Source organism: Lujinxingia vulgaris, assembly GCF_007997005.1.
GTDB lineage: Bacteria > Myxococcota_A > Bradymonadia > Bradymonadales > Bradymonadaceae > Lujinxingia.
On sequence record NZ_VOSL01000031.1, the window covers coordinates 1 to 57671 of the forward strand.

Annotated in this window: 36 protein-coding genes and 1 riboswitch (1 of these 37 running past the window's edge); of the genes, 16 read left to right on the forward strand and 20 right to left on the reverse strand. The window is 64.3% G+C overall.

Annotation, left to right across the window (positions count from 1 at the left end; genetic code table 11):
* Positions 1–341: 341 nt before the first annotated feature.
* Genes FRC96_RS06670 through nikR form a run of 4 tightly spaced genes read right to left on the reverse strand, consistent with a single transcriptional unit; the run spans position 342 to position 4450 of the window.
* Positions 342–2471 carry a TonB-dependent receptor gene (locus FRC96_RS06670; RefSeq protein WP_230469951.1) on the reverse strand — a complete coding sequence of 710 codons (2130 nt, stop codon included), beginning with the start codon at positions 2469–2471 and terminating at the stop codon, positions 342–344.
* 35 nt (positions 2472–2506) lie between these two features.
* A complete protein-coding gene (locus tag FRC96_RS06675; RefSeq protein WP_146973729.1) occupies positions 2507–3241 on the reverse strand; it encodes a hypothetical protein in 735 nt (244 codons plus the stop codon).
* 4 nt (positions 3242–3245) lie between these two features.
* Positions 3246–4004, reverse strand: a complete 759-nt coding sequence (locus FRC96_RS06680) for a hypothetical protein (protein ID WP_146973730.1) — start codon at positions 4002–4004, stop codon at positions 3246–3248.
* Positions 4005–4006: 2 nt separating this feature from the next.
* Complete coding sequence (gene nikR, locus FRC96_RS06685; protein WP_146973731.1) at positions 4007–4450, reverse strand: nickel-responsive transcriptional regulator NikR; 444 nt, start codon at positions 4448–4450, stop codon at positions 4007–4009.
* Positions 4451–4660: 210 nt separating this feature from the next.
* Between nikR and FRC96_RS06690 the strand changes: the two genes are divergently transcribed.
* Positions 4661–6073, forward strand: coding sequence for a cytochrome c oxidase assembly factor Coa1 family protein (locus FRC96_RS06690; RefSeq protein WP_146973732.1), 1413 nt, complete (start codon positions 4661–4663; stop codon positions 6071–6073).
* Between the two features lie 151 nt (positions 6074–6224).
* On the opposite strand, the gene FRC96_RS06695 is transcribed toward FRC96_RS06690, so the two are convergent.
* Entirely contained in the window at positions 6225–9554 is a 3330-nt protein-coding gene (locus FRC96_RS06695; RefSeq protein WP_146973733.1) for a choice-of-anchor Q domain-containing protein, read from the reverse strand.
* Positions 9555–9646: 92 nt separating this feature from the next.
* A complete protein-coding gene (locus FRC96_RS06700; protein ID WP_146973734.1) occupies positions 9647–12970 on the reverse strand; it encodes a choice-of-anchor Q domain-containing protein in 3324 nt (1107 codons plus the stop codon).
* 341 nt (positions 12971–13311) lie between these two features.
* On the opposite strand from FRC96_RS06700, the gene FRC96_RS06705 reads away from it, so the two are divergent.
* Positions 13312–14946, forward strand: a complete 1635-nt coding sequence (locus FRC96_RS06705) for a protein adenylyltransferase SelO (protein ID WP_146973735.1) — start codon at positions 13312–13314, stop codon at positions 14944–14946.
* Positions 14947–15116: 170 nt separating this feature from the next.
* On the opposite strand, the gene FRC96_RS06710 is transcribed toward FRC96_RS06705, so the two are convergent.
* Positions 15117–16367, reverse strand: a complete 1251-nt coding sequence (locus FRC96_RS06710; protein WP_146973736.1) for a tetratricopeptide repeat protein — start codon at positions 16365–16367, stop codon at positions 15117–15119.
* A gap of 535 nt (positions 16368–16902) precedes the next feature.
* Positions 16903–18054: an FAD-dependent monooxygenase gene (locus FRC96_RS06715; RefSeq protein WP_230469952.1), complete on the reverse strand. Its 1152-nt coding sequence runs from the start codon at positions 18052–18054 to the stop codon at positions 16903–16905.
* A 94-nt stretch (positions 18055–18148) separates the two neighbouring features.
* Here FRC96_RS06715 and FRC96_RS22630 point away from each other — a divergent pair, with 94 nt between their 5' ends.
* Positions 18149–18796 carry a TetR/AcrR family transcriptional regulator gene (locus FRC96_RS22630; protein WP_283808891.1) on the forward strand — a complete coding sequence of 216 codons (648 nt, stop codon included), beginning with the start codon at positions 18149–18151 and terminating at the stop codon, positions 18794–18796.
* Positions 18797–19084: 288 nt separating this feature from the next.
* Here FRC96_RS22630 and FRC96_RS06725 read toward each other — a convergent pair whose 3' ends face one another.
* Positions 19085–20044 (reverse strand): hypothetical protein, encoded by a 960-nt coding sequence (locus FRC96_RS06725; RefSeq protein ID WP_146973738.1) that lies wholly within the window; start codon positions 20042–20044, stop codon positions 19085–19087.
* A 1053-nt stretch (positions 20045–21097) separates the two neighbouring features.
* Between FRC96_RS06725 and FRC96_RS06730 the strand changes: the two genes are divergently transcribed.
* Positions 21098–22015, forward strand: coding sequence for a transposase (locus tag FRC96_RS06730; RefSeq protein WP_146973739.1), 918 nt, complete (start codon positions 21098–21100; stop codon positions 22013–22015).
* A gap of 362 nt (positions 22016–22377) precedes the next feature.
* On the opposite strand, the gene FRC96_RS06735 is transcribed toward FRC96_RS06730, so the two are convergent.
* Together FRC96_RS06735 and FRC96_RS06740 are read right to left on the reverse strand one after the other, a co-directional pair.
* Complete coding sequence (locus FRC96_RS06735; protein WP_146973740.1) at positions 22378–23055, reverse strand: DUF2293 domain-containing protein; 678 nt, start codon at positions 23053–23055, stop codon at positions 22378–22380.
* A gap of 510 nt (positions 23056–23565) precedes the next feature.
* Positions 23566–25722 (reverse strand): sulfatase, encoded by a 2157-nt coding sequence (locus tag FRC96_RS06740; RefSeq protein ID WP_230469953.1) that lies wholly within the window; start codon positions 25720–25722, stop codon positions 23566–23568.
* Positions 25723–27031: 1309 nt separating this feature from the next.
* On the opposite strand from FRC96_RS06740, the gene FRC96_RS06745 reads away from it, so the two are divergent.
* From FRC96_RS06745 to FRC96_RS06775, 7 genes are all read left to right on the forward strand, one after another.
* Positions 27032–28990 (forward strand): carboxypeptidase-like regulatory domain-containing protein, encoded by a 1959-nt coding sequence (locus tag FRC96_RS06745; protein WP_146973742.1) that lies wholly within the window; start codon positions 27032–27034, stop codon positions 28988–28990.
* 805 nt (positions 28991–29795) lie between these two features.
* Entirely contained in the window at positions 29796–31709 is a 1914-nt protein-coding gene (locus FRC96_RS06750; protein WP_146973743.1) for an MSCRAMM family protein, read from the forward strand.
* 583 nt (positions 31710–32292) lie between these two features.
* Positions 32293–32520: riboswitch (cobalamin riboswitch) on the forward strand.
* A gap of 287 nt (positions 32521–32807) precedes the next feature.
* The gene (locus FRC96_RS06755) at positions 32808–34142 is read left to right on the forward strand and encodes an aspartate aminotransferase family protein (RefSeq protein ID WP_230469954.1); all 1335 of its coding nucleotides are present in this window, start codon (positions 32808–32810) and stop codon (positions 34140–34142) included.
* A gap of 256 nt (positions 34143–34398) precedes the next feature.
* A complete protein-coding gene (locus FRC96_RS06760; RefSeq protein ID WP_146973745.1) occupies positions 34399–35610 on the forward strand; it encodes an MFS transporter in 1212 nt (403 codons plus the stop codon).
* Between the two features lie 126 nt (positions 35611–35736).
* Positions 35737–36690: a hypothetical protein gene (locus FRC96_RS06765; protein ID WP_146973746.1), complete on the forward strand. Its 954-nt coding sequence runs from the start codon at positions 35737–35739 to the stop codon at positions 36688–36690.
* A 248-nt stretch (positions 36691–36938) separates the two neighbouring features.
* Positions 36939–37298, forward strand: a complete 360-nt coding sequence (locus FRC96_RS06770; RefSeq protein WP_146973747.1) for a hypothetical protein — start codon at positions 36939–36941, stop codon at positions 37296–37298.
* A gap of 55 nt (positions 37299–37353) precedes the next feature.
* Positions 37354–37656, forward strand: a complete 303-nt coding sequence (locus tag FRC96_RS06775) for a DUF3817 domain-containing protein (RefSeq protein ID WP_146973748.1) — start codon at positions 37354–37356, stop codon at positions 37654–37656.
* A gap of 329 nt (positions 37657–37985) precedes the next feature.
* Here the strand turns inward: FRC96_RS06775 and FRC96_RS06780 are convergent, their stop codons facing one another.
* The 3 genes from FRC96_RS06780 to FRC96_RS06790 all read right to left on the reverse strand — a co-directional run bounded on the left by FRC96_RS06780 (position 37986) and on the right by FRC96_RS06790 (position 43165).
* On the reverse strand, positions 37986–39233 hold the full coding sequence (locus FRC96_RS06780) for a hypothetical protein (RefSeq protein WP_146973749.1): 1248 nt from the start codon (positions 39231–39233) through the stop codon (positions 37986–37988).
* A 93-nt stretch (positions 39234–39326) separates the two neighbouring features.
* Entirely contained in the window at positions 39327–40349 is a 1023-nt protein-coding gene (locus FRC96_RS06785) for a hypothetical protein (protein ID WP_146973750.1), read from the reverse strand.
* A gap of 590 nt (positions 40350–40939) precedes the next feature.
* Positions 40940–43165 (reverse strand): S9 family peptidase, encoded by a 2226-nt coding sequence (locus tag FRC96_RS06790; protein ID WP_146973751.1) that lies wholly within the window; start codon positions 43163–43165, stop codon positions 40940–40942.
* A gap of 566 nt (positions 43166–43731) precedes the next feature.
* Between FRC96_RS06790 and FRC96_RS06795 the strand changes: the two genes are divergently transcribed.
* Both FRC96_RS06795 and FRC96_RS06800 read left to right on the forward strand, forming a co-directional pair.
* A complete protein-coding gene (locus FRC96_RS06795; protein ID WP_146973752.1) occupies positions 43732–44085 on the forward strand; it encodes a hypothetical protein in 354 nt (117 codons plus the stop codon).
* A gap of 471 nt (positions 44086–44556) precedes the next feature.
* Positions 44557–45477 carry an SDR family oxidoreductase gene (locus FRC96_RS06800; RefSeq protein ID WP_146973753.1) on the forward strand — a complete coding sequence of 307 codons (921 nt, stop codon included), beginning with the start codon at positions 44557–44559 and terminating at the stop codon, positions 45475–45477.
* 13 nt (positions 45478–45490) lie between these two features.
* On the opposite strand, the gene FRC96_RS06805 is transcribed toward FRC96_RS06800, so the two are convergent.
* From FRC96_RS06805 to FRC96_RS06820, 4 genes are all read right to left on the reverse strand, one after another.
* Positions 45491–47473 (reverse strand): serine/threonine-protein kinase, encoded by a 1983-nt coding sequence (locus FRC96_RS06805; RefSeq protein WP_146973754.1) that lies wholly within the window; start codon positions 47471–47473, stop codon positions 45491–45493.
* Between the two features lie 396 nt (positions 47474–47869).
* A complete protein-coding gene (locus FRC96_RS06810; RefSeq protein ID WP_146973755.1) occupies positions 47870–48820 on the reverse strand; it encodes an aldo/keto reductase in 951 nt (316 codons plus the stop codon).
* A 114-nt stretch (positions 48821–48934) separates the two neighbouring features.
* Positions 48935–49798 carry a PhnD/SsuA/transferrin family substrate-binding protein gene (locus FRC96_RS06815; RefSeq protein WP_146973756.1) on the reverse strand — a complete coding sequence of 288 codons (864 nt, stop codon included), beginning with the start codon at positions 49796–49798 and terminating at the stop codon, positions 48935–48937.
* A 203-nt stretch (positions 49799–50001) separates the two neighbouring features.
* Positions 50002–51507 carry an SDR family NAD(P)-dependent oxidoreductase gene (locus FRC96_RS06820; protein ID WP_146973757.1) on the reverse strand — a complete coding sequence of 502 codons (1506 nt, stop codon included), beginning with the start codon at positions 51505–51507 and terminating at the stop codon, positions 50002–50004.
* Positions 51508–51676: 169 nt separating this feature from the next.
* On the opposite strand from FRC96_RS06820, the gene FRC96_RS06825 reads away from it, so the two are divergent.
* Positions 51677–52417: a flavodoxin family protein gene (locus FRC96_RS06825; protein WP_146973758.1), complete on the forward strand. Its 741-nt coding sequence runs from the start codon at positions 51677–51679 to the stop codon at positions 52415–52417.
* 224 nt (positions 52418–52641) lie between these two features.
* On the opposite strand, the gene FRC96_RS06830 is transcribed toward FRC96_RS06825, so the two are convergent.
* On the reverse strand, positions 52642–53604 hold the full coding sequence (locus FRC96_RS06830) for an ATP-grasp domain-containing protein (protein ID WP_146973759.1): 963 nt from the start codon (positions 53602–53604) through the stop codon (positions 52642–52644).
* A 175-nt stretch (positions 53605–53779) separates the two neighbouring features.
* Entirely contained in the window at positions 53780–54226 is a 447-nt protein-coding gene (locus tag FRC96_RS06835; RefSeq protein ID WP_146973760.1) for a CBS domain-containing protein, read from the reverse strand.
* A 225-nt stretch (positions 54227–54451) separates the two neighbouring features.
* On the opposite strand from FRC96_RS06835, the gene FRC96_RS06840 reads away from it, so the two are divergent.
* Positions 54452–55645: an FIST signal transduction protein gene (locus FRC96_RS06840; protein WP_146973761.1), complete on the forward strand. Its 1194-nt coding sequence runs from the start codon at positions 54452–54454 to the stop codon at positions 55643–55645.
* Positions 55646–55744: 99 nt separating this feature from the next.
* Positions 55745–57671 carry the 5' portion of a hybrid sensor histidine kinase/response regulator gene (locus FRC96_RS06845; RefSeq protein ID WP_146973762.1) on the forward strand. It continues 227 nt past the right edge of the window, so the window shows 1927 of its 2154 coding nt (coding positions 1–1927); it begins with the start codon at positions 55745–55747; its stop codon lies off the right edge, out of view.

A 57671-nucleotide genomic window follows, 5' to 3' on the forward strand; every position in this document is an offset into this window, starting at 1 on the left:
TTGGATAGGCGGACGGCCTCGGTCTTGAAGTCCTTGGGATATTGTCTGCTCATCGGAACACCTCGTTGTGGTTACTAAAACCATTCTCTTCGATGTGTCCGGGAAATTGAAGGAACCTCATGGTCCTCGTACTCGTACTCGTACTGGTGCTGGTCCTCGTCCTGGTCCTCGTACTCGTCCTGGTGCTCGTTCTCGAACTGCAAACCCCGGTGGCCCACACGAATCGACCCACCCCGCAAACCCGAGCGTTCCACAACCACCCAACCACCCAACCCCCCAACCACAAAGCGAACCCGGAACGCGCAGCCAAACCAACCCACCCCGCAAACCCGAGCGCCCCCTCAAAACTCCGCCGACACCGTCAACCGCGCATTGAAAGGCGGCCCGGCGCTCTGGTGGAGCACCGGCAGGCGACTGCCGCTCGTGCCCTGTTGCCAGTGGCTCGCATACACATACTCGCCCTCCCGCAGCCGTTGGTTGAGCAGGTTTTCGAGCTCCAGTCCCACCTGCCAGCGGCGCCAGCGGTAGCCCAGGGTGGCGTCGAAGCGGGTCAGGGGGGCGGAGCGGGCGCCGGCGGGGAGGTTGCGGGGGGCGACGGCCAAAAAGCGCAGCCCGCCGCCCAGGCCTGAGGGGTGGGTGACGACCCAGTGGGCGCCGGCGGTGAGCGTGGGGACCTGGGGGACGGGCTGGTTGAGGTTGGAAAACTCGGGGTCGGTGAAGCGGGCGTCGACCCAGGTCAGATCGCCGCTGAGGTGCATCCAGTCGGTGGGGTGGATGTCGAGAAAGATCTCGGCGCCCAGGCGGCGGCTCGAGGGGAGCTCGATGGTGGTGGCGGAGAGGTGGTCGAAGAAGATCTCGCGATCGAGGAGGGTGGCAAAGCCCGTCAGCGTGATGCCGAGCCAGTCGGTGGGGAAGACGCGGGCGCCGAGCTCGGCGGCGTGGGATTGGGAGAAGGCCGCGACGAGCTCGTCGGAGGCGCCGGCAAATGCCCGGAGTTCGGGGGGGCGAAGGCCGCGGCCGTAGGCCGCGAAGAAGGTCCAGCGATCGTTGGGCTTGTAGCGGGCCGAGGCGCGGGGGGAGGCGGCGACGAGCAGGTTCTGGCCGGTGGCGTCGGTTGTGGAGGTTGAAGTGGTGTCGGTGGCGCGGAGGAAGGCGGCGTCGAGGCGGGCGCCCAGATCCAGCCGGAGCGTGGAGGTGGGTTGAAGGCGCAGGCCGGCGCGGGCGCCGAAGCTCGACTGCACCCCGCGCAGAGCGCGCAGCGTGGAGGTGGTTGCGAGCTCGGCGTCGACGCCGCGCTCGGACTGCGTAACATGTTCGCCGCGCAGGTGGGCGCCGCCCACAAAGCTCAGGCGTTCGATGAGCGGTCGGGAGTAAAAGAGATCCGCGCCGCCGCCGAAGGTGCGGTGCGCCTGGCGGGTGCGGTCGCCTTCGACTGGGTCGTCCAGGTAGCCGGTAAAGTTCTCAAAGAGCACCAGGTCGCGGGCGGCGCCGTCGACGCGCAGGCGCAGCATATCGCCGGAGGTCAACGCGCCGCGGCGCTGCCAGGTGGCCGCGCCAAGAGCCCGGGCGGACTGGCCACGGCCCACATCTTCGTAGGCGTCGTAGAAGCCGATGCGGCCGGCGTCGACGTCGGGGCTGCGCAGGGTGCCGGGGAGCTCGAAGCGGGAGGCGCCGGCGGCAAAAAAGGTGCTGAGCCGCCCGCCGGCCAGCCGGAGCTCGGAGGTGGAGGCGTTGAGGGTGGCGCGCTCGATGCCGCGTTGCTGGCCATAGCCCGCGTCGCGCATGAGCTCGGCGGCCGCAAAGGAGGCGCCGTCGGCGCTGGCGTGGCGGCCAAAGAGGCGCAGCCTGCCGGTGGTGCCGCCGGTCAGCGCGACGTGGCTCTGCAGCGCCTGGCCATCGAGATACTGCGGGGAGACGCCGGGGCGGTAGTCCACGGTGCCCGCCATACCAAAGAGCCCCTGATGCAGCGCAAAAGGCCCCTTGATGACGTGCATCGACTCCACGACCTCGGGCAGCACCACGCCCAGATCGATGTAGCCCTGCCCGTGGATGTTGCTCCACTCGTTGAGCGGGACGCCTCCGAGCGTCAGCTCCAGATCGGCGCCGTGCACCGCGTCGAAGCCGCGCAAAAAGAACTGGTGGCCTTTGCCCTCGCTGCCGTGCTGAATCAGCGTGAGGCCGGGCACCTGCCTCAAAAGCTCCTCGGCGTTTCGAGCCGGGGCGGCGTCGAGCTCCTGGCGTCCCAGCGTCATCGTGGCGCTGGTCAGGGTGCGGGGCAGGTTGGCGCGGACGGTCACCCTTAAGGTGTCGTCGGGCTCGTCTGTGGGATCAGTTGCGTCGGCCTGATCGGGTGCCAGGGCATCGATCGCGGGGGCATCAGCCGTGTCCGTCGGTGATTGCGCAAAGGCCGAGGGCATGCCCCCCGGCGTGACCATGCACATGGCGAGCAAAGAAAGGGCGACACGCTTCAACGCGCGCCGCCCCCTGGTTGAACGGTCTGAAACCATCAGTGGCAGTGTCCTTCGCCGTCGATGTGGCCGAGGGTTGCGACCTGGGCTTCGAGCCACTCCCAGAGGTTCTCAATCTCTTCGTTACCGACGTCCAGGGTGCCCACCGAGGCCGCTTCGAGCTCTTCTCTGGAGATGTCGTCGTTCTCATCGTCGCCATCGGCCGCGGCCAGCAGGGCGAAGACCAGCGCGGGGTCTTCGCTGACCAGGCTGTCGTAGAAGAGGTGGTCGGCGTGAATCGTCAGCTCCAGGCGGCTGCTCTGGTCGGCCTCGACGGTGACCGTGGTGTGGCATTCGGCGTAGGTGGTGGGCACCTCGAAGGTCCAGTCGAAGGTTTTGGTGACGCCTTCTTTTTCGGCGCTTCCAACCACGCGGATGGTGCCCAGGGCGTAGTCCACGCTCTCGTAGGTGCCGGCGTCGAGGGGGAGCTCGGCCAGGTGGTGGCCTTCGCCCTCGGTGGGGGGCGCGATCTGGATGGTGGTGGCGTCGCTGAACGCGGCGTCGCCGACCGTCACCGAGGTCACCTCGACGGCAAACCCTTCAAAATCAATCGCCCAGCCATCGCTCATGGCGTCGGCGGGGATGCCCTCTTCGACGAACTCTTCGCCATAGACATACACATTGAGCATGCCCTGGCCCTCGGGGCTCTGTGTGTCGCCTTCGCCACAGGCGGCGGCAAGGGGCAGAAGAAGCAGGCTGGCAAGGGCGGTGGTGCGGGTGGTGGGGCTGAACATGGCGTTACTCCTGAAGTTGAAATTTAACGTGGTCGTGGGAGAGGAGGCGACGGCGCACCTCCAGGTAGATGGGATCGTTTTCGGTGGCGCCAAAGCTCACGACGCCCCCGGTGGCCAGCGCCTCAAAGTCGACGCCATCGAAGAGGTGGCCCTGGCCGAAGACCTCTTCAAAAACGAAGCGAAAGCGCAGCAGGCCATCCGGGACGAGCTCGGAGGTGATGGCGTGCGGAAAATAAATGGCGGTGATCTCGCGCCCCTCGGGGGCAGCGACCTCAAAGGTGAAGTCGGTGCTTTCTCCCTCGCGCGTCGCTGTGCCGGCGAGGCGAATGCTCAGCTCGGGAGCTTCGCTGAAACGCGCCAGGGTCAGGGAGGCCGAGGTGTAGTCGCCTTCGAGCAGCGTGGCGCTGCCCAGGTCGCGATCACCTTCGCTAACCCAGTCGACCTCATACTCGCCCGGGAGCTCTCCCATCACCTCGCCGCCTTCGCTATGGCCGGGATGGGCCCGGGCGCTGGGAATCACGAGGTCATAGGCGCGAGCCGGCAGGCTGGCGTGCTCGCTTCCCCCGGTCAGAAAACGCACGTTGCCAAACGCGAAGCGGGCCTCGGTGAGTTCGATGCGGTAGCCAAGGTCGGTCTCCGCGCTGCCAGGACCGGTGGCGTCGACCACCACGGGAATCGCGACTTCGATGGGGGGCTGCGATTCGCCGCAGCCGGATGTGACCATGAGCGCGGCGAGTGTAAATGTTTGAATTTTCGTAGACATGTTCATGGGTGGGAGTGCCCGGTCGTGTGCTCGGTGGAGGCGTTGGGGAGCGCGCTGTAGACGGCCTGACCAAAGAGCACGCCTTTCATGCCGATGAGGTGGTCGGCGACGTGTTTGAGGTCGGCCGGCGCGCCGCGCAGGGTGATGACTTCGAGGCAGGTGTCGTGATCGAGGTGCACGTGCATCGAGGCGATGATGGCGTGGTGATGGATATGGCCCACGTCTTCGAGCTCTTTGCTCAGGCCGCGCTTGTGGTGGTCGTAGACGAGGGTGACCGTGGCGACGGCGTTTTGAGCCTGCTCCCACTCCTCGCTGGCCAGGCGCTGGCGGATGAGATCGCGCAGGGCTTCGGAGCGGTTGGAGTGGCCGCTGTTTGAGATCCAGGCGTCAAAACGCTCTAAAAGTTCGGCGTCGACGGCGATGCTGGCGCGGGTGAGGTCAGACATAGGGAACTCCATCGGTTACGACGTCTTACCCCGAAATGGGGTGTGTTACGAAGTTGATGGTGCGTAACACCGGCGTCGATGACGAGCAAGAAGGATCTTTTGGAGCGTGGCGTGGCGCGTTGTCGCACCGGGCGCCTCGCGTATACTCGCGCGGCTGATGTCACGTGAGATTGGCGCCGATCGCGGGCGTGGAGCTTAAAGGTTTGAAAGATGAACGATATGGGGTTGTCGAGCACGTCGATCGCGGAGTTGAACCGTCTGCTGGCGGGGCGCTATCGGGTGGAGCGGGTGCTGGGAGAGGGGGCGCACGGGGTGACCTACCTGGCGACCACCGCCGACGGGCGGCAGGTGGCGCTCAAAGAGCTGGCCGTGGCGCGGGTGGAGAGCTGGAAGGCCATCGAGCTCTTTGAGCGGGAGGGGCAGGCGCTGCAGGCGCTCTCGCACCCGGCGATTCCGGCGTATGAAGAGGCTTTTCACCTCGATGATGGGTGGGGCGGGGAGCGTTTTTTTCTGGCGCAGGCCTATGTCGAGGGGCGCGACCTGGGCTCGGAGGTGGAGCGAGGGCGGCGCTGGACCGAGGCGCAGGTCAAAGCGCTTGTGGCGGAGCTGCTGGAGGTGCTCGTGTACATGCAGGCGCTGAGCCCGCCGATGATTCACCGCGACATCAAGCCCACCAACCTGATGGAGCGCCCGGACAAGAGCCTGGCGCTGATCGATTTCGGGGCGGTGCAGACGCTGGCCGCCGAAGACACCGGCGGCTCCACGATCGTGGGCACCACCGGCTACATGCCGGTGGAGCAGCTGATGGGGCGCGCGGTGCCGGCCACAGATCTCTATGCGGTGGGGGCGACGGCGGTGCATCTTTTGAGCGGGCGGCATCCGGCGGAGCTGCCCGTGCGGCGGATGACGCTGGATTTTCGGGGGGCGATCAACGTCTCGGAGTCCTTTGCGCGCTTTCTTGACGGGATGCTCGCGCCGGATGTCGACGATCGCTACCGCACAGCCCGTGAGGCGCTGGAGGCGTTAGAAGCGATGGGCGGGCCGCTCACCCTGCGTGGGGCGCGGGGCTCGATGCTAAAGGTGCTTCAAGCGCGGCGAGAGGTGGTGGCGCGGCCCGCGTTGCAATCTTTGTCGTCGAGGGCGGCGTCGCGCTCAAAAGGGCGCGGGGTGCGTCAGCCTGTTGGCGCGATGGCGTCGGCGTCGCGGGGGAAAGTAGCAAAAAGCGGTGGGGGCAAAGGCGGGGCGATGTTCGGCTCGATCTTTTTTGTGGCGATCGTCACCTCGCTTGTCTTCGGCACGAATTGCGGGCGTTTTGCCGCCAAAATGTCGGGGTATGAAGAGGTGGTGTTCGGGCCGCTGCAGAGCTGCGGGCTTGTGGAGGAGGCGCTTGGCGAAGACGTCGGCATTGCGATGGTCGGGTGTCAGACCGGAACGACGCAGACCTCGCCCGGTAGTGGATCCGCGGCCTGGCAGATGCCCGTGAGCGGATCGAAGGGGCGAGGGAGTTATGGGTTTACGGCGACCAAAGGCTCCGATGGCCAGTGGGAGCTGCGCGGTGGGCTTTTGAAGGTGGAGGATCGGGTGATCAACGTGATCCAATGCACCGAGTCGAAGCTGCCCTGAACAGGTTGTGGTGCGGGTTGTGGTTGTCTGAAAGTCCTTATAAATCAACAGGTTGTTCGAGTTGGCTGTGGCGGCGTGTGCCTGAATGCAAAACGCCCCGGGCTTTCGGCCCGGGGCGTTTTGCGTTGCGATGGCGACTCCGTCGGCGCGCTTATTGCCAGACGAGGTTGTCGAGCACGACCTGAGCGCCGTTGACGCGGATCTCAAGCTGCGCGTCAGCGGTGAGGTTCAGCCCGGTGGCCGTGAGGGTGTAGATGGTGGGATCTTCACCGGCGATGGAACCAAACGCGCCGCTGGTGGCTTCCTGCTGGCCGTTCACCCAGATCTCGACGGCGCGGCCGGCGGTGCTGGTGAAGGCTTTGCGGTAGTCGATGCTGATCACGTCGACCGGAGCCGGGAGGGTGGTGCTGAGGGTGCCGCCGGCGCGCAGCATGATGCCAGCGCCGTCGATGGGGTACTGATCTTCGTTTCGGGCGTCGGTGTAGACGAAGGTCAGGCCGCTGGTGCCGGTGAAGGTTCCGCTTTCATAGCCGGTGCCTTCCAGGCCGGTGGTGGAGAAGTCTTCGAGTGTGCCGCTGATGGGCTGGCTGCTCTCCCAGGCGCCCACGCTGCAGAAGCCGGCGTTGGGGCGAGGGGCGCGGCGCTGGTCGGTGGTCAGCGGGGCGTTGTCGAAGTTGAGGCATTGGGCGGCGGGCACGCGCCCCAGGGCGGCCGCGCCGCTGCTCAGAGCCATGGTGTGGGTGGCGCCGCCGTTATCGCTCAAAGCCTGCAGGCCGGTGGAGGCCAGCGCGTTGTCGGAGATGATGTCGGTGGCCAGCTCATCGATCACGGTCGTGCTGACCGGGGCGATGATGTTGTAGCCCAGCGAGACGACCTCCTGCAGGGATTCCTCCACCGGGACGTAGAGGGCAAAGCCGCTGTCTTCGACGATGAGGTTTCCGCGCAGCTCCAGTGGCGAGATGGGGCTCTTCCAGATGGAGCGTCCCTGGGCGGAGATGTTGCCCGAGAAGGTGTTAAACGCCAGGCGCAGAAGACGGGGGTCGTCGTTGGCGATGCCGTTGAGGAAGCTGTCCTGGTAGAGAGCCCCGCCGCGCTCGGTGGCGCTGTTGTTGGTAAAGGTGCAGTTTTCGATGCGGCCCAGGCTGTCGAGGTAGACGGCGCCGCCGCGGTTGGCGTTGTTGGACTTAAAGAGGTTGCGGCGCAGGTAGAGCCCGTCGTTGTCGGTGCGGAACTCGGTGTTGGCGAAGATGGCACCGCCGAGCTCGGTGGCGGAGTTGTTTTCAAAGTGGCTGTCGACGATGAGTGGCTCGTTGCCGCGCAGCCAGAAGACGCCGCCTTCGTTGAGCGCGGAGTTCCCGATGGCGCGCACGCCCGAGGCGTTGAGCGAGCCGCGGGTCAGGTAGAGGGCGCCGCCGTTGACCTGGGCGCTGTTGTTGAGAAGATCGACGTTGAGCAGACTCATTGAGCCCTCGCCGCGGGCCACGCCGCCGTACTCGCCATTGCCGTCGCGCAGGGTGAGGTTTTGCACGGTGAGGCGCCGGTCGCGATCGATGTCGAAGAGGCCGTTGCTGCCGGCGCCGCGGATGATCAGCTCGGAGGGCTGACCGGGGCCAATCAGGGTGATGTCTTTGCTGATCGTGATGCGGCTGTTCAGGGTGATGGGCGAGACGCCGGGGGCGAAGGTGATGGTGCTGCCGGGGTTGACCAGGTTGATGACCGTGCGCAGTGAGCCCGGTCCGTTGTCGGCAGCCGAGGTCACGTAGGCCGGGGAGGTGGAGGTGATGGTGGCGTCGACCACGTCACCGCCGCTCAAGGTGTAGGTGCCGCCGGCGCCGGTGATGTTGAGCGCGTTGCCGCCGCTGTCGGTGGGGGAGTTGACCAGCGCGAGCGTGTAGCTTCCCGGCTCCAGGGTGAGCTCGCGGGTGGTGGTGCCGCTCAAGCTGAAGGTCTCCACGACGGTGCCGGTGGTGGTGCGCAGCTCGAAGCTATGCGCGGCGCCGGGAGGGGCGTTGAGGGCCACACGCAGGGTGGCGGTGGTGCCCAGGTAGGTGGTCTGGGCCAGGGCGGCCGGGCCGTCGCTGGTGACGGTGACGTTGACGCTTCCCGGAGAGGCGTTGAGGGTCTCGCCATTGAGGGTGCGGCCGATGAAGGTGACGACGTAGTCGCCCGGGAGAAGATCGCTCAGGGTGAGCGGGCCGAGCTCGTTGAGGGTGCCCTCGGGGCCCTCGACGCGCACGCTAAAACTGGCACCTTCGAGGCCATCGGCCTCGATCGCCAACTCGCCGCGCACGACCTCGTAGGTCAGCGTGGCGCTGGCCTGCTGGCCGGCGGCCAGGGTGAGCGTGGATTCGGACGCCTGGTAGCGGGCCGGGCCCTCGGTGAGGTCGGCCGGCGTCAGGGTGTAGTCGCCGGGCTCGAGTGCGTTGAGGGTGGTCGATTCGGTGAGGTGCTGCGAGAAGCCGTTGGGCCCGCTGAGGGTGACATCGGCCTCGATGCCGCCGGTGCCCTCGATGGTGAGGGTGAGGCTGGCCAGGCCCGCCTCATAGGTGACGGTGAGGTTGGTGGTCTGCTCGCTGGTGATGCTGAAGGTCTGGGAGGTGGCGCTGTAGAGGGTGCCGCCCGCGCTGACATCGGCCGGCGTCAGGGTGTAGTCGCCGGGCTCAATGGCGTCGAGCTGCGCGTTGGCCGGAAGACGCGTGACGCCGCCGTCCGCGTCGATCACATCGAGAGCCGCCTGAGCGCCGGCGGGGAGGCCGGCGACGCTGACTTCAAGTTGGCCGGGGACCGGCAGGTATTCGACCACCGCGAGCAGATCCTGGCCCAGCGCCACCTCGAACTCCTGGGTGGGGTAGGCCGCCTCATAGATCGCGCCCTCGCCCACACGGGCGGCTTCCACCACATAGGTGCCGGGGACGATGTCTTCAAAGGTCCGGGAGTCGGTGAGCGTGGCCTCAAAATCATCGGGGCCGCTGACGCTGACCTGCGGCTCAAGAGCGTCGGGAAGCCCGGCGATGGCGACCTCCAGAGAGGCCTCCGGATCGGCGTCGCCGCAGATGAGGATGACGTTGATCTCGGCGCTCACCCCGGCGGCGACATCGGCCAGGGTGAGGGTGCCGGTGCGCACCTCGTCGAGCTCGCGGCAGGTGGCTGTCAGTGAGACGGATGCCTGGGCGTCGGGCTCAAGCGCCAGCGATTCGGTATCGAGCGAGAGCCAGCTCTGGGTGGCCTCGACGCTCAAATCGACCGCGATTTCGCCAACATTGACGACGGTGAAGCTGGCGGTGGCGTCGTTGTTCAGCGTCGCGCTGAGCTCGAGGTTGGAGGGAAGCGCGATGCGGGCTGTGGGGCCCGGATCGCTGTCGTCGCCGGCGTCGTCGACGATGCCCGCGTCCGGTTCACGGGTGTCGTCACCGGGCTCGGTGCCGCAGGCGGCCAGGAGTAGAAGAAGCGCCCAGAGGGCATAAAGTCGTTGTAGGTTCATGGTTTGCTCGTACGTCAGAGGTCGAGGAAAATAGCGTTTGAATCGCGTGTGAAATGACGTGGTGTATTCAGGGTGGAGAGGTGCCGGCACGCTCACTCCCACACGAAGTTGTCGATGGTGGTCTGGGCGCCGAGGTTGCGGATCTCCACGTTGGCTTCTCCAGTGATGCCCAGGTTGTCGGCTTCCAGGGTGTACACGGTGTCATCGACGCCGCTTCCCGCACCGAAGCTCGGGGTGGTGGCCACGATCTGGCCGTTGACGCGCAGCTCAATGGTACGGCTGGAGCTGCCCTCGTAGGCTTTGCGGTACTCAAAAGCGATGCGGTTGACGCCCTGGGGATGGGTGACTTCGATGCGGCCGGTGCCGGAGCGCAGCAGCACCCCGTCACCCTCGATGGTGTCGTTGTAGACAGCACGCTGAGCATCGGTGATCTCAAAGGCGAGCCCCCCGCGGCCGATATGGGTGGTCGAGCCGTAGGCGTGAGGGAGGAGCACCAGGATCGGTGCGCTGAAGAACTCTCTGTTCTCGCTCAGCGCTGTGCCGGGCTCCCAGGCTCCCGAGGTGCAGCTTCCATTGTTCGGGTCATCGGGGCGTCGAGCGCCGCGCTGGTCGAAGTAGGGATCACAGATGGCGGGGATGATGCGTCGGTAGGCTTCGCTGTCGGTGCCCAGGGCGATGGTGTGGGTGAACCCGCCGTTATCAGAGAGCGGCCCCAGGCTCAGGACGCTCTCGTTGGTGATGCGGTGGTCACCGGTGCCGAAATCGACCGTCTGATAGGTCCCCTGCAGCACGCTGCGACCCAGTGTTGTGTATTTGGAGGTGGATGCGAAGGACTCGGTATGGAGGCCGGTGGGGGTGTTTTCGGCCACCAGACTATTGCTAAGTTGAGCAGTCGCCTCGATGTTTTTGTAGATGGCACCGCCTTTGAGGCCAGCAGTGTTATACGCAAGCGTCGCGTACTCCAGATCAAGCTCGTAGGGGTAAACGCCGGTGGGGTTGGCATGGTAGAGGGCCCCGCCGTCGCGGTCGGCCTCGTTGTGGGCAAAGGTCGTGTGGGCGAAGCGTGCCCGACCGATGATGTAGCCGGCGCCGCCGTTGTTGGCGCTGTTGTTATCAAAGAGCGAGCGCACCGTGGTGATGCGGTGGTTTAAGTCGTAGCGGGAGTTCATGCGGAAGGCGCCGCCGACGCCGCCCGCGGTGTTGGCCTCGAAGAGCGTGTCGTAAAACGTGCTGGAGACGAAGTTCTGAAAGATCGCTCCACCGTCGTCGTCGGCGCTGTTGCCGATAAAGCGCACGAAGTCACCGCGCACCGAGCCGCCGGAGTGGTAAAGGGCGCCGCCAAAGCGCGTGGCGTGATTGTCCAGAAAGTCCACCCGCGCTAGCGAGAGCTCGCCGCGATTCTCAATCGAGCCGCCGTCTTGAGCCTGGCCGTCGCGCAGAGTGAGGTATTCGATGCGTACGGTGTTGCCGCTTAAGATGTTGAAATGTTTGGTGTTTCCGCTGGATCGGATGATCAGGTCGCCGGGTTGCCCGGGGCCGCGGATGGTCAGGTTGTTGCGGATCTCGACGGGGTTGCTGCTGAGCAGCACCTCGGTGACGCCGGGAGCAAAGGTGATGACCGAGCCGGGGTTGACGGTGAGCACGGCCTGACGCAGCGAGCCTGGCCCGGCGTTGTCGCCGTTGGTGACGACCGCCGGAGAGCCCACGCTGAGGGTGTGGTCGACCTCGGCGTCGGCGTTGACGGTGATGGCCGGGTTGGCGCTGTTAAGCGAGAGGGGGTTGCCGTAGGCGTCGGTGGGGGTCTGGGCCAGCTCAACGGTGTAGGTGCCCGGGCTCACGGTGAAGGTGCGCGAGGCGGAGCCGGTGATCGAGAACTCCTCGATGAACTGGCCCTGGCGGCGCAGCACGAAGAGCAGGGTGGCGCCGGCCGGCGCGCTGATGTCGACGTTGAGGGTGCCCGTGACGCTGTTGTAGGTGGCCTGTGCAAGCGGGGTGGGGCCGTCGCTGGTGACCGTCAGGTCGACCTGGCCGGGCACCGCGCGCAGGTAGGAGGAGCCGACGATGTCTTCAAAGACCACGCTGTAGTTGCCCGGGTTCAGACCGGTGAGGGTGGTGTTTGATGAGACACTCTGGTTGAAGCCGGGGCCGGTGACCTCGGCCACAAAACTACTGCCGGAGGGGACGCCCAGGGCTTCGATCTGAAGCTCGCCGGGGACGAGCGTGTAGGTCAGGGTGGCGCGAGCGACTTCGTTGCTGCGCACCGTCACCGTTTGCGTGTCGCCCTCAAAGCGCTCCGGGCCATTGATGATGTCGTCGGCCACCAGGGTGTACTCACCCGGGGCCAGCGCGCTGAGCGTGGTGGGTTCGTCGATCAGGGTGGAGAAGCCGTCGGGGCCTGCGATAGCGATGGAGGGGGCAGCGCCGAGCAGCCCCTCGACGCGCACCTCCAGAGAGCCGCGGCCGGCGGCGTAGGCCAGGGTGGCCTCGGTGGTCTGGCGGCTCGCAATGCTCAGCTCAAGCGGCGCGGCGCTGTAGGTGGCGTCGCCCTCGATGTGGTCGTCGCCGACCAGCGTGTAGTCGCCGGGCGGGAGGTTGTTGAGGGTGGTGTTGGCGTCGACCTCGGTGGTCTGGCCCTGGCTGTCGGTGAGCGTGAGGGTGGGACTGGCGCCGGCGGGAAGCCCGCTTGTCGCGATGGTGAGCGAGCCCGGCGCAGCCTCATAGCTCACCGAGACGACCTGCTCTCGGCCCGGTAGAACCTCGACCTGCTGGCGTTCTTCGACCGGAGCAAAGATCGGATCCTCTCCGACCTCCTCGGCGCGCACGATGTACTCGCCGGGGGTCAACGCGTCGAAGCTAAAGGCCGCGTCGAGGGTCTGTGCGAAGCCTCCCGGGCCGCTGACGGTGAGGTCGGGCGGGAGTCCGGCGGGCAGTCCGTCGATGGTGATGGTCAGGCGGGCGGGGGCGTCGGCGTCGCCGCAGGTCAGGGTCAGCGCCAGAGTGCGGCCGGCAGCGCGCGGATCGTTGCTGCTGATCTGGAGGTCGTCGGTGCGCACCTCGTCGCGATCACGGCACTGCGCGTTGAGCGTGAGGTTGGCCTCCTCGCCAGCGCCCAGGCTGAGCTCCGTCTGCGAGAGCGAAACCCAGTCGCGCGGGCTGTTCAGCGTCAGCTCCAGCGCGGCGTCGCCGATGTTCTGCACGACGAAGGTCGTCGATGCCTGCGCGCCGACCTCGGCGCTGAGCTGCAGAGAATCGGGCATCACAAGGCGAGGCTGCGGGCCTTCCGGGAGGTCGGTGTCCTCGCCGCCCCCGTCGGGCTCTTCGATGCCGGTGTCCGGCGTGTCGACGGGGTCGGAGCCGCAGCCAGCACCTGCCGGAAAAAAGAGGGTGAGTAGGGCAAGCCAGAGGAGTTTGTACATCGCAGGCTCTCGGTCGACGGGAGCGATGTGTGCCCCCGAATTGGATGACGTGGTGTCGCGGCCCGAACGAGGCGATCTCGCGGGCAGGGCGCCCCGAACGTATGAGGGGCGCAGGCATGCTTTCCACGCCGCGCGTCAGGGTGTTGCGCGGTCGGAGGGGGCAGCGAAGGGGTCGGTTATCATCTTCGGCCCGGGTGTTTCAAGTCGGCCTTGTCTGAGGAAGGCTTGCCCGGTGCGGCGCGTTGATGGGATACGCAGCCGCGAGAGGCCGTCACCCTTTTATGTCACGTATGTCACGAGGGGCCCGGCCGACGCTAAACTTCCCACGTTGAGAGCTGACTATGGCTTCTGTGACCTTCGACGATCGATTCATGCGCGAGCTTCCCGGCGACGCGCTCACGGAGCGGCGTCCGCGTCAGGTGCGGGCGTGTTATTCGCCGGTGGAGCCCACCGAAGTTGCCGACCCCGAGGTGATCGCGGTGTGGCCGGAGGTCGCCGAGCTGGTGGGGTTTGACGAGGACTTTATGCAGTCGGAGCGTTTTGCACAGGTGATGGCCGGCAACGCCCTGCTCGATGGCATGCGACCTTATGCCGCATGCTACGGCGGGCATCAGTTCGGCAACTGGGCCGGCCAGCTCGGCGACGGGCGCGCGATCACCCTTGGCGAGGCGCTTCACCCGGAGACTGGCGCACGCCATGAGCTGCAGCTTAAGGGGGCGGGGATGACGCCTTACTCGCGCACCGCCGACGGGCGAGCGGTGCTGCGATCGTCGATCCGCGAGTTTTTATGCAGCGAGGCGATGTTTCATCTGGGCGTGCCCACCACCCGCGCGCTGAGCCTTGTGCTCACGGGTGAGCAGGTGATGCGCGACAAGCTCTATGATGGTCGGCCGGCCCCGGAGCCCGGGGCGGTGGTCTGCCGGGTGGCCCCGAGTTTTTTGCGTTTTGGCAGCTATGAGATTCACGCCGCGCGCAAGGATGTGGCGATCTTGCGGGGGCTCGTGGAGCACACGATTTGCCACTATTTTCCGCATCTTCTGGGCGAGGGCGAAGAGGGCGATGAGGCGTCTGTGAGTGATACGCCGGTTCAGGATGCGCATATCGTCGCGTGGATTCGGGAGGTTGCCGAGCGCACCGCCGCCATGGTGGTGGGCTGGATGCGCGTGGGCTTTGTGCACGGGGTGATGAACACCGACAATATGTCGATCCTGGGGCTGACGATCGACTACGGCCCCTACGGCTGGCTCGATAACTTTGATCCGGGCTTTACGCCCAACACCACCGACCGGGGGCAGCGCCGCTACCGCTATGGCTACCAGCCTGACGTGGCCTACTGGAACCTTTATAAGCTCACCAACGCGGTGGCGGCGTTGGTCGAGGACGCAGGCCCCCTGCAGGAGGCGCTCGACCATTTCCCCGCCGTCTACAGCGAGCTGCAGCTCGATATGATGGCTCAGAAGCTGGGGCTGTCGAGGCTTGCGGGCTCCGACGATGAGGCGCTGGTCGAGGGGCTAATGGCGATGCTCACGCGGGTTGAGACCGATTATACCCTCTTTTATCGCGGACTTGCCGAGGTGGCCTGCGAAGGCATTGAGGCTGACGCGGTGGACGCCGAGGCGTTGCGGGCGCCCTTAACCGAGGCGTACTACTCGCCGGATTCCCATAGTGATGAGGATTGGCAGGCGATCGACGCCTGGCTGCGCGCGTATGTGGCGCGGGTGCAGAAGGATGGCACCGGCGACGTGGCGAGGCGAGAGGCGATGAACGCGGTCAACCCGATGTATGTGCTGCGAAACTATCTGGCCCAGGAGGCGATCGACCAGGCGGAGGCGGGCGATTTCTCGGGGGTCTATTCTCTGATGGAGGTGCTTCGATCGCCCTACGAGGCGCGGTCGGAGTGGGGGCGGTTTGCGAAGAAGCGTCCGGACTGGGCGCGGGATAGGTTTGGGTGTTCGATGTTGTCGTGTAGTTCGTGAGGTGATGAAAAACGTGAAGGGGGCGACTGAAAAAAAGCGGCCTCGTCATTTCGACGAGGCCGCTTTTTTGTGGGGTATTGAACGCGAGCTCCGTCCCGACGTTCCGTCCGAGAGATGGACGAGGTCGTGTGTTTGTACGGGAGAGGGGCGATTCTCAGATACCTGACGAGTCAGGAGAGGAGCCGTTGAATCTGCGCTTCCACGTTGTCTATGTCCTCGCGCTCCTCTTCGCCGTCCCCGGGGGCGGTGTTGGGGGAAGAGAGGAACCCGTGGAGCACAAAGCCGTCGGGTCTGGGCTGGCCCACGAAGGGCAATGTTCGAGGTTTAGCGCGGCTGGTGGGATCGCGTTCATGGAGAGCGAAGGCCGCTTTGTACGTGTAGTCGCTGAGGATTCCCGTGTCCTGAGCGGTCTGAAGCGCGGTTGTGAACATCTGAACCGCGTGTTCGATGATTGCGTCGGCCCGATCCGCGAGGATGCGCCGATAAATTACTTTCTGTTTGTCGGTGAGTCGTGCCGGGGTGGCCGTTTGTGGGAGAGCTTCGCCGGCGTGTCTGTAGCCTTCTCCTATGCGATACAGGGCAGCGACTGCCCAATGCGGGTGGCTGAGACGGATGACCGCCCTGTAGAGGTCATCGGCGTCGTCAAATGCCTGCATTTTTGTGCGTGTCTGGTTCGCCAGAGCCTCACTTTCCGTGGCATCCATCTTCAACGCCATAGCGCGTTCATGGGCGTCTTCGGCCAGCATGAAGGCGGCGTGGGCGGCGGGCTCGCGGTGGAGGTGTTGTTGGTCCTCTTCGAGCGATTCGTAGGCTTCAAGCGCATGGCGAAATCGGGAGAGCGCGGCTTCTCGGTCGTCATGGGCCCATTGAGCCAAACCCTTCTCAAGTTGAACTTCAACGGGCGATGTCGGGGGGGAATCATGTTCCTCGGACGCGAGAAGCACTGCGAGGTTCTGCCGTGCGATGGGGTTGGCCGGGGAGCGTTGAAGGGCTGTCTCGAAGTGGCGTTGCGCCTGGCCGGCGTTGTTGGCATCGGCAGTGAGTATGCCCAGGTTGATGTGGGCGGCGGCGAGCTTCGGGTCGAGCGCCAGGGCGTGGGTGTAGTGGTTGCGGGCCTGGTCAGGCTCGGCGCTGATGTGGGCGAGGAGGCCGAGGTTGTAGTGGACGAGTGCATACGCGGGGGCGCGCTCGACCAGGGTCTTGAGCCGCGCTTTCACAGCTTCCAGGTCGTTGCCGTGGGTGTCGTAGAGGAAGGTCAGGATGTCGTTGAGTTCGGCGGCGGCGTCGATGGGGGCTTCGTGGGGGGACTCAACGGGGGTGGCCGGCTCGGTGGTGGCAGGGAGGGCACCGGCGCAGGCGGTCAGGAGGAGGGTGAGGCAGGCGGCGAATAGCCGGAGACTTTTCTGGAGGTAGGGGGGCATGTGAGGTCCGTTTTCAGGCGATGAGGTGGGCGGCTGATCACGCACATGGACACGGTGGAGAGGTTGTGGGGGAAGTATGGCACAGGTGGCGAGGGGGATGAAAGTCGGGGGGTATGGCCGACCGGGGGTCGTGCAAGGTTGAGTGTTTATGCGGGTGTGGGGCGGTTTTGATGTGGGCCGTTGATGCGGAGCGAGGGTTGTACGAAGTGGCACGTGGGAGCGGTTTTTCGGGCATGGTGCGCCCGGAGTATGCATGACCCGGGGTCGTACCGTGTGCATGACCGGGGTCGCGCAAGGTTGAGTGCTGGTGCGGGTATTCGGGTGTTTTGTGACCGGGGTTAGCATGACCGAGGGTCGTACCGTGTGCATGACCGGGGGTCGCGCAAAGTTGAGTGTTGGTGCGGGTGTTCGGGTGTTTTGTGACCGGGGTTAGCATGACCGAGGGTCGCGCGAAGTTGAGTGTTTATGCGGGTGAGCGGGCGATTTCGTGGTCCTGCGCGATGTGAAGAGCGCCGGGGTAGCGCAGTTGTGATGGTCATGTGCTAACCGATTGGTACCAGGCTTCGAAACCGTATTGCTCGACGAGCGCGCGCTGCACCAGCGCGGTGGGAATGAGACGCATGCCGAGGTTGCGGATGCCCCTGGCCAGGGGGTTCTTCCACTGGGCGATGCGGCCGGTGTCAAAGGAGCGTTTTACAAAAAGGTTGGCGCGCGCGATGCGCTGGCGCTCGTAGAGGCGCAGGGCCTGCTCAATGTTCGGGGTAGTTTGAAGGGCGCGGCCCAGCACCACGGCGCTCTCGACGGCCTGGCAGCCGCCCTGACCAAAATTAAACATCATGGGGTGGGCGGCGTCGCCCAGGAGGGTGACGCGGCCTCGGCCCCAGGTTGGGATCGGGGGGCGGTCGAGACAGTCGGTGGCGATGATGTCGGCGGGGGAGGTGGCGTGCAGGAGCTCTTCGACCGGAGCGGCCCAGCCTTCAAACATGGCTAAGAGGTGCTCAAGGGCGGGGTCTTTGGCCGGGGAGTTCTGGGGGGCTTCGGCCACGGCGAACCAGTACACTTTGTCGGTGGCGATGGGCACCAGGCCAAAGCGTTTGCCGGCGCCCCACATCTCGGTGGTGGCGAGGCCTTTGGAGGGCATTGTGGCGACGCCGCGCCAGGAGGTGTAGCCGTCGTAGCGCAGGGGTTCGTCGCCCAAAAGCGAGCGGCGCACCACCGAGTGCAGGCCGTCGCAGCCGATGAGGGCGGTAAAAGACGTTTGAGTGCCGTCTTCAAAGGTGATGTGGACGGCGTCGTCGCGCTGCTCGATGTGCGTTGCGCTGGCGTTGAATACGAGCACGTCTTGAAGCCCCTCGGCCAGGGCATGGATGAGAGCGCGGCGGTGGATGGCCACACCGGGCCAGGCGATCTTCTGGCCGAGCGAGCCGAAGTCGAGCGATTGTAAGGGGGAGCCCTTCCAGGTGGTGATCTGCGCTCGATCGATGGTGTGGCCCTTGTCGTGCACGCGTTCGGCCAGCCCCAGGCTTGCCAGGGCCTCCATGGCGTTGGCCTGCATGGTGATGCCTGCGCCCAGGGCGCGAAGTTGCGGGGCGCGCTCGAAGACGCGCACGTTGATGCCGGCCTTTAATAGGGCGTGGGCGGCGGTGAGCCCGCCGATTCCGGCGCCGATGATGGCGACTTCTTTCATGGTTTTCTCCTGCAGAAGTGGACGCCTCGCTACTGTGGGGATTATCGGGGAGGTGTGGTGGGGTGGGTACTCGCATTTCTGAAGGAGGATGAGCATGGTCGAGCATGATGAGACGCAGCCGCGCAAGGAGCCTGTTCAGGAGCGCTCACGCGCGCTGGTGGAGGCGCTGATCGAGGCGACGGCTCGCATTCTGCAAGAAGATGGCATCGAGGCGCTGACGACCAATCGGGTGGCGGAGGTGGCGGGCACGAGCATCGGGTCGCTCTACCAGTATTTTCCCAACAAGGAGGCGTTGCTGGCGGCGCTCGTGGAGCGGGAGCTTGCGCGGGATATGGAGCTTGTGCGGGCAGTGGTTGCCGGCGGTCGCGGGATGACGCTGCGCGAAGTTATGGCGCAGGTCTGCGAGCGTCTCGTGGCGCAGAACCGGCGCCGCGGTGAGCTTCACCGGGTGATACTTCCGCGGATCGATGAGGTGCATCGCGGGGAGCTTGTGCAGCGGGAGCGGGAGGGGCTGGGGGCGTATTTTCGAGCGCTGGTGGAGGCGCATCGCGACGAGCTTCCGGCGAGGCTTCGGGAGGGGGAGGGGGCAGCGCGGCGTCGGGAGTGCGCGATGTTTGTGGCGATGAGTGCCATGGAGCAGGCGCTTAATGCCATCAAGGTCGATGCGCCGCAGATGCTGGAGCAGCCGGAGCTTGGGGAGTTGCTGCTGCGGATCTTTGAGGCGGTGATGTTGCAGGAGTAGGGAGGTGAGAGGGGCGTGTGGGTGGGGTGGTGAACAGGCGCAGAGGCGCATGAATAAAGGGGGATGTTCGACTCCCGGTCGTGCACGCGTGAGATGACGTGAACGACCGGGGGTCGCGCAAGGTTCTTTGTTTATGCGGGTGATCGGCTGTTGGACAGCGTCGAGTTTTCCGCGGGGAGAAGGGCGGTGAGCAAAAAAGCCGACCCTGGTCGGGGTCGGCTTCTTTATAAGCGTGTTTCGAGCGGAGCACCACGCGCTGTAAACCCGCGAGCGCATGGTGGTGCTTACTCAGTAGGCGGTCTGAAGCTCAGAGCAGCAATTGGACTCGGTGCAGCTTGTCGCGGCGTCTTCGTCTTCAAGTTCGCTGCAGCCGGCGTCTTCTTCGCAGGTGGTCAGGGCTGCGGCGGCGTCGCGGCAGGCCTGGTCGACTCCGCAGCTGTCCAGGCAGTCCAGGGTGCAGGAGTCGCAGGCGGCCGGGTTGAGACCACCGGCGCACTCTTCGTCTTCCATCACGCAGTTGAAGCTGCAGGTGGCCATGCACTCGGCGGAGGGGCAGCAGACGCCGTCGCCGCTCTCGCAGTACTCGTAGCCCTGGCAGGCGTTGGGCTGGTCGTCGTTATCGTCGGGATCGTCGTCGGAGTTGTCGTTGGTGTCGTCGGCGGGCGGGCAGTTGAGGGTGCCGCTCATCGCGTAGACGGCCACGTCGAAGTTGCCGGAGAGGGTGCGGTTGGGGCCTTCGTTCTCATCTTCCAGCGAGACGCTCTGGAAGGAGCCGACGACCTTGTCGCCCATGGCGGTGGGGCAGCTGGTGAGCTTGATGGTGCCCTGGCCGTGGCTGTTGAGGGCCTGGCCTGCCAGCGGGTCGAGCAGGGTGACGAAGGTTCCCTCGGGGGGCGCGGCCACGCTGAAGTCGCCGGTGGCGTAGGTGTTTTGCGCGGTGTCGATGACTGCGCTGATGGCCACGCCGCTGGCGTCCTGCATCAAGATGGTGATGACGCCACCGGCGATTGAAGCGCCCCAACTCTCCTCGGAGGTCTCGTCGTTGGCGAGTGAGCCGGAGTAGTTTGTGGAGGCTCCGTCACCGCTGAGCTCCACATCGAAGGTGCTGCTGGTGTTGTTGCCACGATCGGGGTCGACGTTGGAGTCGGCGGGGTCGTCGTCTTCGCCGCAGGCGGTCAGGCTCAGGCTGGCGGCGAGTCCGAAGGCCAGCAGGGTGGTGGTGCGTTTGCGGTCATTCATCCAGGTCATTGAATCTCTCCATTCATCGGTGTTTGAGGTCTGCCGATGGCTCATCGTGGTGCGAGGAGCACGTCGGCGTGTGAAGCTCGTTTGAGCTTCATCTCGCAATGCGTCGTACGGAGTCGGCAGGGCTCCCGGGTGCGCCCCGGCCGGCTCGTGGCGAAGTACGATGAGGGGGGCGCAGAGATTCAAAGACGAGGCGCCATCGTCCGGATTTTTGGGGGTGGAGGGTGGGGGGGACGGTGTTTTTGAACGGGTCGACGAGGGCGACCGAGAGATGGACGAGGTCGCGTATTCATGCGGGGGATCCGACAATCACGGTGTCGCGATGAGGTTTTCGGGGGAGCTCTCGACTCCGATGATGGAGATGTCGGGCGATGACCATCTCTCGGTCAGGCTGTTATCGGGAAACGTGCCCGATCGCATGTGAGCGATCGAGAGATGGACGAAAAATGTGACCGACCGAGAGATGGACGAGGTCGAGTATTGATGCGGTGGATCCGTAAATCTGGACGAAAAATGTGACCGACCGAGAGATGGACGAGTCCGAGTATTGGTGCGGGGGATCCGTAAATCGGGGTGTCGCTATGAGGAGCCACGGGGCCTGGTGTCTCGAGAGAACGAGATGTGGATGTCGTCAGGTCTGACCGCAGGTCATCTTTCACCTTCGGCGTATCAGCGACGTCGTCGTCGGACCGACTTGCGCTTCGATATTTGCGCTGTCGATGGTTCGTCAGATTGACCCGGTGACGGAGTTTTTGGCCCGTTTTTGAGCGACCAAGAGGTGGTCTCGCGGACTGACCGAGAGATGGACCAGGCGCAGTCAGTACGGGCCTGAGCGCGACTTTTCTGTCGATGAAGTTCCCGGTGGCGGACGCCACTTTCGTGCCTTCTCGAAGCAACAAAATGCACGTGGCAGGCAACATCAATGCTCAACGCGCGATAACAACTTCAGGCAGGCCTCATCATCCTTCACCTGGAGACACCCACATGACACGTCCTCGACGCCATATTGCAGGTCAGGTCGTTGCGATCAGCCGTCGTTGTCATAGCCGATGCTTTTTGATGCGTCCCGATGACACAATCGACGCCATCGTGGCGTACGCGTTCGCGATGGCGGCGCAGAGCTATGGCATTGAGATTCACGCGCTGGTGGTGATGTCCAACCACATTCACGTCATCATCACCGATGTGAAGGCGCGCCGTAGTGAGTTCATGCGCGATGCCATGAGCAATATCGCCAAGGCTCGGAATCGGGATCTGGACCGCTCCGATAGCTTCTGGGAAGGCAAGGAGTACTCGGAGACGGTGCTCCTGGATCGGGACGCCGAGGAGCGCAAACTTCTCTACACCTGGCTTAACCCGCCTCAGGCCGATCTGGTGGGTCGGGTCAAGGAGTGGCCCGGGTATATGATTCTGCCAGACGACTGGGATAAAACGATCAAAGTTCCCAAGCCCAATGTTTATTTTGGTCCCAAAACACCGGATGAGGTCGAGTTCACACCCCGGCGACCACCGGGCTATGAGGATATGTCGGTGGAAGAGCTTCAGGCCTACTTCTGGGAGCTGATTGAGGAGGGGGAAGCGAGGCTGATTGAGGAGCGGCGGCGCGAGAAGAGGCGTGTGCTGGGGGTAAAGCGCGTGCTGGCCACCGATCCGTTTAGCCGGCCCGGTTCGCGCGCGCGTCGTTCGAGCGTTCGGCCGCGTTTTGCCTCCAGAAACGCCGCCTTGCTGGTGGCGGCGATTGCGACGTATCGGGGGTTTCTTGCTGACTATGATCGTCAGCGAGAGCGCTGGCTGAAGGGCAACAAGCGCGTCGAGTTTCCCTGTGGCACCGTCTGGCTGCGTCGCAACTCGCCGGTGAAGTGCCGGGATCCCGAGGCGCCAGAGGCGGGGATGGCCTCGATGATGTGTGTCCGAACGACGGAGCGATGCCCGGATGCAGAGTCGCCTGACGTGGGGGGGATCTCAGCGATGTAGCCGCGCGATGTCGCGGAGCCGTGCAGGGTGGCGAGCTGTATAGACGGGGGGAGCTTTGCGTCGCGGGGGACTGCGTGTGGCGTCGAGCTCTGCTCGATGCCCCGGGCTTTGCGGGTATGAGGCGGAATCATGGTCCTGGTGACGGGGCTCTGGGAGCGTGCAGGGCCGTGAATGGCGGGCCATAGATACAATCTGGCGGGGATTGGACGAGGACCTGCGACGAAGGCGCCTCGAATCGTTGAGATGGGTCCAGGTCAGGGTGGAGGATGGGAAGGGGAGGATGGCTGAATCGCCCGTAAACAGTGGTTTTCGTCTGCCTTTCGGTCAGATGTATGTCCGCCTCTCGGTCGGTTGAAAGCCGCTCAGATACTGGCGAGGGCCCGCTTTAGAGGGCAGTTCTCCGGGGTATCGAGTCCCTTGCGGTAGGTGTTGAGCAGGGCTTTGGAGCGTTGAGCGAGCTCCCGGCGTACCTCGCGACGTTTTCCTTTAACGCGAGCGATCTTCATGTCGTCGTAGGCGGTGGTCTGGTGACGCATCCAGGCGATGGTTGCTGCGGACGCGCGCTCCTCAATGGGGATGCGTCTGGTGCGGGCGACGGTGCCGCTTCCCACCGGGGTGGCGTGAGCTGCGATAGCGGCCGCCATCGTCTTTGCGAGGTCGCGGTAGCGGCTGTGGAAGTCGAGGAAGTCGAAGACCGCGGCCTCAAAATCCTCGGCGTATTCTTCGTGTTTTTTGGCGCGACGTGCGCGGTCGGCGGCCAGGCGGCGCTGGTAGGCAGGGGAGGCCTGCTCGGCCTCGCGGCGCTTCGTCTCGCGTTCAATGATCTCGGCCGGTGCCCAGACACCGTGGGAGAAGGTCTTGCGTCCTTTTTTCTCCTGGACGGTCCAGGAGGGGCCGGCGGCTTTGACACGGCGCGTGAGGGTGGCGTCGCCCGGCTTTAGTAGCGCCCAGCCCTCGGGGGGGCGAGTTTTGGTGCCGTCTTCAAGGCGGACCATGTCGTAGGGGAAGGTCGGTGAGACAATTCGATTTTGTTCGGTCATGGCAGCAGATGGGCGAGGGAAGACGAATGCGGTCAACTGGGGTATAACGTCGAATCGTCGCAGAAACAAAGGGTGATGTTCGTCTCTCGGGCGGAATGTAGCGGACGAATTGTGGCAGGGCGCTGCGTCGTAGGTTCTGGCAATACCCGGGCGCTCTTTGCCTCTCAGACGGCGTGGGTTCGAGAATTGGTGGGAACTATGAGGTCCGGATCGCCGCGTAGATCGGAGGCGATGTCCGTCTCTCGGTCGGGTGTGTGAAGGATGTTCGTGGAACTGAGCGAGGAGGCGCCTGTTTGTGCGGAGCATTCAGCTCCGTGTGGTTACCTGTTTGTGCGGAGCATTCTGCTCCGTGCGGTTATCAGGCGGGCAGCCTCGAAGGTGGATGTGGCGAAATGCCGCGTAAATAAAGGGGGACGTCCGCCTCTCGGTCGGATGTTGGGGATGAGGTGAACGTGACCGAGAGATGGACGAAGTCGGCCAGAGGTGCGGGGATGGGCCGTTTGTATGAGGTCAGTCTTCGAGCCCTTCGGGAATGGTGGAGGTGAGCAGGAAACGGGTGAGGGCCTGGCGCAGGATGCGCTCTTCGATCAGCCCCAGGCCGATGAGGTTCTGGCGGGCCATCGGGTCGTCTTTGAGGTTGTAGAGCTCCTCGGTGCGGCCGGTCAGGTCCATGATGAACTGGTAGTCGCCCCGGATCACCGCTCGAGTGTGGCGACGGGGGCGCGAGTAGGAGTTCTCCTGGAAGACCATACGCTGGTCGTCGGGAGGCGCGCCGACCAGGGTGGGGAGCTGACTGACCATGGTACGACCCTCGGGGATGGGGATCTCGGCCAGGTCGAGCATCGTGGGGTAGAGGTCGTTGAGAGCAACCGGCTCCTGGTAGCGGGCGGGCTCGATGTGGGGGCCGTGCATCAGCAGGGGGACCTGGGTGACCGCCCGGTAGAGGTTTCGGGCATGAGGATCGGGGCCGTGCTCGCCGAACGCTTCGCCGTGGTCGGCGCCGAAGAAGGTGTAGATCGGACGCTTCTGACCAAGCTCCTGGATGAGGTCGAGGATCGGGGCCATCTGCGCGTCGGTGTAGCGAAGCTCCTCATCGTAATGGTCCACGGGCTCCTCGCCCCAATCCACATCGGGGTGGTCGAAGTAGGGGGTGTGCGGGTCGTAGTAGTGCAGCCAGATAAAGAAGGGATCCTCCTGACCGGCGAGGCGTCGCAGCGCCTTCTTTCCTTCGCGGGTGACGTGGGGGGCCAGGCGATGTTTGCGCTTGCCGCAGACGTTATCGAAGCGCTCAAAGCCGCGGCGGATCGTCCAGCGAGGGCTGTCGAAGACCGTGGCGCAGAGGATCGCCTCGGCGTTGTAGCCTTCGTCGACGAGCACCTCGGTGAGCAGTGGCTCGGAAGGGGCGATGAGCGGGGGGAAGCGATGCGCCTCGGAGAGGTCGACCTGAAAGGGGGTCTTCCCGCTGTAAAGGGACCAGAAACTCGGGCCGGTGCCGGAGTCCTGGCTAAACGCACGGGTAAAGACCGCGCTCTTGTTCGCAAACGCATCGAGGTTGGGTGAGGTGGGGCGCTCGCCACCGAGAAATCCCAGGCGCTCGGCGCGCACCGAGTCCCAGGTGATGAGCACGAAGGAGGGGCGTTGCGGAAGTTGGGGGGGCTCCACCTCGGGGACGACCTCGCGGGAGGTGGGACGGTCGAACTCAGGGTCGAGGCAGGTCTCGATGTGCGCGCGCAACTCCTCTTGGGTGAGCAGGCCGGGCACCGGGCAGTCACCTCCCAGAAAGAGGCGGTCGAGCATCAGGTAGCGCTGGGAGAGGTCGAGGGCAAAGCGCGAGGTCTCGGCGTGAAAGACGAGCATGCGCCGCGTCTCCGGGTGCTGGCTGGCGAGCCCGGCGACGGGCAGCGCGATAAGGGGCGCAGCCAGGGCCAGGGCGCCCGCAAGCCGGCCTGGCGAGCGTCGACGCAATGCGAAGGCGATCAGCGGATGAAGGAGCAGGCTCAGGCCGATCAGGGCGATGGTGGGGCCTTCGATGGCCATCAGCGTGTGGCGCAGGCTCCAGGAGGCCGCCAGGGCCACGCCCAGCCCGGCGAGGAGGGTGGCGATACTGATGTAGGCGGTGTTGACGAGGCGGCCGGCTGCGGGCCAGCGCGTGAGCGTCGCGAGGAGGAGGCGTCGCAGCGCGGCCGCTCCCACGCCCAGCCCGGCCGCAACCAGGAGCTGCGCGACCAGGGAGGCTGTGGCGATGAGCAGCGGGCCGTTTCGGTGTTCGATGAGGGTGGCGTTGATGCCGACGGAGGACGCCGCAAAGAGAGGCAGCGCCACAAGTGTGCTCAGCAGCGTGGCGGCGCGTCGGTGATCAGCGGCCGTGGCGCGCTCGCGCCAGAGGCGCCCCATCAGGCGACTCGCACGCTCCAGGAGCCCCGTGGCGGTAGGGCGACCTGTGGCGGCCCAGAGCGTTGCGGCGGAGAGCGGTGCCCACAGCCCGGCGCCGATGCTCCAGAGGGCGGTGGCCGAGATAAAGGTCAACAGCGCCGCGCTCATTGATGGGGCGGACGCGCTGATGAGGGTGAGCGCCGCGTCCAGGGTCGCGCCGAGAGCGCCGGCGGTCAGGGCGCCGATGCTCCAGAGGGTCAGATCTCGCCAGAACGTGGGAGGGGAAGGGGACATCGATCGGTGCGTTGAAGGAGAGCCAGGGAGATACCGCGGCGCGGCGTCACGGATATTATCCATAGCGCGCTTCACCCTTCGATTGAAGTGTGCCGCACGCACTCAGAACGCCGCTGGCGGTGTCGCTTCGTCCTCGCAGTAGCGCTGCCTGCCGCACGCACGCAGAACGCCGCTGGCAGTGTTGCCTCCTCCTCGCAGTAGCGCTGCCTGCCGCACGCACGCAGAACGCCGCTGGCAGTGTCGCCTCGTCCTCGCAGTAGCGTTGCTTGCCGCACGCCCTCAGAACGCCGCTGGCTGTGTCGCCTCGTCCTCGCAGTAGCGTTGCTACGGCTTCGTCCTCGCTCCTTGCCATCGCCGCCCTGAGCGCCTGCGGGTTCGGGGGTGTGCGGGTGAAATTTCACAGCGTTTTCGGGCGGTATGAAGCCGACCGAGAGATAGACGAAGGTCAATGACGATGCGGGGGATCGCAAGATGATGAGCGAGAGCATCAACGGACCGAGAGGGGGACGACGTTCGGGGGTGTTCGGGTGAGTTTATGCGGCGATTTCAGGCGGTATGAAACCGACCGAGAGATAGACGAAGGTCAATGACGATGCGGGGGATCGCAAGATGATGAGCGAGAGCATCGACGGGCCGAGAGGCGGACGACGTTCGAGGGTGTTCGGGTGAGTTTATGCGGCGATTTCGGGCGGTATGAAAGCGACCGAGAGATAGACGACGGTCAATGGTGATGCGGGGGATCGCAAGGTGATGGGCGAGAGCACGCACGGACCGAGAGGCGAATGAAGTTCGGGGGGGGCGCGGGTGAATCTACGCGGCGATTTCAGGCGGTATGAAACCGACCGAGAGATAGACGAAGGTCAATGACGATGCGGGGGATCACAAGATGATGAGCGAGATCATCACCGGATCGAGAGGTAGACGAAGTTCAATGTTTATGCGGCCGACCACCGCGCGTGGAGCCTCGGTGGCGCGCCAGACGAAGCGGCTCGCGGGGCGAATGGAGCACTGACCTTCCGGTGAGGGCGGGGCGCGGTGCATCCGTGGTCCACTGCAGCGCCGCGCGGGAAGCGGGGGCGGCCAGGGGAGACGCGATCGGCAGATCAAGCGCCCGGCGATGGCGATGCGTGGATGCGGGGATGCGACGCGTTGCGTCAAAAAATGGGGCCTGCCGGCGCAGGCTGGCATCGATGCTGCAAGTTGTCGGACCTGCAGACCACAACTGGCCCCGGGGCCACCCTGAGGGCGACGTGACGCACCCTGATGTCGCGACGCCTGGCCCCATCAATGAATTGATATGGAGGATGAGATGATGAAGATGTTGAGTACAAAAATGAGCCTGGCGATGCTGGTGGGGGCGCTCGCGCTCGGCGGTGCGCTGGGTTGCCCCAGCGAAGAGACCACCATTCACCCTGAGCCCGATATCGGGGAGATCGACGGTGGTGACGAAGACGTGGAGCCCGACGCAGAGGAGGATGTGGGCCCCGATGTTGAGCCGGACGCCGATGGCGGCGATCCGATTGAGACCTCGGCGTTGCCGCTCAGGGTGCAGGTGCTCGATGAGGCCGGCCTGCCGGTGGAGGGCGCGCGGGTCACCTACGAGGGCGACGAGCACCTCACCGACAGCGCGGGGCGCGTCGAGATCTCGCCGGCCGACGGGGCTGAGTCGATGATCGTGCAGGTGGAGGCCGAGGGCTATGCGCCCTCCAGCGCGGAGCGCCCGGTGGTGGAAGCGGCCGAGGGGCAGACGATGAGCGCGCTGGTGCGTCTTCTGGAGCTCGGTGAGCCGCTGAGTTTCGATGCCGAGGCGGAGGCTAACCTGGATATCGGCGGGCTGAAGATCCGTCTTCCGGCCAACGCTTTTGTCGATGGCGAGGGCAGCCCGGTTACGGGACAGGCGCAGGTGACGGTGGCGGGCATCGACCCGACCAGCGGCGACCTTCGGATGATGCCCGGGCCGCTTCGCGGGGTGGAGGAGGCCGGCGATGAGGTTGAACTTCTCAGCGTGTATATGGCCGACATCTCCTTCTGGCAGGATGGCGAGAAGTTGCAGCTGGCCGAAGGGGTGCAGGCGCAGGTGACCTACCCGCTGGCGCCGGCGCTCTCGGGCTATGCCCAGGGCGACCTGATTCCCTACTGGAGCTTCGATCTGGAGCGGGCCCGCTGGATCGAAGAGGGCGAATGCGAGGTCGTAGCCGCGGCCGACGGTGAGACTGCAGGTGAGGTCTTCTGTGGGGAGACCAGCCACTTCAGCTGGTGGAATGTCGACAAGCCTTTTGACACGCGCAACTGCGTGGAAGTCACCGTCATTGACTCCCAGACCGGCGAGCCGGTGCCCGGGGTCTCGGTGACCGGTGAGGGCGTGGACTTTCAGGGGGTTGCCATGTCCTTTGGCGCCACCGACGCCGATGGTCTGACCTGCCTGGACTTCATGCGCGAAGGCACCCTGGAGCTGAGCACCTTCCACGCGTATTACTACTCGCAGGCCGATGGGCCCCTGACGGTCGTGGGAACCGATGAGGCCGCCAGCTGCAACAGCGATGAGGGCGGCGAGTGCCTGCAGATCACCATTGAGCTGAGCAGTGAGACGGCGTGCCTTAACGGTTCGCTCATCGATGAAGATGAGCAGCCGGTCGAAGGGGCGCCCATCTACGGGGTGTTTGAGACGGCCTCGGGTCCCGGGTCGGTGATGACCACCTCGGGGTCGGATGGTGCGTATTGCCTGAAGATGCCGCTTGTGGAAGATCTGCAACTCTCCTCGGTGTTTGAGGGCGCGGTGGCGCAGGGAAGCGTGAGCTTCGATTCGGCCTCGCTTGTGGAGGCCACCTGCGGCGGCGATGGCTGCCTTGAGGCCGATGACCTGATTCTGGAGAACGAGCCGATGACCTGCGTGAGCGGCCTGGCGCAGAGCTACACGATCGATGGTGAGATCCCGCGTGCCGGTCTGCCGGTCTACATCTTCGCCGGTGAGGTGCAGCGGAGCTGCCAGCCGGGTGAAGGTCCCGAGACATGGGGTCAGATTCTGGCTCAGGGCGTGACCGACGGCAGCGGCGGTTTTGCGCTCGATATGCCGCTTGGCGTCTCCCAGCAGATCACGGTGAGCATCGGCGAGTGCCACTCCACCTACGGGCAGGAATGTCTGGGCTTTGGCTACTCGCCAGGGGGCAATATCCTCTTCGATGTCGAAGGCATTGAGACGACGGTTGCCGAAGGTGGCTGCCAGGAGCTCGGAGAATTCTCGATCGCGCCGATGTGCTTTGACGAGTAAGCCGCGACCCGACTGAAACGCGGCGCTGATACTGTTGCGCGTTTCGACGGACCACGAAAAGCCCCCGAGCGATCGGGGGCTTTTCGTGGTTTTGGGGACTTTGCGAAGCCGTCTTTTACCGACCGAGAGATAGACGAAGTCGTGTGATTATGCGGGTAAGCGCCGATCGTAAGCGCCGACCGAGAGATAGACGAAGTCGTGTGATTATGCGGGTAAGCGCCGACCGAGCGTGCCGCCCGCCTCAGGACGACGCTTGCGGCGTCGACCGGGGTTCGCGGTAGCGCTGCTACCGCTTCACCGCCGGCCTCCTTGCCATCGCCGGCCCTGAGTGCGTGCGGGTTGGGGGGCTCGCGTCAGGCAGTCCACATCATCGCCATGAACCGACCGAGAGATAGACGAAGTCGAGAGATAGACGAAGTCGTGTGATTATGCGGGTAAGCGCCGATCGTAAGCGCCGACCGAGAGATAGACGAAGTCGTGTGATTATGCGGTGTCGAAGTCGTTATGGAGTCAAGGTGGAGTAGAGCAGCGGGGTGTATTGACCGCAAGGTCAGCTTCGATCGGAAAACCCGTACTCCGATCGTCAGGGGGAGAGAAGAGACGAGGCGAAACGTGTGTGTATTCAATCGTCGCAAAGACCGCTTGTTTCGCGGCGGATCGCGGGTTTCTGTCGGTCGAGAAGGGCGCTGGCATCGACTGTGCAAACGTAAGAGGGCATCGACGTTTCGCAAACGTGGAGCGGGCCGGAGCGATGATGCAGGGCGCTCGACTCCCAGACTTGAGAATGAGGATGATGATGCACGCGATGATGATGAGACGGCTGGTGATGATGTTGCTTGCCGGTGGCCTGGTGGCGACCGGACCTCTGGGGTGCTCCGATACGCCGGAGGATCCGCAGATCGAAGATGACCAGGACGCCGACGCCGATCCGGACGCCGGTGAGGAGGACGCCGGCGACGAGGACGCCGAAGCTCCGGACGCCGACGCCGAAGACCCGATCGAGCAGGCGGCGATGCCGCTGCGGGTGAAGATCCTCAACAAGGCGGGGCTTCCGGTGGAGGGGGCCGAGGTGCGCTATGGCGAGGAGGTGCTCCTCAGCGATGTGGCCGGTGAAGTTGTGCTCAGCGCGCCGGAAGACGCGCTGCGCTTCCTGGCGCAGGTGGAGGCCGAGGGGTATGCGCCCTCGAGTCTCGACTACCCCGTTCAAGAGGCCGAGGAGGGGGCTGAGGCGCATGCGATCCTGCGCCTGCTGCCGCTCGGGCCTGTGCAGGTCTTCAACCATGATGCCGAGGCCGTCATCTCGCGGGGGCGCGTGCGGGTGCGCCTTCCGGCCAACAGCCTGGTCGATGGCGCGGGCAACCCGGTGAGTGGGGAGGTGGAGGCGACGATCGCCTCGCTCGACCCGACCACCGAGGACGCGCGCTTTATGCCGGGGCCGCTCATCGGGCTTCCGGAAGGCGGCGGGGAAGAGACGCCGATTCTGAGCGTGATGATGGCGGACATCTCCTTCTGGCAGGGTGGCGAGAAGCTGCAGCTGGCCGAGGGTCAGCTGGCGCGTGTGGAGTTTGCGATTCCCGAGGCGCTGGAGGCCTATGAGGCCGGCGACGCCATCGAGTTCTGGCATTTTGACCTCTCGCAGGCCCGCTGGGTGCAGGAGGGCGAGTGCGCTGTGACTGAGGCGGGGAGCCGACTTCTGGCGGAGTGCGATGCCTCGCACTTCAGCTGGTGGAACGCCGACAAGCCCGTCTCTCTGCGCAACTGCGTCAACATCACGGTCGTCGACGCGAACTCCGGTGAGCCTATCCCCGGGGCGACGGTGCAGGGCGATGGCCTGGACTTTGAGGGGGCGCTGGTCGGCTCGGGTCTCACCGATGCCGATGGCCAGGCCTGCATGGACTTCCTGCTCGACGGCACGCTGAATGTGGGCGCCTACCACGCCGACTACCTCTACCAGGCCGATGGACCGGTGACGGTGAGTGGCAGCGATGTTCCCGCGAGTTGCTCTGGCGAGGGTGAGGGCGAGTGCGTTGAGGTCACCGTGGAGCTACTCGATCGTGGAACCTGCCTCAGCGGTGAGGTGCTCGACGGTGAGGATGCGCCGGTCGAAGGCGCCACGGTGTACGCGGTCTACGATGGCGCGGTGGGCGCGCAGTTCTTCTCGGCGGTCAGCGACAGCGAGGGCGGCTACTGCATCGAGGTTCCGCTCGATGCGGAGCTGGAGCTGAGCGCGCTCGACGGTCAGGGGCAGGTGGCGTCCGGCGTGGCGAGCACGGTGGGCGCTGCGGCGGCCGAATGTGGCGAGGAGGGGTGTGCCGAAGCCGATGCGCTTGTGCTGGGCTCGGGTGAGACGGCGTGCCTGCAGAGCTCGGTGTCGCTCAACGGGTGGACAACGCCTGCGCCCGGCGTGCCGGTGTATGTGTATTCGAGCTACCCGGCGCGAAGCTGTGATCCGGGCATGGACGATCCCTTCACCTGGGGGCCGGTGGTCGCGCATACAGTGACCGACGCGATGGGCAACTGGGCGCTGAATGTGCCGATGAGCCTGGCGGGCATGGTCTACGTCAGCGTGGGTTCCTGCCATAGCGGGCTGGGGGCGCAGTGTCTGAACCAGGACCGCATCATGCCGGTGCATCTCGAGGAAATTCCCGGCTCCATCGACTCGGGGCGTTGCCAGCAGACGCATCCTTCGCCGCTCGATGAGCAGTGCCTCTCGGAGTGAGTGAGGTGGGGGAGGAGCGCTGCGGTGCTCCTCCCCTGAACTTCAGCGTGGTACGCGCTAGTGCTGCCGCGTGTTGCCCCCGATCGCTCTTGGCGGTCGGGGTTTTTTGATGGTGCGCATCCTCAAAGACCATCTGCAGCCCCTTTTCTTTTGGCTTGAAAGTACTTCCGAACGCGTTTTGCGTTGGTGCCTGCGTCTTCAGAAGTGTTCCGAAAGCAACTTTCAGGTGCGTTTGTCGTTTCGGGAGTGTTCCGAAGGCAACTTTCAGGTGCGTTTGTCGTTTCGGGAGTGTTCCGAAGGCAACTTTCAGGTGCGTTTGTCGTTTCGGGAGTGGTCTGAGAGTCGTCTGCACCTGCATTCGTGTCGTCGGAAGTGTTCTGAAGGTTGTTGGCAATCGCGCCGGCGATCTCCGGGGCGCGACGAGGTTAGTGATCACTACAGGTTTTGTCAGCGGGGCTCCGGAGGGCGGCGTACACCCGCAGATGCCCTCCGCTGTCCTTCGGCAAATCGCGTTGACACTCGCTGAAGTCAGCGCCTAACGTCCCGGCCATGCTGGTGCTCTCTCGGAGACCTGATGCAGGTTCACTGAGGGACGAGGTTCGCCAACAACGATATGTGTTGTGTGTTTGGCGGGCTAACAGGGAATCCGGTTCAAGGCCGGAGCTGCCCCGCAGCGGTACTTGAGAACGACCTCCACATCGGACGCACTGGTCCTCGCGGGGCCGGGAAGCGGTGGACAGTAGGCACACGCCCCCGTGAGGCGGGCGAATCGCTCAAAAGCCCGAAGACCTGCCAGCATCCGATTCAGGGAGAGACATCCCGGATCGGTTTGACCTGGTCGCGCCGTGGGAGCGCTTCCGGTCCACCTCAGAGCGCCTCTTTGTGCGGACCCCCTCCCTGTTTCTGGCGCGTTCTTCTTCGCTCGTTTCTCTCGCCGCCGGGATTGCACCGATCGCAGGCCAGTTGCTCCATCTTCATCGCGACCTGCGCCCCTGTGCTGGCCCGCTTCAAGGGCCGGCGGTCCCGAGTGTCGATATCGGGACTGCGTCTCGTAAGCAGCGAGTTCACCGACTGTAGTGACGCCTGTGGAGGTCTATGATGTCCGAACTCACCGCGCCCGCCTCGTCCCCGGGCAGCGCCGCGCTTCTGCGCGAACTCAACACCTACGTCCTTGCTGAGCCTCATCCTTTTGTCGTGGATCTGGCCCGCTCGGAGGGCATGTATCTGGCGACGCTGGAGGGGAAACGCCTCTTTGACTGGGCCGGATACTACGGTGCCAAGCTCATCGCTCATAACCACCCCGGCCTCTATGAAGCGGAGTACACGCGGCGCCTGGTCGTGGCTGCGAACAATAAAATCGCCAACCCGGATTTTCTCACCCCCGAGTGTCTGGCGTACTACCGCACCCTGCATCAGCTTGGTCCACGCTGTATGCAGAATCCGGGGCTGGAAGTCTACGCGGTGAACTCCGGTGCGGAGGCCGTCGAGAATATGATGAAGTACCTCATCAACCTTCATCATCAGCGTCTGCTTTCGGAGGGCAAAACGCCTCGCGCTCGGCGTTTTGTGTACTTTGATCAGGCCTTCCACGGCCGCACTGTGTTTGCCCTCAATGTCACGCGGGTCTCTCATGATCCGGTGATGACCAAAGACTTTCAGGGGCTGGTTCCAGGGAACCTGCAGGTGCCCTTCCCGGCCATCGACACCAGTGAGACGCCGGCACAGAACCAGGAGCGAGTTGAGCGCTGTCTGACGATTCTGGAGAACCTCTTTGAGCACTACTGTGATGAGATCGTCGCCGTGATCGTCGAGCCTATTCAGGGGGCCGGTGGTCATCGTGTGGCTCCGCGCTCGTTCTTTCAGAGACTCTCTGCGCTCTGCCATGCCCGTCAGATTCCTCTGGCGTTTGATGAGGTTCAGACCGCCGGCGGGGCCACCGGGACCTTTTTCACCATTGATGCTTTTGATTTGCCCCACCCCCCGCAGGCCGTGGCCAGCGGTAAGAAGCTGGGCAACGGGGTGGTCTACATGCTCAACCGCATGGATGACCTCGGGGTGCTCGACTCCACCTGGGGGGGGACGCTGGCGGATATGGTGCGTTTTGTTCAGGAGTACGCCATCGTGCAGCGTGAGGGGCTCATCGAGAAGGTCCCGGCGCTGGGCGCGTCGCTGGTGGAGATGCTCCAGGGGCTGGCCGATCGCTTCCCAGAGCTGATGTACAACGTGCGGGGCTATGGCCTCTACCAGGGCTTCTCGATGCGGACCCCCGGGCTCAAGCAGATGTTGATTCGTCGTGCCCGCGACCGTGAGAACCTCCTGCTCCTGGGTGCCGGGGCCGATACCGTTCGTCTGCGTCCTCACCTCAACGTCAGTGAAGAAGACATCGCGACCCTGGGAGCGATGCTGGAACGTCTGCTGCAAGACCTGAGTTGAGAGCACGGTGGGCGCCCCCGGTGCAAAGCCGGGGGCGCCGATCGGTCCTCCTCAACATCCGTCCGGTCAGAGGGGACTGTGAGCGGCGGCGTCTTTGCGCAGCTCGTTGAGGCAGCGCGCCCGTTGAGGCAGCGCGCCTGGCACCCGAATGAAAGGTCGCGTAGCCACGCTTGCTCGGCGCGAGTGATTCGAGTAGAGCGCGGCAGGTCGCGCGCTGCGCGATGTCACATCGTACCCATTGAGGCTGAGGTGCAGGGTGAAAAGCGCGCTTCGACATTCCTGGGCGCTCCTGGTGGGGATCGCGCTGATCATGCTGGGAAACGGCCTGCAGACGAGCCTTCTGGGGCTTCGTGCCTCGATCGAGGGCTTTAGCACCGGGGCGACCGGCGCGATCATGTCGGCCTTTTATGTGGGCTTTCTGGCGGGCTCCACGCTCACGCCGAAGATCGTCAAAAATGTGGGGCATATCCGCGTCTTTGCGGCGTGGTCGTCGATGGCCTCGGCGGCGATCCTGCTGCACGGGCTCATTCTTGAGCCGTGGTTCTGGGGGCTGATGCGTCTGGTGACCGGCTTCTGTTATGCGGGCGTCTATGTGGTGGCCGAGAGCTGGCTCAACGATCGGGCGGATAACCGCACCCGGGGCCAACTTCTCTCGCTTTATATGGTGGTGCAGTACGTGGGGTTGAGCGGGGGGCAACTTCTGCTCAACGTGGGGTCGCCGGCGGAGCTCGTGCTCTTTGTGCTGACCTCGGTGCTGATCTCGCTGGCGCTGGTGCCGATCTCATTGACCACCAGCGCGCCCCAGCCCACCGAAGACCAGGAGCGCCTGAGCCCGCGCGCCCTCTGGAAGCTCTCGCCGCTGGGGGTGATGGCGTGCGCGGGGGCCGGACTCTCCACCGGCGCGTTGCTGGGGATGGGCGCGGTATTCGGGGAGGAGGTCGGTCTCTCGGTCGGTGAGATCTCCATCTTTATGGCGATGTTGATCGCGGGCGCGGCGATGTTGCAGTTTCCCATCGGGAGGCTCAGCGACCGCCTGCCGCGGCGCGCGGTCATCGTGCTCACCAGCGCGCTGAGTGTGGCCGTGGCGCTCATTGCCTGGGTCATGATGGGGCGCAGCGCGGCGCTGACCCTGGGGCTGATCTTTCTGGTCGGCGGCTTCTCGATGCCGGTCTACGCGCTGGGAATGGCGCACGCCAACGATCACCTGCGCCCGGGTCAGCGTGTGGCGGCGAGTAGCACGCTGGTGCTGGTCTTCGGGGTGGGGGCGACGGCGGGGCCGGTGGGGGTGGCCGCGCTGATGGATACGATGGGACCGGGGGGCTTTTATGTGGGCGTGGCGGTGATTCAGGCTGCGATTGGTTTCTTTGCCCTCTACCGCACCACCCGGCGCGAGGGGGTGGGCGCCGGGCAGCAGAAACCCTATCGCCCGGTGGTGGGAGGGCGGCCTTTCTGGCGACGGCGTCCCTAAGTTCGCGGCCTTACTGGCAGAGCGCGCTGCGTTTGTCTGGCGTCGGAAGCTTTGCCACAAAGGGGCCATGCTGCCCCGGAGGGGGTGTGGACCTGCTAGACGAGATGTTTCCATAAGGGAGATGCGATGAACTGGATGAAGACGATGCGTTTGAGCGTGATGGTGCTCCTGACCAGCGGGTTGATCGCCGGCTGTAGCTCGGACCCCAACGTCGATGATCCGGCCGATGTGGGGCAGGAGGATGTGTTGCCTGATGAAGATGCCTCCGACGCTGGCGATGTCGATGAGCAAGACGTCTGCCTGGCGCTGCCCTCCTGCGAAGAAGGGTTTGAAGAGGTCGACAGCTGCGAAGGCTTGGAGCCCTGCGACGAAGTCACGCTCTGCGGCACGACGATCCTCTGCGCCGAAGAAGGCAGCTGCACCGAGGTGCCCGTCTGCGGTGCGGAAGAAGCCGAAGTGGAGAGTTGCAACGGTTACGCGGCCGAAGACTGCGACGCGGTGGAAGCCTGCGGCGAACAGGTGCTCTGCGTGCCGCAGGACGCCACCTGTGATGCGGATCTTGCCGGCTGCGGTGAGACGCTCACCAAAGTGGAGAGCTGCGAGGGGATCGACGGGTGCATTGAGTTGAGCGCTTGCGGTGAAACCTACGGCTGCGCGCCCGAGGTCGATACCTGCGACGCCGAGCCGGTCTGCGACGCTGGCGAGGTTGAGGTCGACAGCTGCGATGGTCTCGATGAGTGCCGCGAGGTGACGATGTGCGGCGACACGATCCTGTGCGCCCCCGAGGTCACCGACCCCTGCGATCCGGCCGGCTACACCTGCCCGGACGGTCTGGAGGCGGTCGCCGGAGAAGATTGCACCGTCGATCTGGGGCCGGACAGCGACCGGATGTGCTTCACCGTCGAGATCTGCCCGGACGTCAACGTCTTCTGCCGCGGCCCGGTGGTGGACTGCACCACCGATTACGACATCTGCCCGGCGGGCTACACCTCGCGCGAAGACTGCGATGATGCCACCCGGGAGTGCGGCATCACGCTGGTGTGCGACGACATCGGCGGCTGTGAGGCCGACGCGCTTTAAGACGCCTCTCTCGATCTCCACGCGGTTTGGAGGTCTGAAGGGTGATGTGAAGAAGGGCGGCCCGTTGAGGGGCCGCCCTTTTTTGATGTCGGGGCGCAAAGGAGTGCTCTGTACGGGCGGCATGAACTTCCGACGTGATCCTTGCGACAGCTTGCCACCTTGCACCCGGCGCAATTTCTGCGAAGGTATCGCGCAATGCGACGCGAGGGTCGCGGCGCAAGCAGGTTAATCGACGCACGAGGCAGACGATGAGCGGTGAGATGTTGCCGGTGTTAAAGCTGGCCAAATACGCGGGGCTGATGCTCTTTGCGGCCGGCGCGGCGCTGACCTTTCTTGGCGAGGGGGAGCGCCTGCGCCAGCGGGCGGCCTATGTGGTGGCCGCCCCCGGCTATATGGCGACCTGGGGTGGCGGGATGGTGATGGTGGGTTTTTACAACCACGCGCTCTTCAGCGGCTGGATCGTCGTGACATTCTTGCTGATGACGGCGGTGATGAACGCCGTGATGTGGTCAGCAGCGGCCGAGGGCAGACGGAGCGCGGCGCTGGCACTTGTCAGCGCGCTGGCGCTGGTGGGATGCGTGGGGCTGATGGTGTTTCGGCCCTTCTGAGCAGGTTTAAGCGGGTGATCTGAGGCCGCGGTCTTAACAGGCAGTGAGGCAAGACATGAAGCTAGTTTCGCTCAAAACATTCGGGCTCATCGAAGGGCTCTCGATGGTGGTGCTGCTCTTTGTGGCGATGCCCATGAAGTATGTGTGGGATCAGCCCCAGATGGTGCGTGTGGTGGGGATGGCCCACGGGGTGTTGTTCATGATCTTTGTGGCGTGGGTGCTCGTGGAGGCGTTTCGCACGAAGTGGACGCTGGAGAAGACCGCAGGAGCGCTGGCGGCGTCGGTGATTCCCTTTGCGCCTTTTGTGGTGGATCTCTCGTCGGGGGCGGCGGAGCGTGGGGAGGAGGCGGTGGGTTGAGGGGGGCGCCGGGGTTCGCGGTGAGGGACGGTTTGTGCGGAGGGGCGGAAGGGCGCGTGTTGGGGTTATGTGGTTATGTGGTTGCGGGACGCCGAGTGTTGCGACGTGGGTCGATTCGTGTGGGCGGTTGGGGGTTCGCGTGTTGGGGTTATCTGGTTGTGGTTGTGGGGCGCGGAGTTTTACGGGGTGGGGCGATTCGTGTGGGCGGTTGGGGTTTGAGGGGTGGTTGGGCCGCCCGGCCGAGCTGACCGAGAGATGGACATCGGTCAGCATAACTGCGGGTGAAACACAGGATGGGCGCGATTCTGTATGTGCGACAAAAGGGATGTTTACTCTTCGGGGGCGTAGCGCATAAGCAGCGCGTTGGAGACAACCGGGATTTGACCTTTTGCGGTGTGCAGACGGGCTTGTCGCTTAAAAGGGTCTGGGACAACGACAACCTTGTAAGAGGCGTACTCTTCTGTCAGCTCGACGGTGAGAGGGAGGCGAAAGCCACGGTCACGCTCCCAATCGTAGATGACCCACCCGTCGACAAGGGGAGGCATGGAGGGGGGCTCGAGCAGAAACATGTCGATCACTTCTTCATTGCGCAGCACGTAATAGAGGTTCTGACCGGTTGTATAGGTGTCCATAATTTCGCCATTAATGGTGAAAAAGTCGAACATGACTTCGCGCCGGGGGCTGTCGAAGGCGCGCGTGAGATGGCCGGCGGGGATCGGATTCATCCACGACCACTGAGTCCAGTCAAAGATGTCGGTGGGCGGGGCGAGAAAGGCATAGTCGAGTTCGCCCACGTAGCCACCGGCTGCGGTGTTTTCCCAGACAACAGCTTCGTTCTGACGATCCTCGACTTCGGCATGAGGATAAAAGAAGTAACTTCCATAATAGATTGTATAGGTTCGATGATACGCCGCTCCCCCCTCGAAAAAAAAGCGTTGGTCTTCAGCGGGTTGCCAGACAGGTAAGACGAGAAGTTGAACATTGTACGTGCCTTTCTCTGGAAAGGCCCAGGGTGGGATCACGAACGTAGAGTTGAAGTACGTATAGGGTTCGCGATAGATGGTTTGGACGGTTGAGTAGTCGCTCTCAGGCCAGGATTCGATTTCCTCCATCGAGGGAAAGGAAGGGCCTTCAACTTCGATGTATCGAATGGGTAACGGTCGCCCTTCATGAAGGGCGACGACCTGAAACTCGCCGGGAAGCCAGAAATAACGATCACTCTGGACGGTGGCGCTGTCGATCACGACATACTCACCTTCATAGAGCATCATCTCACGATTAAAAGGAACGGTGGCGATGTGTGGGCGGGAGCTTTGAGCACTGTGCTGGAGTGCGTCGTTGCAAGTCGGGTCCTCACACTCGTAGATTTCTTCGAGACCTTCCTGGTAAAACTCCGGGCCGACGGGCTTGATGAACTCTTCTTCTGTATCCGGTGAATTGCCTGTGTCCGGGCTGTCAGGTGCAACGTCCGGCTCATCAACCCGTATAGGTGGTGGCGTTTCATGGGTGCTGCCACATGCGCTTATTGCCAGCAAAGTAAATGCAAGGGCTAACGTCGTTGGGGGCAGAGCGCGCATAGGCTTCTCGGTGGTAAGATTAGAAGGCTCGCCGCGGGCAGCTAGCGCTCGCGGCGAGCCGAGGTGTATCGGTGATTTTATAGCGTCAATGCGTTAACCGGGGCAGTCCGCATAGGCGGCGCCGTTGGTTTTGACGTTATCTTTGTCTTCCTCATTCGGTGTGCCGAATTCAAACAACGCATTGCCTTTGGTGCACGACTCGGTGTTGTTTGCGGGAGTGTTGGCGCTGGCCACTTTCACGAAGGAGAGGTCAAGGGCACGAGCGTTGTTGGCAGACGTGATTCGGTAGGCGATTTGCGGCTGGGTCTGTGTGGCGGCGAAGACGTTCATCTCAAGCGATAAGGTCTCGGCCGTGGAGCAGGAGCGCTCCCAGGTGATGGGAGTTGTGCCAGCGACTACGTAGGTGCAGGGCGCCACGTTGTACTGGTAGCAATTGGTGACGTTTTTGATCTGGGCGTAGGCTTCGCTGTTGTAGACCGCGTCCGGATAACCTACGTAGAAGGGGCTGTAGAACTTGTTGAGGTCGGCGCGCCAGGCGCCGGAGCTGGTGAAAAGCGTGGCGCTGTCAACGAGTTGGGTGAGAGGGTTGAGGTTGAAGGCAGTGATGGGCGGGCTGTTGAGCGTATTGACCTGAGCGAGCTGGGTGCTGTTGAGCTTGCTGTAGTCGATATCGTAGTCGTGAAAGCGATCGGGGTTGATGTACTGGGCGGTCATGTCGACGCCATCAATGTAGATGCGTCCCTTCTCGTCGGTGAGGGCGTCGTAAATGAAGACGCCTGTGGAGGTGTCGAGGAGGTAATCACCATCGGATTTGATGGTGGAGCCTTCGACGCTGAGGAAGAAGGTGGTGGTCTGCACGTCCACACCCAGGAGTGTGGAGAGGGTGTCGAGGTAGTCTTCTTCGGACTTATAATGTCCCTGGCCAGGGGCGGTGGGGATGACGCCGTTATTGAGGGCGTCGGCGTCGATGCGGATGTTAAAGTCCACTCCGGGCTCTTTGGCCGCCTGGATGGAGCGCCAGCCGGGGTTGGCTACCGTGTCTTGCCAGAGGCTGGCGTTGCCGGCGTCGATAAAGTCGGTCGTGAAGAGGCATTGGGTGCCGGAGGCCTGAGCCACGGTGCCAACAGCCTCGGTCGGTGTCGGGTGCTCTACGTTGGTGTCACCACACGCCCCCCCCCCCGAAAAGGGTAAGGGTCGCGGCGAGCGAAAAGCCGGTGAAGCGTTTTGAATCGAACATCATTGAGTCTCCATAAAGACATGGTTATCCCGTTACCATGCTACCCTTAGCACGGTTTCCGAATCCACCTCCCCCACGCGGAGAGTGCGAATTATAAAGTCAGGCTAGCGAGGTGATGACGGTGGTGTCAAATTCGATTGGGTGAGGTTTACATTGGTTTACTCTGAAGGGGGTTCGCGGTGTGGGGCGGCTCGTGTGGGCGGCTGAGGGTTCGCGTGTTGGGGTTATGTGGTTGTGGGACGCCGCGTTTTGCGGGGTGGGTCGATTCGTGTGGGCGGCTGAGGGTTCGCGTGTTGTGGTTAGGTGGTTGAGGGGTTGGGTGGTTGTGGGGCGCCGAGTTTTGCGGGGTGGGTGGATTCGTGTGGGCGGCCGGGGTTTGAGGGGAGGTTAGGATAGGGGAGATTATGAAAAAGGCGACCCGTTCGGGTCGCCTTTTTTTAATGTTTACAGGGGGATATGTGTCATGGTGTTAATCGGTTTTGGAGGCTTCGGCGCTTTCGCTCGCGGAGCTGTCGGTGCTTGTGTCGGGGTGGGCGGCGAGTGGGTTGTTTGAGGCGCCGAGGCGGTCCAGGACAAAGGCGTAGGTGAAGGCGGTCTCGCGGAAGTAAGCGTAGCGGCCCGAGGCGCCGCCGTGGCCGGCGCCCATATTGGTTTGCAGCAGGGTGAGGTTGTCGTCGGTGCGGGTGTGGCGCAGGCGGGCGACCCATTTGGCGGGTTCCCAGTAGTGGACGCGGGGGTCGTTGAGGCCGGCGGTGACCAGCAGGTGGGGGTAGGCCTGGGCGGTGACGTTGTCGTAGGGGGAGTAGGCGAAGATGGTCTCAAAGGCCTCGGGGGTGTTGGGGTTTCCCCACTCGGTGTACTCGACGACGGTCAGGGGGAGGGAGGCGTCGAGCATGGTGTTGATGACGTCGACGAAGGGAACGTCGGCGACGGCGGCTTCGAAGAGGTCGGGGCGCTGGTTGAGGACGGCGCCGATGAGCAGGCCGCCGGCGGAGCCACCGTTGATGGCCAGGCGCTCGGGGGATGTGTAGCCGGTCTCAATCAGGTGCTCGGCGCTGGCGATGAAGTCGGTGAAGGTGTTTTGTTTGCTGGCGAGTTTGCCGTCGAGGTACCACTGCCGGCCCATTTCGCCGCCGCCTCGGATGTGCGCGATGGCGAAGATCACGCCGCGCTCTAAGAGCGAGATGCGGGAGGCGGAGAAGTAGGGATCGTAGTTCATGCCGTAGGCCCCGTAGCCCAGCAAAAAGAGGGGATGGGAGCCGTCGAGTGCAATGCCCTTTTTGTGGACGATGGAGATGGGGACCTGCGCGCCATCGGGGGAGGTGGCGTAGATGCGGCTGCTCTCGTAGAGGTCGCGGTCATAGTGGTGGACGGTGGTCTCTTTTTGAAGATCGAGGGACCGGGTGGGCAGCGTGTAGTCGAAGACCGAGCGCGGGGTGATGAGTGAGCTGTAGGTAAAGCGGATGGTGTCGGCCAAAAACTCGGGGTTTTCACTAAAGCGCAGCGAGTAGGTCTGCTCGGGCATGGCGATGGTGTGCTCCTCGCCGGTTTCGAGGTTGCGGGCGCGCAGGCGAGGGGAGCCGGCGTGGCGCTCTTCAAAGATCCACCAGTCTTTGAAGGTGTGGACGGCGCGAAGGAGGGTTTCGGGGCGGTGGGGGATGACCTCTTGCCAGGCGTCTTTTGAGAGGTTGTCGGTGGGGGTGCGCATCAGCTTGAAGTTGATGGCGTCTTCGTTGGTGACGATGAGCAGATCGTCGCCGTGGTGGGCGACGCTGTACTCGATGCCGGGGGCGCGGGGGGCCACCACGCGGAAGTCGTCTTCGGGGGTGTTGGCGTCGAGGATGTGTTCTTCGCCGCTGGCGTTGCTCCAGAGGGTGAGCTGCAAAAAGTCGCCGCTGCGGGTCTTGCCGACGTAGGCGTAGAAGGCCTCGTCTTCTTCGTGGAAGACGAGCTCGTGGTCGGCGTCGGGCTCATCGAGGCGCATGCGGAAGACCTTGTCGGGGCGATGCGCGCTGTCGAGGGTGGTGTAGAAGAGGGTGGTGTTGTCGTTGGCCCAGGCCACCGATGAGGTGTTCTCGATGGGGCCTGCGACGTGGGTGCCGCTCTCAATATCGAGCACGTGCAGGGCGTAGCGTTCGTTGCCGGAGGTGTCGAGGGCGTAGGCGAGCAGGCGGTGATCGTCGCTGAGCTCATAGGCGCCGAGGGCGAGGTAGTCGTGACCTTCGGCGAGCTCGTTGAGGTCGAGCAAGACCTCCTCATCGGCGTCGAGGCTGCCGCGTTTGCGGGCATAGATGGGATAATCCTGCCCCTCGACGGTGCGGGAGTAGTAAAAAAAGTCGCCGCGGCGCACGGGCACCGAGAGGTCGGTTTGATCGATGCGCGAGAGGATCTCCTGGTAGATGGACTCCTGAAGCTCCTCGGTGTGGGCCATGGCGGCTTCGGCGTAGGCGTTTTCGGCTTCCAGGTAGGCGATGGTCTCGGGGTTGTCGCGATCGCGCAGCCAGGCGTAGGGGTCGACGAGCGTGCGGCCGTGAATCTCGGTGACGCTCTCGATGCGTTGGGCGGTGGGCGGCGCGATGGCGGGTGAGGTCGCCTCTTCGGTGGGGGCGGAGTCGGCGGAGGGGGTGGGTGAGGCGCAGGCGGCAAGGCCCAGTGTGAGGGCGGCGCTAAGCGATGTGAGGCGGTGAAGGTGCATGGGGGGCTCGAGGGTTGGGGCGATTCGAAGACGTCGTGAGTTCTCAGCGTTGCAGCGGGGAGATTAGCGAGAGGTGGGAGGTGGGGACAAGGTTGGGGGGCGTGCGTTTTGTGGTTGGGTGGTTGTGTGGTTGTGTGGTTGTGGGGCGTCGGGGTTTGCGATGTGGGTCGATTCGTAATGGACGGTTGGGGTTCGCGGGTTGTGGTTGTGAGGTTGTGAGGTTGGGTGGCTGTGGGGCGTCGGGGTTTGCGATGTGGGTCGATTCGTGTGTGCCGAGCTCACTCAGGACGACGCTGACTGCGTCGCTGCGTCCTCGCGGTGGCGCTGCCACAGCTTCGTCCTGGCTCCTTGTCAGGCCTCGCCCTGAACGAGCTCGGGTTGGGGGGCGTGCGTGTTGAGGTTGCGGGGCGTCGGGGTTTGCCGGGGGTGCGTTAGGTGATCGTAAAACGATGATTCGCCGGTTCGTCTTTTTTGCTTTCGGTCGCCATAGTCGAGAAAGAACACCTGAGGATCGTCTGGGAGGTAGGCTTCCAGAGATCGTCGGGTCCCTGGCTCAGGAGAGCGTCATGGCGTCGAAGCGAGAGAAGGCACATTTGATCATTCATGGGGCGGCAAGCGCGGCAGGAGCCGTGGGTGCGGGGATGGCACAGTTGCCAGGGTCGGATAATGCGATCATTACGCCGATTCAGGTGGGCATGATCGTGGCGTTGGCGGATGTCCATGGTCAAAAAATGGAGAAGGCCGGGGCGCTGGCGGTGCTTTCATCATTGTCGGCCGGGATTGTGGGGCGTACGGCATCCCAGTTTCTGGTGGGTTGGATTCCGGGTGTGGGCAACGCTATCAACGCGGGTACCGCGTTTTCGATTACCGAGGCTATCGGATGGGCGGCGTACCGGTATTTTGATCCTGACGAAGGGTGATTCGCTGGTTGCACCCGGGGGGGATGTGCCCGAACCATGTCTGGCGTGGGGGGGGCGGCGAAGGGAGGACGCCTGGCAAGAAAACGCCGCGTGCTTGATGGGACCCCCTCGACGGGTGGGCGAGAGGCACGTGGAGCCAGTTTAGACCCCCTCGACGGGCTGGCGAGAGGCACGTGGAGCCAGTTCTGACCCCCTCGACGGGTGGGCGAGAGGCCCGGGGTGCCAGTTCTGACCCCCTCGACGGGGGGCCGAGAGGCACGTGGAGCCAGTTTTGACCCCCTCGACGCCCCGTTTGGGGTATGGGCATGCGTTTGTGGTGATGCAGGACGGGCGTTGGCGTCGGTGAGCGCCTTGCGGGGGGAGGGCTGAATCGTGTAAAGCGCGTTGCTGTATGGACATGTGTGCCTAAGTGAGAGTGGGGCCGGCGCATAGGTCGCCGGGACGAGACGAGACTGAGGCAAGGGAGAGGCGATGTCATTGTTGAGCGCGATCAAGGGGCGTGGGCCGAGCGGGTTTGGTTATGGATCGACGGCTGAAGAGGTGACCGAGGGGTTGGACCTGGGCGGGAAGACGATTCTGATCACCGGGTGCAACTCCGGGATTGGTAAGGAGTCGTTTCGGGTGCTGGCGGCGCGGGGGGCGCATATCATCGCGGCGGCGCGGACCGAGGGGAAGGCGCAGGCCACGGCAGATGAGCTGGGGGTGAGCGCGCAGACCACGGCGGTGGCGTGTGAGCTCTCGGAGCCGGAGTCGGTGCGGGCGTGTGTGGAGGCGGTCAAAGCGCTGGGACGGCCGATCGATGTGTTGATGCTCAACGCCGGGATCATGGCGTTGCCGGAGTTGCAGGTGCATCACGGCTATGAGTTGCAGTTTCTGACCAACCACATCGGGCATTTCATCTTAACGCAGGGGTTGCGAGATAGCCTGAGTGAAGATGCGCGGGTGGTGGCGTTGAGCAGTGCGGGGCATCAGCATACGCCGAAGGGGGGCATCGCATTTGATAACCTCGATGGCCGCAACGGGTATGACGCGTGGCGTTTTTACGGGCAGTCGAAGCTTGCGAATCTGCTCTTTGCGCGCGAGCTTGCCAGGCAGTTTGAGGGGAGTGAGCGTCAGGCGTACTCGGTGCATCCGGGGGTGATCAAGACCAACCTGACGCGGCATATGAACCCGATCTTGACGTCGCTTTTCGGGATGTTTGAGTCGCTGACGCTCAAGAATGTGGAGCAGGGGGCGGCGACGCAGTGCTACGTGGCGGTGCATCCGCAGGTGGACGCCTCGGGGGCGTATTTTGCGGACTGCAATGAGGCGAAGAGCAGCAGCTACGGGCGAGATATGGAGCTTGCGCGGCGGCTGTGGGATGAGAGTGAACGGATTGTGGAGGGGCTTTAAGATGGGATTTTTCTTAGGATTCGCTGCGCTGGCCGGACAGGCTGCGCTTTCGGGGGACGCGCCAGACCCATGCAATGATCCAGAGGGCGGCGGCGTTGCTGGCGCCGTCGAACTCGAGCATCCAGTGGGGGAGCAGGCCGCCGCCGATGGCGCCGGCCAGAAAGGCGATGCTGGCCGGCCAGAGGCGCGCGTCGAGGGAGGTGGCCATCATCATCAGGGCGAAGGCGAAGAGGCCGTTCTCCAGGGCGATGCAGCCGGCGACGTCCAGGCCCAGGATAAAGCCCATCACGCGCATGATCAGCGATCCGAAGAGGATGACAAAGATGCTGATGATGATGCGTGTGTTGATCGCGTTGCTTAAGAGGCGCTTGCGCATCAAGAAGACAATGAGGCCGGAGCCGCCGATGACGCCCAGGTACTGAAGGAAGTACTCGGGGAAGGTCATGGTGGCCAGGCCCTGGTGCACCAGCGCGCTGTTGATGAAGGGGATGGCGCCCAGGACGATGCCGAGAAAAAAGCTCATGCGGCTGCGCGCGGCGCTGTTGAGGTCGAGGTCGACGTCGTGGGAGAGCTTTTTGAGCTTTTGAAGCTCGTGGGCCTCGTCTTTAAGGCGTAGCCGCAGCGCGCGCAGGCGCTCCTCGAAGGCGGCGCGATCGCCGCGGACCTCGTCGAGGAGCAGGGCGGCGGCCTTGTCGTCGCCCTGGCGGAGCTCGAAGTCGAGCATGCGCTCGATGGCGCGGTCCAGACCTGCGCGTGCCGGGAGGTTGTCGGGCCAGATGGTCAGGGCCTGCTCAAAGCCGAAGCGGCACTCGGCGTAGAGGCGATAGATACGGGCGGTGGCGTCGTCATCGGCGGGGAGGTCGGTGGAGGTCGCAGGGGACTCGTCGTCGCCGAGCAGCTCGTGGAGGTGCGCCTCCAGGGTGATCAGGCGCATGCGGGCTTCGTCGGCCAGGCGTCGCGAGTCCCGGTGATGCTGGTAGCTGACGAGGGCCTGGCGAAGATCTTCGGCGCTCTGGAAGCGATCTTCGGGGTTGTGGGCGGTGGCGGTGTTGCAGATGCTGGCGAGCTCTTCGGGGACCTCGGGGCCGTAATGGATGGGGTTGGCCTGGTAGGCGCTGATGAGGCTGGCCATGACCGATTCGCCGGCGTTTCTGGGGGTGTGGGTGATGAGCTCGTGGAGGATGGCGCCGAGCTGGTAGACGTCGCTGCGCTGGTCGATTGAAGCGCCGTCGCCGCGGGCCATCTCGGGGGCCATGTAGGACGCGGTGCCGGCGACCTCGTCGACGTGGCGGGCGAGCTGGATGCGGTCGGTGCCGTCGTCGAGGAGGCTCACGGCGATGCCCCAGTCCACCAGATAGACCTCACCGAAGTCGCCGAGCATGACGTTTTCGGGCTTGAGGTCGCGGTGGATCACGCCGCGGCTGTGGGCGAAGTGCACGGCGTCGCAGACCTGCATGAGGATCTCGAGGTGAGCGTCGAGGGGTTCCTGGTAGCCGGCAAAACGTCGGGGGAGCCGTTCGGGCTTTTGCAGCGTGTCGAGCCATGCGCGGCCCTCGACGCGTTTCATAACGATCATCGGGGCGCCGGAGGCGTCGACGCCCAGGGCGTGCACCGGGATGATGTTGGGGTGCTCGAGCATCCCGGTGACCCAGGCTTCTTTGAGCAGGCTGCGAGTGGACTCGGAGTTTCGGCGGTCGGGGCGTATGGTCTTGATGGCGACATCACGCCATAAGGAGCGCTGGTGCGCCTGACGGACCACGCCCATGCCGCCCTGACCGAGCGTTGCGCCGGGCAAGAAGTCGGCCTTGTCGTCGTCTTCTATGCCGGTGTGAATCAGGGGGAGCGCGCCGAGAGCCTGCTGACGCTGGAAGGTCTCCAGCGGTCGGCGCGGCGCGATGGTGGCGCCGATATCGGGGGGGCCGGCCTCGGTGTCGCCCAGGGCCAGGGTCTCCCAGCGTGCCACCAGGGTAGGTTCGGGTGAATCGAAGTCACTCATGGGGCGTCCTGTGCCAGGCGTCAGGCTGGTGATCGGTGCCCTAAGGTTGCACGTGTTTGTCGATAGGTCGAGTCGATGGGACTCGCGAACAGGGCAATCGCAAATTCGGTTTTCATTACCCGCCACCGTAGGGGGACCCCTTGTGGGTCCCCGCCCTGGGAGTTCCGGAGGGGCACAAGACCCCTCCCTACGGATTGGGTGGGTTCTCCATAAAAAACCTTGTGGGACGTCGCGATTGCCCTGGACTCGCGAAACATACGCGGGCAACCAGGTTTTCAGGGAGTGTGCTCGCGCGCTGAAGCGAAGTATGGAGCGTGTGAAGGAGAGGCGCAAATCACCAGAAAAGGCCCGAAACCGCCAGGTTTCGGGCCTTTTGTTTTGCGCACGACGTCGCGCTCAGCGGTAGATGCCCTCGGGGGTGTAGGGCGAGCCGTTGGAGGCGAAGAATTTGCCATCGAGGTAGCGGTAGCCCTTGTCGAGCGAGGCGATGGTCTTCATGTGCTCGTCGGTGAGCTCGATCTTGAGGGCGTCGAAGTTCTGCTGGATGCGCTTGCGGTTGACCGATTTGGGGATGACGACGGTGCCGCGCGCGATGGCCCAGGCGATCAGAACCTGGGCGGTCGATGCGTCCACCTCGCCGGCGATGGCCTCGATGGTGGGGTGGTCGAGGAGGGGGGGCTCATCGTCTTTGCGGTTCTCGCGATCGGTGGAGCCGAGTGGCGAGTAGGCGGTGAGCACGATGTCGTGGGCGTTGCAGAAGTCGAGAAGATCGCCCTGCTGCAGGTGCGGGTGGGACTCGACCTGGTTGACCTCGGGAGCCTCTCCGACTTCGGCCAGGGCGCTGAGGCGCTCGGGGCCCATGTTGGAGACGCCGACGGCGCGGGATTTGCCGGCTTCTTTTGTGGCGAGCATGGCCTCCCAGGTCTCGGAGAGGGGGGCCTCTTCGAGGGTGAGCCAGTCGTCGGGGGAGCGGGGGAAGCCCACGCCGGGCTTAAAGGCGATGGGCCAGTGGATGAGGTAGAGGTCGAGGTAGTCGAGCTGAAGATCGCTTAAGGTCTGCTCGAGCGCCGGGGCGACGTCGTCTTTGAGGTGGGCGTTGTTCCAGAGTTTGGAGGTGACCCAGAGCTCGTCGCGGGTGATGTCGCCGGCGGCGATGGCGTCTTTGATGGCCTGGCCGACTTCGCTCTCGTTGCCGTAGACGGCGGCGCAGTCGAGGTGGCGGTAGCCGATCTCCAGGGCGGCGCGCACCGCGTCGTAGACTTCGCCGGGCTTGCTCTTCCAGGTGCCCAGGCCGAAGGCCGGGAAGGTCAGTCCGCTGCGGAGTTTGAGGGTGGGGTAGGTGGTCATGAATACTCCCTGGGGGCTTTATAGATGTCACAGATGAAAGGTGCCGCGGGCCGCGCGCAGAGGGCGGCCGCCGGGGCCCGAAGGAGATAAGCACCGCCGCGGAAAGTCGAGCGATTAGCCCCGGAAGAGGACGTCTTCGGCGGCCAGGGGCGCGTCGAGGACGCCGACCTCGGTGAGCGTGTCGATGACGCGGGTCAGCTCGGGCTGGTCGATGCCGGGGCGCTCGGCCCAGGTGGTCTGCTCCAGCCAGGCGGCGGCGTCTTCGGAGCGCTGGCCGAAGCGGGAGACGACCTCGGCGATGGTCGCCTCGGGCGCTTGTTTCATCTCTGCGGTGAGGGTTTGCAGAGTGGCGAAGAGGGTGTTGAGGTCGTCTTTGCGCTGGCGAGCGACGTCGCGGCGGCTGACGATCACAAAGGGGGCCCAGGGGGTGGCGCAGGTGCCCACGCGGCGCCACTCGCCGGAGTCGACGACGGGCTTGGTGGTGAATTTTTCCCACATGAAGGCGGTGCCGCGGCCTTCGGCCAGCGCGACGCGCGCGCCGGCCAGGTCGCCGACCTGCTCAAAGCGCATCTCGGTGCGCGGGTCCCATCCGTATTCGGCGGCGAGCACGTAGGCCATGATGTGGGATCCGGAGCGGGGGCGGCTGATGGCGAAGGGCTGGCCGCGAAGCTCCTCGATGGAGGTGTAAGGGGCGTCGGCGTGCACGTGCACGCCCCAGACCAGCGGGGAGGTGACGTAGGTGCCCAGGATGGTGGCGTCGCCGCCTTTGGCGATGTGAGTGACCACGCCCTCGGTCAGGAGCACCGCCACATCGAGCTCGTCCGCATCGAGGGCGGCGAGCATCTGGCCGGTGCCGCCAAAGTACTCGGTGAAGCTGTAGTCGAAGGCATGATCTGCGAAGAGGTTGCGCTCGGCGGCCCGGTAGAAGGGGGTGTTGAAGTGCTCGGGCACGCCGCCGACGCGGAGAGGTTGGGTCATGGTACGGCTCGGGGTTGAGGGGCGCGCCGCGGGAGGGTGTGGGCGCGTGTAAGTCCATTCGCAGAGGGCATCTCGTTACGCGGAGGGCGCAGTCAAGACGGGAGACAACGATCGAAGGGGATCCGCCATGCCCCCCGTGTGCAGGAGGGCGTGTGGCAACGAGGGGATGGAGGGCATCCGGGGCGGTGCGGCGGGGCGCCCGCTTACCAGTCGGTGGGTTTGTAGTCTTTGAGGAAGAGTCCCCAGACGTGGTTGCCGGTGTTGGCGCCGTCGAAGATGGGGTCGATGATGCGCGCGGCGCCGTCGACGATGTCGAGCGGGGGGTGGAAGCGGTGCATCTCGCGTTTTTTGCGGGCGTGTTCGGCCGGATCTTCATCGGTGACCCAGCCGGTGTCGACCGAGTTCATGTGGATGCCCGACTCGATGTAGTCGGCGGCCGAGGTGCGCGTCATCATGTTGAGCGCGGCTTTGGCCATGTTGGTGTGCGGGTGCCGGTCGGTCTTGAAGATGCGGTAGAACTGGCCCTCCATCGCGCTGACGTTGACGATGTGCTTGTCGTGGGTCGGCACGGCCTCCATCAAGGGCTTGAGGCGCGCGTTGAGGATGAAGGGGGCCACGGCGTTGACGAGCTGAACTTCGAGAAGTTCCACCGCGCTGACCTCGTCGAGCTTGAGGCGCCAGGAGTTGACCCGGCGCAGGTCCACCTGCTGGAGGTCGGCGTCGAGCTGGCCTTTGGGGAAGAGATGATGGCCGCGCTCGCGATCTTCGGCGAGGAGCTCCACCTGGCTTAAAAGTGCGCTGGTGGCGCCGGGTTTGGTCAGGGAGGCGCCTTCGGGGAGCTGGTCGTCGCGCTCCACGCGCCCCACCAACCGCCGCACCTCCGAGCCAAGATCGTCGCTGGAGAGCTCGCCCTGCATCAGGTGCTCATAGAAGCCGGTCGGGCGGCGCACCGTCTGGCAGGCGTTGTTGACGATGTAGTCGAGGCGAGGGAGGTGGTCGAGGAGGTGACGGCAGAAGACTTCAACGCCGGGGGTGTGGCGAAGATCCAGGCCGTAGATCTCCAGGCGGTCCTTCCACTCCTCGAAGTCCGCTTCGGCCGCATAGCGGCGCGCGGCGTCGTTGGGGAAGCGGGTCAGCGCGATGACGCGGGCGCCGGCGCGCAGGAGCATGATGGCGGCCTGGTAGCCGATCTTGACGCGGGCACCGGTGATGAGCGCGACTCGCCCGCGCAGGTCCGCGGTCTGGGAGCGTTTCTCAAAGTTGAAGTCGCCGCACTCCAGACACATCTGGTCGTAGAAGTGATGCACCTCGGTGTAGCTCGTGCGGCAGACGTAGCAGATGCGCTCGTTGTTGGTCTGGCCGATGGGCTCGCTGGTGGGCGCTTCGTAAGGCGCGGGGAGCTCGTGGGGGCGGCCCTCAAACTCGGCGCGTCGGCGCGGGGTCTCGAAGATAGGCTTGTCGCGCAGCTGGCGGATGCCGGTCTGGTCGAGGAGGGCCTGATCCTCGTCGCGCTCCTGATCGCGTTTGTTGCGCTGTCTGGCTCGGGCCAGCGCGCGGCGTGCGTGTTTGGAGGGGTGTGAGACGCGCCCCGCCGCGATGAGAAAACGGCGCTGGGTGGGCTCGTCGATGTCGGCCAGAAGCCCGCGATCCTCAATGAGTTGCTCCATGAGGTCAGAGGCGGCGTCGAGTTTTTTCTTGAGATCGTCCATGGGCGCGGTCTTAGCCCAAAGCCGGGCGGTGGACAAGGCCGGTTGGTGGGCCGACAGCGGGCGGAGGGTGCAGCGGGCGGCGATAAAGCGGGGCGTGTGTAGCTTTGAGGAAGAGAAGGCCGCGGCGGGGCGGTCTGGTCCACGATTCAACCAACGAGGAGGTAGGGCGATGGCTCAAACATCCACAGAGACGTGCGACCCTGGCCAGTGGGATTTTTCGGGGCTGCGCGCGCTCTTTATCAACTGCACGCTCAAACCCTCTCCGCAGCGCTCGAACACCGATGTGCTGATGGAGGTCTCGCGCACGATCATGCGCAACGCCGGCGTGAAGGTGTGCAGCGTGCGCGCCGTCGATCACACCCTCGCGCCGGGGGTGTATCCGGATATGCGCGAGCAGGGCTTTGATGAGGATGACTGGCCTGAGATCTACAAGGAGGTCGAGGCCGCCGACATCCTCGTGTTGGGATCGCCCATCTGGCTCGGGGAGCGCTCGTCGGTCTGCTCCAGGGTCATCGAACGCCTCTATGCGATGTCGGGGATGACCAACGAAAAGGGGCAGTACGTCTATTACGGCAAGGTGGGTGGGTGCGTGATCACCGGCAACGAAGATGGCATCAAGCATTGCTCAAGCGGCATCCTCTACGCGTTGCAGCACCTGGGGTATCTGGTCGGACCCCAGGCCGACGCCGGCTGGGTGGGGGAGGCAGGGCCAGGGGCCTCGTATGGCGATGAGGGGTCCGGGGGACCAAAGAACGCGTTTACGCAGCGGAACACCACGTTTATGACGTGGAACCTTTTGCATATGGCCAGGATGTTAAAAGAGGCCGGCGGGGTGCCTGCCTGGGGGAACCAGCGCGAGGCGTGGGATGAGGGGTGTGATTTTGGACATCCCAACCCCGAGTACCGCTGACCGCATCAGGACGAAGCCAGCGGTGTCGCTGCGGACTCGCGGTGGCGCTGCCACAGCTTCGTCCTGGCTCCTTGCTGGACTTCGCCCTGAGTGCGGTCAGGTTGATGTGAGCTTCCCCCCCGAATCTCTGTGGGGTTAGGTTTGAACGTGAAAAGGCCCGAGACAGCGCTAAAGGTGGGCTGTTTCGGGCCGGGGGCAAGCGGGATGTGGGGAAACTCTTTGCGTTAGAGCTGGGGGGCGACGACGTGGCGGAGGTAGATGGCGAGCTCCTCCATACCGTGGATGCCCATCTGGCGGCCCAGGGTCTGGTTGTAGTTGGTCGTGCCGTTGATGTCGTAGGTGTAGCGGTTGCCCTCGGCGTCTTCGACAAACTCGATGCCGGCAAGCTCGATGCCGCTGTGGGCGCACATGGCGAGGTATTTGAGGACGAGGGGATCGTCGGCTTTGAGAGGCGATTGGGAGAATTTGGCGCCGCCGTCGATCGGGCAATTGTCGGCGAGGGCTGCGGCCTGGGCTTTTTCTCGCTGGAGTTCGACCTGGCAGACATCGGAGGGGCAGAGTTGGAAGCCCTCGTCGGTGGCGGAGCGCATGGCGAAGATCATGCGCTGGCCGACGATCTCCACGCGGGTGATGAAGGGTTCGGGGGCCTGGATGTACTGCTGGATGAGGACCTGGTGGTCAGGTCCAAGGTCGAAGTCACCCTGAGCCAGGCGATCCTGGAGCTCGTCGGCGTTCTCGAAGCGCTCGATGCCCAGGCCTTTGCCGCCGCGGTTGTGTTTGGTGATGAAGGGGCCGTCAAAGGTTCGGGCCAGGGTGACCAGGTGTTCGGTGCCCACGGCCAGGGCGGTGCGCGGGGTGCGGATGCCGAAGCGCTGCAGGGTGAGGTGCTGGCGCAGCTTGCTCATCTCGAGCTCGAAGGCGGCCAGGCCATTGACGACGCGGGCGCCGTGGGCTTCGAGGTTGGCGAGGATCTCGCGGGTGAGCGCCACCGAGGTGAGGTGGCCGCGGGTGTGGGAGGAGGGGCTCATGCGGTTGAGGTAGATGCCCGGGGCTGGGGGGCCGTCGATGATGCCCTGGTGGACGGGGATCTCGTTGTACTCAAACCCCTGCTTTTCGAGCGCGTCGCGAAGGGGCGGGAGCCAGTCGGGGTTTTCGAAAAGAATGTGGACGGTGGGAAGCGTGCTCATAGGGTGACTCCAGCCGGGGGGCGATAGCGTTGACGCAGTCAGTGAGGGGGAAAAGAGCAAGATTGATGAGGGGCGTCAAGCGTTGGGATGGTGGGGGGAGGCTGAAGGTCACAAAAAAGACGCGGCCCCCTGAGAGAGGCCGCGTCGGGTGGTGCTCCGGGACGTCGTGTCGGGTTTAGTGAAGGGCGTGCGAGCCGGAGGAGGGGGTGGAGACGCTCTGCACGACTTCACCGGTCTGGGTGTGGCTGGCCTGGCGAGCGATGTCGGCCTGGGAGATGACGCCGCAGACGTCGCCATTGTCGTCGACGACGACCAGGCGGCGGAGCTGGTTGCTCTCCATCAGGTTGATGGCGTTCTCCAGCGGTGCGGCGTGCTCGACGGTGATGACGGTGGAGGTCATGGCGTCGCCGACGGTGCAGCTGTTGAGGTCTTTGCCCTCGGCGATGAGGCGGCAGACGATGTCGCGGTCGGTGATGACGCCGATGGGGTTCTGGTGGCCGTTGGTGGCGACGACAGGGATCAGCCCGCAGTCGCAGTCGCGCATCAGTTTTGCGGCTTTGGTGATGGAGTCGCCTGGCGAGCAGCAGGCGGGCTCGGAGGTCATGATGTCGTAGATGTTCATGGGGGATGCTCCCTTGCAAAAGGTCCTTTCGCGAAGCCCTCCCTGAGCGGGGGGGCGTTGAGGGGAAAGGTATATACGAATCAAAAAACACCAAAGATGCGGTCGGGTGGCGGGTGGTCTATGTGTATGAACTGATTGCGGATTTTGGTGGGTCTTCGCTTGTGGCGGCGTTGAGAGCCGCATACACTCGCAGGTAACTTGTGTTCACCAAGGGCCAGGAGACGTATGAAGTTTGCAAGCGCTCGAAGCGTTGCGCGTGATCCGAAGGTTGCGGCTCACGAAGGGTATCAGGTGCTCGCTCAGCGTCTGGGAGCGGCGCCGGATATCATCTTTGTGTACACCACCGAGACGTATGACACCGCGGCGGTCAACGGGCGGCTTGCGGAGCTGGCCGGCGGGGTGCCGATTCACGGTGGAACCTCCTGTCAGGGGGTGATGACCGACGAGGGGGTGGCCAGCGATCAGGGACACGGGCTGGCGATGATGGGGATCGCCGACGCTGAAGGGGCCTATGGTGTGGGGGTCTCGGAGATTGGCGAGTCGCCGCGGGAGGCGGCCCGGCGAGCGGTCCAGGGGGCGTTGTCGCAGGCCGGGCGGCCCGGTCAGGTTCCGCAGATGCTGTGGTTGATGGCGGCGCCGGGGTGTGAGGAAGAGCTTATCGCGGGGATTCAGGAGTTGCTCGGCTCCAAAGTTCCGATCCTCGGTGGCAGCTCCGCCGACAACACCGTCGCGGGGCAGTGGAAGCAGTTTGCCAACGAGGAGGTTTTTGAAAACGCGGTGGTGGTCGCGGCGATTTTTAGCTCGGCGGATGTCGACTACTCCTTTCATAGCGGCTACGAGCCCACCGCGAAGCGTGGCAGGGTCACGCGTGCTGAGGGGCGCGTGCTCTATGCGATCGATGGCCAGCCGGCCGCGCAGGTGTATAACGCCTGGACCGGTGGGGCGATCGATGAGGAACTGGAGCAGGGGGGGAACATCCTCGGGAAGACGACGCTCTTTCCCCTGGGGCGGGAGGTCGGCACGATTGAAGGCACACCTTATTTTCAGCTCTCGCATCCCGATGGTCTGTCGCCCCAGGGGGGACTGACGCTTTTTTCGACGGTGGAAGAGGGGGAGGAGCTTGTGCTGATGACCGGGACGGTCGACTCGTTGATCTCGCGAGCGGGGCGAGTGGGGCAGGCGGTCCGGGATATTGCAGCCTCGGAGGATAAGGAGATCGTGGGCAGCCTGGTGATTTACTGCGCCGGGTGCATGCTTACGGTGCAGGAGCGCATTGATGAGGTGGCTCGGGAGATGGGGGAGGTTTTGGGCGGAAAACCCTACATCGGGGCATTTACATTTGGGGAGCAGGGGTGCTTCATCGGCGGAGAGAACCGCCACGGCAACCTGATGATCTCGGTGGTTACATTTTTGAGTTGAGAGGTTTGATGCGCGCGGCCGGAGGCGCCCGGGGCCGTTCGCCAGAGACCCTTTGCGACGATCCGTTGAGTGCAGGCCGATTTAGCTCCGAGTTGTGCGATGACCGAATCCGAAACGCTACGCGAGACGCTCCTGGATCTGGAGCGCGCTCGGCGCAAAGAGCGTGAGCTGCGACTGGAGACCGAGGGGTTGTTGCGGGGGCTGGAGATATTGGGCTCCATCACCGACACCGAAGCGATGTTCGCCGGGCTCTTTGAGATTCTTCAGGAGCTGTTGGGGTTTGAGCAGGCCTTTGTCTTCACCGGAACGCGTGTGGAGGCGATGCATCTGGTCGCGACAACCTGCAGCGGGCAAAAGGCCCTGCTCTGGCGAGGGCAGGAGGTCACCCGACAGGCGCTGGGGGGAGAGCCGGTGGCGGTGTTTAATACGGCGATGATCGCGGAGTGGCGGGATCTGCAGGCGCCGCGCTCGCTTTCGGCGACCTCGGCTCTGCATATCGGGCTGCGCCGTGAGCCGGAGCCCTCGCTGATGGTGTGTACGCATTCGGAGCCGGGGTTTTTCTCGGCGAAGCATGTGCAGCTGGCGCGCCGCTTTAGCATGCTGGCCACTCAGGCGTTGCTCAACCGCGACCTGCGCGAGTTGAAGTTGCAGGCGTTTGAGCGCTCGACGCGCGATCAGTTTTTTAATGCCTCGGACGACGCGATGTGCATCCTCGACGCGCAGCGGCGGCTGGTGCAGACGAATCCCTCGATGGATGTGGGGCTGGGGTATGAAGCGGGGGAGTTGGCCGGGCGTTCGTTTGAGTCGCTGGTGGTCGAAGAGGACCGGGCGTGGGTACGCGCTCAGGTGAGCGAGCTGCTCTCCGGGCATGCGCCAGTGGGCTTCGATGCGCGCTTTACGACGGAGAGGGGGGATGAACGCCGGCTGCAATGGAAGATGAGCTTCGATCGTGAGGCCCGGATCATCTACGGCTCCGGTCGCGATATCACCGAGCAGCGCGAAGCCGAGGACGCCCTGCGTGTGCTCAACGAGGAGCTGCGCACGACGCGAGACGAGGCGCTGCAGGCGAGCAAGGCCAAGAGCACGTTTCTGGCCACGATGAGCCATGAGCTGCGAACGCCACTGAACGCCATTATGGGGTACTCGGAGATTGTGCTGGAGGAGATGGTCGCCGAGGGCGACACGACCTATGCCGATGATCTGGGGCGTATTATCTCGGCGGGCAAGCATCTGGTGTCGATCATCAGCAATGTGCTTGAGCTCTCGAAGATCGAGGCGGAGCGCATGCAGGTTCATCCCGAGCCCTTTGAGCTGGGGCCGCTTGTCGAGGAGGTGGTCGCCAGCGTGGGGCCGCTCTTCAAGAAGAACGACAACCGTTTTGAGCTGAGGCTGGCGCAGGACATCGGTGAGCTGGTGAGCGACGCCGCGAAGGTGCGTCAGATCCTCTACAACCTCTTGAGCAACGCCGCTCGGTTTACTCGCCGGGGTCAGGTGACGCTGCGTGTGGATCGTGCGGTGGAGGCGGGGAGCGAGCAGATCATCGTGTGTGTGCAAGACACCGGGGTGGGGATGACCCCGGAGCAGCTTGAGGGTGTGTTTGAGGCCTTCTCCCAGGCTGATAGCTCCTGGACGCGTACGGTGGATGGGACCGGGCTGGGGCTGGCGATCACCCGCCACCTCTGCGAGATGCTGGGTGGGGAGATCGAGGTGGCGTCGGAGTCGGAGGTCGGATCGACCTTTAGGGTGCGACTGCCCCGTGAGGTGAACGTCGTGGCGTCGGCGGAGGACTTTGAGCAGGCGCTGGTGCGCTCGGCGAGCGCACGGAAGATGAGCGTGGCGCCGGAGCGCGAAGACGTTGAGGGGGCGCAGGGCTGCGTGTTGGTGATCGACGACGATCCGGATCTGCACGCGCTGATGCGGCGCACGCTTGAGACCGCGGGCGTGGCGATGGAGTCCGCGTATAACGGGGCCGAGGGGTTACACCTGGCGCATAAACTCGCGCCGCGGGCGATTGTGCTCGACGTGA

What these genes read in the sequence shown, in the direction of transcription:
- FRC96_RS06675 (WP_146973729.1), bottom strand. Translation starts at nt 3,241, where the DNA reads ATGTTCAGCCCCACCACCCGCACCACCGCCCTTGCCAGCCTGCTTCTT.
- FRC96_RS06680 (WP_146973730.1), bottom strand. Translation starts at nt 4,004, where the DNA reads ATGTCTACGAAAATTCAAACATTTACACTCGCCGCGCTCATGGTCACA.
- nikR (WP_146973731.1), bottom strand. Translation starts at nt 4,450, where the DNA reads ATGTCTGACCTCACCCGCGCCAGCATCGCCGTCGACGCCGAACTTTTA.
- FRC96_RS06690 (WP_146973732.1), top strand. Translation starts at nt 4,661, where the DNA reads ATGAACGATATGGGGTTGTCGAGCACGTCGATCGCGGAGTTGAACCGT.
- FRC96_RS06695 (WP_146973733.1), bottom strand. Translation starts at nt 9,554, where the DNA reads ATGAACCTACAACGACTTTATGCCCTCTGGGCGCTTCTTCTACTCCTG.
- FRC96_RS06700 (WP_146973734.1), bottom strand. Translation starts at nt 12,970, where the DNA reads ATGTACAAACTCCTCTGGCTTGCCCTACTCACCCTCTTTTTTCCGGCA.
- FRC96_RS06705 (WP_146973735.1), top strand. Translation starts at nt 13,312, where the DNA reads ATGGCTTCTGTGACCTTCGACGATCGATTCATGCGCGAGCTTCCCGGC.
- FRC96_RS06710 (WP_146973736.1), bottom strand. Translation starts at nt 16,367, where the DNA reads ATGCCCCCCTACCTCCAGAAAAGTCTCCGGCTATTCGCCGCCTGCCTC.
- FRC96_RS06715 (WP_230469952.1), bottom strand. Translation starts at nt 18,054, where the DNA reads ATGAAAGAAGTCGCCATCATCGGCGCCGGAATCGGCGGGCTCACCGCC.
- FRC96_RS22630 (WP_283808891.1), top strand. Translation starts at nt 18,149, where the DNA reads ATGGTCGAGCATGATGAGACGCAGCCGCGCAAGGAGCCTGTTCAGGAG.
- FRC96_RS06725 (WP_146973738.1), bottom strand. Translation starts at nt 20,044, where the DNA reads ATGACCTGGATGAATGACCGCAAACGCACCACCACCCTGCTGGCCTTC.
- FRC96_RS06735 (WP_146973740.1), bottom strand. Translation starts at nt 23,055, where the DNA reads ATGACCGAACAAAATCGAATTGTCTCACCGACCTTCCCCTACGACATG.
- FRC96_RS06740 (WP_230469953.1), bottom strand. Translation starts at nt 25,722, where the DNA reads ATGTCCCCTTCCCCTCCCACGTTCTGGCGAGATCTGACCCTCTGGAGC.
- FRC96_RS06745 (WP_146973742.1), top strand. Translation starts at nt 27,032, where the DNA reads ATGATGAAGATGTTGAGTACAAAAATGAGCCTGGCGATGCTGGTGGGG.
- FRC96_RS06750 (WP_146973743.1), top strand. Translation starts at nt 29,796, where the DNA reads ATGATGATGAGACGGCTGGTGATGATGTTGCTTGCCGGTGGCCTGGTG.
- FRC96_RS06755 (WP_230469954.1), top strand. Translation starts at nt 32,808, where the DNA reads ATGTCCGAACTCACCGCGCCCGCCTCGTCCCCGGGCAGCGCCGCGCTT.
- FRC96_RS06765 (WP_146973746.1), top strand. Translation starts at nt 35,737, where the DNA reads ATGAACTGGATGAAGACGATGCGTTTGAGCGTGATGGTGCTCCTGACC.
- FRC96_RS06770 (WP_146973747.1), top strand. Translation starts at nt 36,939, where the DNA reads ATGAGCGGTGAGATGTTGCCGGTGTTAAAGCTGGCCAAATACGCGGGG.
- FRC96_RS06775 (WP_146973748.1), top strand. Translation starts at nt 37,354, where the DNA reads ATGAAGCTAGTTTCGCTCAAAACATTCGGGCTCATCGAAGGGCTCTCG.
- FRC96_RS06780 (WP_146973749.1), bottom strand. Translation starts at nt 39,233, where the DNA reads ATGCGCGCTCTGCCCCCAACGACGTTAGCCCTTGCATTTACTTTGCTG.
- FRC96_RS06790 (WP_146973751.1), bottom strand. Translation starts at nt 43,165, where the DNA reads ATGCACCTTCACCGCCTCACATCGCTTAGCGCCGCCCTCACACTGGGC.
- FRC96_RS06795 (WP_146973752.1), top strand. Translation starts at nt 43,732, where the DNA reads ATGGCGTCGAAGCGAGAGAAGGCACATTTGATCATTCATGGGGCGGCA.
- FRC96_RS06800 (WP_146973753.1), top strand. Translation starts at nt 44,557, where the DNA reads ATGTCATTGTTGAGCGCGATCAAGGGGCGTGGGCCGAGCGGGTTTGGT.
- FRC96_RS06805 (WP_146973754.1), bottom strand. Translation starts at nt 47,473, where the DNA reads ATGAGTGACTTCGATTCACCCGAACCTACCCTGGTGGCACGCTGGGAG.
- FRC96_RS06810 (WP_146973755.1), bottom strand. Translation starts at nt 48,820, where the DNA reads ATGACCACCTACCCCACCCTCAAACTCCGCAGCGGACTGACCTTCCCG.
- FRC96_RS06815 (WP_146973756.1), bottom strand. Translation starts at nt 49,798, where the DNA reads ATGACCCAACCTCTCCGCGTCGGCGGCGTGCCCGAGCACTTCAACACC.
- FRC96_RS06820 (WP_146973757.1), bottom strand. Translation starts at nt 51,507, where the DNA reads ATGGACGATCTCAAGAAAAAACTCGACGCCGCCTCTGACCTCATGGAG.
- FRC96_RS06825 (WP_146973758.1), top strand. Translation starts at nt 51,677, where the DNA reads ATGGCTCAAACATCCACAGAGACGTGCGACCCTGGCCAGTGGGATTTT.
- FRC96_RS06830 (WP_146973759.1), bottom strand. Translation starts at nt 53,604, where the DNA reads ATGAGCACGCTTCCCACCGTCCACATTCTTTTCGAAAACCCCGACTGG.
- FRC96_RS06835 (WP_146973760.1), bottom strand. Translation starts at nt 54,226, where the DNA reads ATGAACATCTACGACATCATGACCTCCGAGCCCGCCTGCTGCTCGCCA.
- FRC96_RS06840 (WP_146973761.1), top strand. Translation starts at nt 54,452, where the DNA reads ATGAAGTTTGCAAGCGCTCGAAGCGTTGCGCGTGATCCGAAGGTTGCG.